The 57,671-nt window shown below is 50.4% G+C and carries 46 protein-coding genes (1 of these 46 running past the window's edge); 27 read left to right on the plus strand and 19 right to left on the minus strand.

Annotation, left to right across the window (positions count from 1 at the left end):
• Nucleotides 1–806: 806 nt before the first annotated feature.
• The 3 genes from NDI52_RS15205 to NDI52_RS15215 form a co-directional block, all read right to left on the minus strand.
• The gene (locus NDI52_RS15205) at nt 807–1,040 is read right to left on the minus strand and encodes a DUF1830 domain-containing protein (RefSeq protein WP_190774626.1); all 234 of its coding nucleotides are present in this window, start codon (nt 1,038–1,040) and stop codon (nt 807–809) included.
• Between the two features lie 107 nt (nt 1,041–1,147).
• Entirely contained in the window at nt 1,148–1,453 is a 306-nt protein-coding gene (locus NDI52_RS15210; RefSeq protein WP_190774625.1) for a hypothetical protein, read from the minus strand.
• 182 nt (nt 1,454–1,635) lie between these two features.
• Nucleotides 1,636–2,328 (minus strand): response regulator transcription factor, encoded by a 693-nt coding sequence (locus NDI52_RS15215; protein ID WP_348256464.1) that lies wholly within the window; start codon nt 2,326–2,328, stop codon nt 1,636–1,638.
• Between the two features lie 126 nt (nt 2,329–2,454).
• Here NDI52_RS15215 and NDI52_RS15220 point away from each other — a divergent pair, with 126 nt between their 5' ends.
• Nucleotides 2,455–3,825 carry an ATP-binding protein gene (locus tag NDI52_RS15220; RefSeq protein WP_190774623.1) on the plus strand — a complete coding sequence of 457 codons (1,371 nt, stop codon included), beginning with the start codon at nt 2,455–2,457 and terminating at the stop codon, nt 3,823–3,825.
• Nucleotides 3,826–3,983: 158 nt separating this feature from the next.
• Here the strand turns inward: NDI52_RS15220 and NDI52_RS15225 are convergent, their stop codons facing one another.
• The 4 genes from NDI52_RS15225 to NDI52_RS15240 form a co-directional block, all read right to left on the minus strand.
• Nucleotides 3,984–6,491 (minus strand): endonuclease MutS2, encoded by a 2,508-nt coding sequence (locus NDI52_RS15225; protein WP_199307941.1) that lies wholly within the window; start codon nt 6,489–6,491, stop codon nt 3,984–3,986.
• Between the two features lie 444 nt (nt 6,492–6,935).
• Nucleotides 6,936–8,058, minus strand: a protein-coding gene (gene prfB, locus NDI52_RS15230; protein ID WP_190774633.1) for a peptide chain release factor 2 whose coding sequence is annotated in 2 segments (ribosomal slippage) — nt 6,936–7,985 and nt 7,987–8,058 — 1,122 coding nt in all. Because the reading frame shifts where the segments join, the coding sequence is not laid out codon by codon here.
• Between the two features lie 248 nt (nt 8,059–8,306).
• Nucleotides 8,307–9,200, minus strand: a complete 894-nt coding sequence (locus NDI52_RS15235; RefSeq protein ID WP_190774622.1) for a metal ABC transporter permease — start codon at nt 9,198–9,200, stop codon at nt 8,307–8,309.
• Nucleotides 9,201–9,205: 5 nt separating this feature from the next.
• Nucleotides 9,206–9,946: a metal ABC transporter ATP-binding protein gene (locus NDI52_RS15240; RefSeq protein ID WP_190774632.1), complete on the minus strand. Its 741-nt coding sequence runs from the start codon at nt 9,944–9,946 to the stop codon at nt 9,206–9,208.
• A 177-nt stretch (nt 9,947–10,123) separates the two neighbouring features.
• Between NDI52_RS15240 and NDI52_RS15245 the strand changes: the two genes are divergently transcribed.
• Together NDI52_RS15245 and sipA are read left to right on the plus strand one after the other, a co-directional pair.
• Nucleotides 10,124–11,095 carry a zinc ABC transporter substrate-binding protein gene (locus NDI52_RS15245; RefSeq protein WP_190774621.1) on the plus strand — a complete coding sequence of 324 codons (972 nt, stop codon included), beginning with the start codon at nt 10,124–10,126 and terminating at the stop codon, nt 11,093–11,095.
• Nucleotides 11,096–11,154: 59 nt separating this feature from the next.
• Nucleotides 11,155–11,379, plus strand: coding sequence for a regulatory protein SipA (gene sipA, locus NDI52_RS15250; RefSeq protein ID WP_190774620.1), 225 nt, complete (start codon nt 11,155–11,157; stop codon nt 11,377–11,379).
• A 525-nt stretch (nt 11,380–11,904) separates the two neighbouring features.
• Here sipA and NDI52_RS15255 read toward each other — a convergent pair.
• Nucleotides 11,905–12,237 carry an STAS domain-containing protein gene (locus NDI52_RS15255; protein ID WP_190774619.1) on the minus strand — a complete coding sequence of 111 codons (333 nt, stop codon included), beginning with the start codon at nt 12,235–12,237 and terminating at the stop codon, nt 11,905–11,907.
• 271 nt (nt 12,238–12,508) lie between these two features.
• Here NDI52_RS15255 and NDI52_RS15260 point away from each other — a divergent pair, with 271 nt between their 5' ends.
• Nucleotides 12,509–13,135, plus strand: coding sequence for an HD domain-containing protein (locus NDI52_RS15260; RefSeq protein ID WP_190774618.1), 627 nt, complete (start codon nt 12,509–12,511; stop codon nt 13,133–13,135).
• Between the two features lie 192 nt (nt 13,136–13,327).
• Here the strand turns inward: NDI52_RS15260 and NDI52_RS15265 are convergent, their stop codons facing one another.
• On the minus strand, nt 13,328–13,549 hold the full coding sequence (locus NDI52_RS15265) for a hypothetical protein (RefSeq protein WP_190774617.1): 222 nt from the start codon (nt 13,547–13,549) through the stop codon (nt 13,328–13,330).
• A 459-nt stretch (nt 13,550–14,008) separates the two neighbouring features.
• Between NDI52_RS15265 and NDI52_RS15270 the strand changes: the two genes are divergently transcribed.
• The 5 genes from NDI52_RS15270 (at nt 14,009) to NDI52_RS15290 (ending at nt 22,151) form a co-directional block, all read left to right on the plus strand.
• Entirely contained in the window at nt 14,009–15,559 is a 1,551-nt protein-coding gene (locus tag NDI52_RS15270) for an NAD(P)/FAD-dependent oxidoreductase (protein ID WP_190774616.1), read from the plus strand.
• A 205-nt stretch (nt 15,560–15,764) separates the two neighbouring features.
• The gene (locus tag NDI52_RS15275; RefSeq protein WP_190774615.1) at nt 15,765–17,021 is read left to right on the plus strand and encodes an efflux RND transporter periplasmic adaptor subunit; all 1,257 of its coding nucleotides are present in this window, start codon (nt 15,765–15,767) and stop codon (nt 17,019–17,021) included.
• A 181-nt stretch (nt 17,022–17,202) separates the two neighbouring features.
• Nucleotides 17,203–20,379: an efflux RND transporter permease subunit gene (locus NDI52_RS15280; RefSeq protein ID WP_190774614.1), complete on the plus strand. Its 3,177-nt coding sequence runs from the start codon at nt 17,203–17,205 to the stop codon at nt 20,377–20,379.
• Between the two features lie 323 nt (nt 20,380–20,702).
• On the plus strand, nt 20,703–21,608 hold the full coding sequence (locus NDI52_RS15285) for a sulfite exporter TauE/SafE family protein (RefSeq protein WP_199307940.1): 906 nt from the start codon (nt 20,703–20,705) through the stop codon (nt 21,606–21,608).
• Between the two features lie 69 nt (nt 21,609–21,677).
• Complete coding sequence (locus NDI52_RS15290) at nt 21,678–22,151, plus strand: carboxypeptidase regulatory-like domain-containing protein (RefSeq protein WP_190774613.1); 474 nt, start codon at nt 21,678–21,680, stop codon at nt 22,149–22,151.
• Between the two features lie 74 nt (nt 22,152–22,225).
• Here the strand turns inward: NDI52_RS15290 and NDI52_RS15295 are convergent, their stop codons facing one another.
• On the minus strand, nt 22,226–22,552 hold the full coding sequence (locus tag NDI52_RS15295) for a multidrug efflux SMR transporter (RefSeq protein ID WP_190774612.1): 327 nt from the start codon (nt 22,550–22,552) through the stop codon (nt 22,226–22,228).
• A 161-nt stretch (nt 22,553–22,713) separates the two neighbouring features.
• On the opposite strand from NDI52_RS15295, the gene NDI52_RS15300 reads away from it, so the two are divergent.
• Both NDI52_RS15300 and fabG read left to right on the plus strand, forming a co-directional pair.
• Nucleotides 22,714–23,088 carry a hypothetical protein gene (locus NDI52_RS15300; protein WP_199307939.1) on the plus strand — a complete coding sequence of 125 codons (375 nt, stop codon included), beginning with the start codon at nt 22,714–22,716 and terminating at the stop codon, nt 23,086–23,088.
• A 148-nt stretch (nt 23,089–23,236) separates the two neighbouring features.
• Nucleotides 23,237–23,935, plus strand: coding sequence for a 3-oxoacyl-ACP reductase FabG (gene fabG / locus NDI52_RS15305; RefSeq protein WP_190774611.1), 699 nt, complete (start codon nt 23,237–23,239; stop codon nt 23,933–23,935).
• Between the two features lie 193 nt (nt 23,936–24,128).
• On the opposite strand, the gene NDI52_RS15310 is transcribed toward fabG, so the two are convergent.
• On the minus strand, nt 24,129–24,515 hold the full coding sequence (locus NDI52_RS15310) for a DUF4346 domain-containing protein (RefSeq protein ID WP_190774610.1): 387 nt from the start codon (nt 24,513–24,515) through the stop codon (nt 24,129–24,131).
• A 212-nt stretch (nt 24,516–24,727) separates the two neighbouring features.
• Nucleotides 24,728–26,017, minus strand: a complete 1,290-nt coding sequence (locus NDI52_RS15315; protein ID WP_190774609.1) for a Glu/Leu/Phe/Val dehydrogenase — start codon at nt 26,015–26,017, stop codon at nt 24,728–24,730.
• A gap of 286 nt (nt 26,018–26,303) precedes the next feature.
• Here NDI52_RS15315 and NDI52_RS15320 point away from each other — a divergent pair, with 286 nt between their 5' ends.
• The 8 genes from NDI52_RS15320 (at nt 26,304) to NDI52_RS15355 (ending at nt 35,624) form a co-directional block, all read left to right on the plus strand.
• Nucleotides 26,304–27,539, plus strand: a complete 1,236-nt coding sequence (locus tag NDI52_RS15320) for a GNAT family N-acetyltransferase (RefSeq protein ID WP_190774608.1) — start codon at nt 26,304–26,306, stop codon at nt 27,537–27,539.
• Nucleotides 27,540–27,555: 16 nt separating this feature from the next.
• Entirely contained in the window at nt 27,556–28,062 is a 507-nt protein-coding gene (gene ruvX, locus NDI52_RS15325) for a Holliday junction resolvase RuvX (protein WP_190774607.1), read from the plus strand.
• A 364-nt stretch (nt 28,063–28,426) separates the two neighbouring features.
• Nucleotides 28,427–29,032, plus strand: a complete 606-nt coding sequence (locus NDI52_RS15330; protein ID WP_190774606.1) for a DUF3727 domain-containing protein — start codon at nt 28,427–28,429, stop codon at nt 29,030–29,032.
• A 47-nt stretch (nt 29,033–29,079) separates the two neighbouring features.
• Nucleotides 29,080–30,168, plus strand: coding sequence for an endolytic transglycosylase MltG (gene mltG, locus NDI52_RS15335; RefSeq protein WP_190774605.1), 1,089 nt, complete (start codon nt 29,080–29,082; stop codon nt 30,166–30,168).
• A gap of 33 nt (nt 30,169–30,201) precedes the next feature.
• Nucleotides 30,202–30,723, plus strand: coding sequence for a YqeG family HAD IIIA-type phosphatase (locus tag NDI52_RS15340; protein WP_190774604.1), 522 nt, complete (start codon nt 30,202–30,204; stop codon nt 30,721–30,723).
• Nucleotides 30,724–31,502: 779 nt separating this feature from the next.
• Nucleotides 31,503–32,612 carry a glutamate 5-kinase gene (gene proB / locus NDI52_RS15345; protein ID WP_190774603.1) on the plus strand — a complete coding sequence of 370 codons (1,110 nt, stop codon included), beginning with the start codon at nt 31,503–31,505 and terminating at the stop codon, nt 32,610–32,612.
• 56 nt (nt 32,613–32,668) lie between these two features.
• Entirely contained in the window at nt 32,669–33,949 is a 1,281-nt protein-coding gene (serS, locus tag NDI52_RS15350; RefSeq protein WP_190774602.1) for a serine--tRNA ligase, read from the plus strand.
• 388 nt (nt 33,950–34,337) lie between these two features.
• Nucleotides 34,338–35,624, plus strand: a complete 1,287-nt coding sequence (locus tag NDI52_RS15355) for a C1 family peptidase (RefSeq protein ID WP_348256465.1) — start codon at nt 34,338–34,340, stop codon at nt 35,622–35,624.
• A 421-nt stretch (nt 35,625–36,045) separates the two neighbouring features.
• Here NDI52_RS15355 and NDI52_RS15360 read toward each other — a convergent pair whose 3' ends face one another.
• The 3 genes from NDI52_RS15360 to NDI52_RS15370 all read right to left on the minus strand — a co-directional run bounded on the left by NDI52_RS15360 (nt 36,046) and on the right by NDI52_RS15370 (nt 40,185).
• Complete coding sequence (locus tag NDI52_RS15360; RefSeq protein WP_190774600.1) at nt 36,046–37,434, minus strand: O-antigen ligase domain-containing protein; 1,389 nt, start codon at nt 37,432–37,434, stop codon at nt 36,046–36,048.
• A 79-nt stretch (nt 37,435–37,513) separates the two neighbouring features.
• Nucleotides 37,514–38,878 carry an oligosaccharide flippase family protein gene (locus tag NDI52_RS15365; RefSeq protein WP_190774599.1) on the minus strand — a complete coding sequence of 455 codons (1,365 nt, stop codon included), beginning with the start codon at nt 38,876–38,878 and terminating at the stop codon, nt 37,514–37,516.
• A gap of 32 nt (nt 38,879–38,910) precedes the next feature.
• On the minus strand, nt 38,911–40,185 hold the full coding sequence (locus NDI52_RS15370) for a glycosyltransferase (protein WP_190774598.1): 1,275 nt from the start codon (nt 40,183–40,185) through the stop codon (nt 38,911–38,913).
• Between the two features lie 980 nt (nt 40,186–41,165).
• On the opposite strand from NDI52_RS15370, the gene NDI52_RS15375 reads away from it, so the two are divergent.
• Complete coding sequence (locus NDI52_RS15375) at nt 41,166–42,314, plus strand: polysaccharide biosynthesis/export family protein (protein ID WP_190774597.1); 1,149 nt, start codon at nt 41,166–41,168, stop codon at nt 42,312–42,314.
• A gap of 69 nt (nt 42,315–42,383) precedes the next feature.
• On the plus strand, nt 42,384–44,729 hold the full coding sequence (locus NDI52_RS15380; RefSeq protein ID WP_190774596.1) for a tyrosine-protein kinase domain-containing protein: 2,346 nt from the start codon (nt 42,384–42,386) through the stop codon (nt 44,727–44,729).
• 418 nt (nt 44,730–45,147) lie between these two features.
• Here NDI52_RS15380 and NDI52_RS15385 read toward each other — a convergent pair whose 3' ends face one another.
• Nucleotides 45,148–47,337 carry a SpoIIE family protein phosphatase gene (locus NDI52_RS15385; RefSeq protein WP_190774595.1) on the minus strand — a complete coding sequence of 730 codons (2,190 nt, stop codon included), beginning with the start codon at nt 47,335–47,337 and terminating at the stop codon, nt 45,148–45,150.
• Between the two features lie 474 nt (nt 47,338–47,811).
• Here NDI52_RS15385 and NDI52_RS15390 point away from each other — a divergent pair, with 474 nt between their 5' ends.
• The 5 genes from NDI52_RS15390 to alr all read left to right on the plus strand — a co-directional run bounded on the left by NDI52_RS15390 (nt 47,812) and on the right by alr (nt 53,172).
• Entirely contained in the window at nt 47,812–48,714 is a 903-nt protein-coding gene (locus tag NDI52_RS15390; RefSeq protein ID WP_190774594.1) for a diguanylate cyclase, read from the plus strand.
• Between the two features lie 94 nt (nt 48,715–48,808).
• Nucleotides 48,809–49,399, plus strand: coding sequence for an ATP-binding protein (locus NDI52_RS15395; protein ID WP_190774593.1), 591 nt, complete (start codon nt 48,809–48,811; stop codon nt 49,397–49,399).
• A gap of 85 nt (nt 49,400–49,484) precedes the next feature.
• Nucleotides 49,485–49,868, plus strand: a complete 384-nt coding sequence (locus NDI52_RS15400; protein WP_199307938.1) for an STAS domain-containing protein — start codon at nt 49,485–49,487, stop codon at nt 49,866–49,868.
• 14 nt (nt 49,869–49,882) lie between these two features.
• Nucleotides 49,883–51,718, plus strand: a complete 1,836-nt coding sequence (locus NDI52_RS15405; RefSeq protein WP_190774592.1) for an adenylate/guanylate cyclase domain-containing protein — start codon at nt 49,883–49,885, stop codon at nt 51,716–51,718.
• A gap of 254 nt (nt 51,719–51,972) precedes the next feature.
• Nucleotides 51,973–53,172 carry an alanine racemase gene (alr, locus tag NDI52_RS15410; protein WP_190774591.1) on the plus strand — a complete coding sequence of 400 codons (1,200 nt, stop codon included), beginning with the start codon at nt 51,973–51,975 and terminating at the stop codon, nt 53,170–53,172.
• Between the two features lie 143 nt (nt 53,173–53,315).
• Here the strand turns inward: alr and NDI52_RS15415 are convergent, their stop codons facing one another.
• Both NDI52_RS15415 and NDI52_RS15420 read right to left on the minus strand, forming a co-directional pair.
• Nucleotides 53,316–53,870, minus strand: a complete 555-nt coding sequence (locus NDI52_RS15415) for a zf-TFIIB domain-containing protein (RefSeq protein ID WP_190774590.1) — start codon at nt 53,868–53,870, stop codon at nt 53,316–53,318.
• Between the two features lie 251 nt (nt 53,871–54,121).
• Entirely contained in the window at nt 54,122–55,237 is a 1,116-nt protein-coding gene (locus NDI52_RS15420; protein WP_347280062.1) for an HhoA/HhoB/HtrA family serine endopeptidase, read from the minus strand.
• Between the two features lie 319 nt (nt 55,238–55,556).
• Here NDI52_RS15420 and NDI52_RS15425 point away from each other — a divergent pair, with 319 nt between their 5' ends.
• Nucleotides 55,557–55,889: a metal-sensitive transcriptional regulator gene (locus tag NDI52_RS15425; RefSeq protein ID WP_190774588.1), complete on the plus strand. Its 333-nt coding sequence runs from the start codon at nt 55,557–55,559 to the stop codon at nt 55,887–55,889.
• 118 nt (nt 55,890–56,007) lie between these two features.
• Here NDI52_RS15425 and NDI52_RS15430 read toward each other — a convergent pair whose 3' ends face one another.
• A protein-coding gene (locus NDI52_RS15430) for an AMIN domain-containing protein (protein ID WP_190774587.1) crosses the window boundary here: on the minus strand, nt 56,008–57,671 show its 3' portion. The gene runs 487 nt beyond the window's last position; only the last 1,664 of its 2,151 coding nucleotides appear in the window; its start codon lies off the right edge, out of view; its stop codon occupies nt 56,008–56,010.

Here is a 57,671-nt window from a genome sequence, read left to right on the forward strand (position 1 = left end):
TTTCCTTTATTGACTACTTCAACCAAACGATGGCAAAGCCCTTTCAATGGACATTCAAGGGTAAGTTACTGGCGTTCTAAACCATAGGCTTATTTATGCCGCCGAGTACTAGTCTATTAATGAAATTTGAGAAAGTTTGGAGAAGGAAGCGAATCACCACTTATCTGCCAGGAGAATTAACTTTGTGGACACGACATTAGGAGGTGTTTTAAAGCTGTCTAAAAAAGTCATTTTTTCATTCGCTTTGCGGATACAAAAATGGCTTTTGAAGCGGGTAAGCTTGAAAGCACGTCCTAATACTCTATTGAAGGCATTGTAAATCGCGGGACGCAACACCCACAAGACGATGGCCTGCTTTATTCTCACAAACCGCTATGCCACTAAACTGATCAATCAGTAAAATCAACAGGTCTTCTGTTCCATAATCCGCTCGAATCCTAGAGTCCAAACCGATATAACGAACCCTATCCCCGATTTTAAGATCGGTTAATTGATGAGGCTGTTGAAAAACACACGACTTTAGCATAGGTAACTCACTACACTTAGAAGCTGATTGAAAAGAATTAGAAATGCTTGATTATTCGTACAACTAAACGAACATCAATATCTCATACAAATTCATTTCGAAGTAGTCGTTCCTATAAGAGTAATGACTAGAGCATATTTTAGAACTCATAGAAAGGATTGTTCTTTTATGCCAAAATCACAAAAACAACCCTTTAAAATAGCTCTGGATACCCCTACAGAAAACCCCAAATCATGAGGCTTTAGCATTCACATGTTGTAGCAACCAATGTGGCCGCACTTTAACGAGTAGGCTCAATTTCCTGTAATTGATTACAGGGGAAGCGGTCTCGTAAAACCATTCCGGAAGCTACATTTATAGCAATTTCTAGCTCTGAATCTGGTAAAGCTTCAAGAATTAAACATTCCCCTGGAAAAACAACTTTTTCAAAGTACTGATGATTACCGTGAAAAAGGTGAATAGTCTGAAGCAAGGTAGTTATATTTTTGTAGTAAACCAGCTTAGCCTCAGCCATTCGAAGCGTAGGGGAAGACATCTAATTCCAAGCTCTACTTAGACAACAACTCAAAGAAATTCGCTACCAATTGTTAAACGAGCCCTATGGCTAACATGGTAGCAAAATCACAAATTACACTGGTGCTGAGTCAGGTCAATAAACTGAGCAATAGAATCTTCTAGCAAACTTCGTTCTTCAGGGCAAAGAAGTAGAAGCTGTAGTTTTCCGTGCAGAAACGTTGTTAACGATAATCGAACCCCTTCCAGATCTGCCCGCAACTTCGCAGCATGAAGCGCTGCATCAACAGTGGCATATCGGCACATGTCAGCCCTCATCGTCTGCTGTTCGGGTGCCGAACACTGATAGGAATAGCCGAGCTGTTCCCGTGAAATCTGAATCAGCCAACCGTTGTAGAACTCTTTAGTAGCCATGTTCGCGTTTACGATGCGTTTAGTGACTCGCTAAGAAATATCTTTAGAAAAAATCGAAAGAAATCAACCTTGTAAACACTAGTTATAAAGATATTCTGTGGAGGATAGCGCAGCGTTATGCAACCATAGTGCAGAAAAAATGCAGAAATTGTGCAGACTGTTTCAGCCGAATTGCCGTTAGGCTATTTCAGCCGGTAGCCCAAGCCATGCACAGTTTCGATAAAATCATCCGGCGCACCTAAAGCTCGTAACTTGTGACGCAACCCTCGAATATGCGATGTGACAGTTTCTTCCGTAGGCGATCCCTCCGCTGACCAGAGGTGATCGATAATGCCTGAACGACTTAGAATTCGTCGTCCACTGGTTACAAGCAGTTCTAGTAGGGCAAACTCCTTCGGAGTCAGTGCCAGAGGTTGGTGATTGTAAAAAGCTTCGTGGGTACTGGGATTCAGTTGCAGATCACCCCGCCCAATATAAATTTCACTGTTCGAGTTACCCCGGCGCAGCATGGCCCGAACCCGTGCCATTAGTTCTTCTAAATCAAAGGGTTTGGTGACATAGTCATCCGCTCCAGCATCTAAACCGATAATTTTGTCAGCTACCGTATCCCGAGCGGTCAGCATCAAAACGGGAACTGTGCTGCGAAAGTTCTTACCAGGGGAGCCCTCCGCTGATCGTAAGCGCTGGCATAATTGAATCCCATTCATCTTGGGCAGGGTGACGTCCAGCACAATTAGATCGTACGTAACCGCCTCGATTAAGCTCCAAGCCGTGATCCCATCTTTCGCTACATCAACCACATACTGACGACGGGTAAGCGCCTCCGTTAAAACTTCCGATAATTGAATATCATCCTCAACAATTAAAATACGCATAAATTAGAAGAACAAAACTCCTAAATGTGTCAGGATTGAACCGTTAATGGGGGTTGCATTTGAGTTTTACGAGAACAGATATCCCTCGAAAAACCCAGATGCATCTTTCACGGAGAGGTCGACGACATGAAGTGGGCTCTGGAAGAAAAAACATTCGCCCTGAGCATTGGTGTCATTATTCTTTTATTAGGGTTGATCAATCAGATTTCCTCTAAAAATACATCTGAATTACTAACCAACGCAAATCAAATCCAACATACTTATGAGATCTTAGGCAATCTGACAGATTTTTTTGCGGCGATGTCGATAGCCGAATCTGGCCGACGAGGTTACATTTTCTCGGGTAGAAATGAAGATTTAGGGCGCTATCGTGGTGCCGTCATTATCATGCGCTCCGAATTAGACCAGCTGCAAAATCAAATAGAAAAGGATGTCACCCAACAATCGCGATTGAATGTTCTTAATGGCCTGGTGTCCCAGCGTTTAAGTTTGCTGGAGGAGTCGATTAGTTTATATCAGCGCGATCGCTCCCCCAGCGCCATGCAAGCACAAAAACAAATTACAGACCGTAGCGTTTTACTCCGAGAAAGAATCCAGGCAACATTGACTGATATTAAGGATGAGGAGAATCAACAATTACAGCAATCCCTAGCTATAACTCGAACCAATATTCAGGCCCGAGCTTGGATTGAACGATGGGGAACGCTGCTCGGCTGTGTCATTATTTTGGGTCTTATTTATATCTTTTATTGGGAACAGCAGCGGAAGAAGAAGCTTCAATTGCTGGAACAGGCTCTCATACAAGAGCGCGAACTCAGCGATTTAAAGCTACGTTTATTTTCAATGATTTCCCATGAATTTCGTACCCCTTTGAGTGTAATTTTAGCCTCGTCCCAATTGCTCGAAGAGATTCTAGAAACTCAAATTGAATCGCAGTATTTGAAAAACCTGGGCCGGATTCAGTCCTCTGCCAAATTAATGAATCATCTGCTAACAGATATTCTCACCCTTACCCGAGCAGAAGCAGGCAAACTCGACCATAAACCTGAGCCACTAGATATTGAAGCATTTTGTTTAAATCTATTAGACTCCATTCAGATTGCAGACACAAAGTTTCATCAATTTCAATTTACCTGTAAAGGCGACTGTAACCGTACTTTTTTTGATGAAAAACTGCTGTATTCCATTCTGAACAATCTGTTACTCAATGCTATTAAATATTCTTCTCCCGAGAGCCCTATTCATCTAACTCTTCAATGTGAAGAGAATGAAGTTAGTTTTATGATTCAGGATCAGGGCATTGGCATTTTAAGGGAGGATATCGATAAAGTTTTTGATCCGTTCTACCGAGGGCAGAATGTTGAAAGTGTGACAGGTAGCGGATTGGGATTAGCCGTAGTGCAAAAATGCTTAGAGCTGTGTAATGGCACCATTCATATACAAAGTGAAGTGGGCACTGGAACAACATTCATCGTCAAACTACCCCGTCATCTTTAAGTATTAATGAGGAGAGGTCAGGTGCAAAGCACCTGACCTCTCCTCATCAATGCGCTTTGCGCTTGAATCAGCCACAATTGTTTTTGTGAGAGCCGTGGGGAGCGCAGCTCCCACAAAAACAACCAGATATTTAAGCGCTTGAGAAGCGCTGTCATGGCTCATTCTACATAAGCGACGGTAACACCACTACCACCATCAGCCTGGGCAGCGGGTTCAAAGCGAGCAATTTGAGGATGCTGTTTGAGAAACTCATGAACCCCTTGACGGAGTTTACCAGTGCCATGACCATGAATAATCCATAAGGGGCCAGGTTGGGCACTGGCGATCGCCCGCTCCAGTTCCACTTCCGCATCTGCCACCCGGCTTCCCCGCAAGTCCAGTGTATTGCGCGAAGTACGCACAGCAGGGGCTTGGGCACGGGTTTCAGTCTCTGCTTCTTCCGCTTCCTTTCTAGCTTTGGCTCGCACCTCGGCGGGTTTCGGTTCCACAGGTTTCTTGGCCGGCACCTCTGGCTTTTCTCCCTGAAGCGATTCGATGTCTGCCAGGGAAACATTCATTTTCATGATGCCAAAGCGTACCGTCAGATTGCCGTCAGCATCAGGGTTCGACAGCACCTCAGCCGTTTGGCCCAGGCGAGGAATGCGAACGCGATCGCCCTCTTTGGGCCGAAAACCCGGTTTTGGCTTAGCCGGTTTCTGACGTGAGGGCAGACGCCGCTCGGCCACACCACTGATAGCATCGGTCGCCTGCTGAGCGTCCTGGGCCGTCGCAGGGCCACGCTGCAAATCGCGAATCACTCGGGCAATCTCCCGACGCGCCTGAGCGATCGCCTCCTGCACCGCCGCTTCCTGCTGTTGCTTCAGTTCCTCTTCCCGAAGTTTCAGGGTTTCCGCTTTACGCGACACCTCTGCGTAAAGGCGCTCAGTTTGCTTCATCAGGTCAGCCGCAGCCTGATTTTTCTCTTCCTGCTGGCGGCGTTGCTGTTCCAATCCAGCAATGACCTGGTTTACGTCTTGAGCCGCTTCTACCCCTGCCTCTTCCTGAGCCGCCGAAATAATGTCATTGCTGAGCCCTAGACGGCCTGCGATAGCCAACGCATTTGAGCGCCCCGGAATACCCCACAACAAGCGGTAGGTAGGCGATAGAGAAACATCGTCAAATTCTACTGAGGCATTCTCAAACCGCTCATCCTGGTATTTCAGGGCTTTGAGTTCGCCGTAGTGGGTCGTGGCGATGGTGAGACTGGCATGGTTCGCGAGATGGCGGAGAAGGGCGATCGCCAGTGCACTCCCTTCCGTAGGGTCCGTACCCGCACCAACTTCGTCGAGTAGAACCAGGGGTGTGAGGGGTTGGGAGGTTGAAGGGTCAGAAGGTTGGATGTCGTTGAGAATACGACAAATGCGGCGGATGTGGCCGGAGAAGGTGGAAAGGCTTTGTTGCAACGATTGTTCATCACCAATATCCGCCAGGATGTGGGAGAACCAGGGAATCTCCACGGGCTCACGGGCAGGAATGAACAGCCCCACTTTCGCCATTAATGCGGCTAACCCAAAGGTTTTAAGGGTAACGGTTTTCCCCCCGGTATTGGGGCCAGTAATGGCGACAACCCGGATCGTTGGGCGAATGGTCAGGTCAATGGGAACTACCGCTGTGCCGTGCTCGTGCTGATGTTGCCAGATCAGCAGAGGATGGCGCAGTTGTCGCAGCACAACAGATTCTGCTGCGTTTTGAACAGACTCACCAGATGGATTCGGCTGTACGGCTCCAAACTCGACAAAGCGGGGCGGGTTCGCACCTAACCAGAGGGAGTAGCGGGCGCGGGCCGTCGCTAAATCCAGAGTCGTGGCGATCGCCAACAACACCTCCAAATCATCCACGACCTCCGCCACCTGCTCCGTTAGCACCCGGCGTACAGCCTCTTCCTCTACCTGCTCCTGGCGCAGCAATTGCCGCAGATGGTTTCCCCAACTGACAATCGACTGTGGCTCCACATACAACGTGGCTCCACTGGTCGAAACATCGTGGACAATACCAGGAATCACATCCTTATGGGTGGATTTGACCGGTAACACGAAGCGATCGCCCCGCTGGGTAATCAGCGTATCCTGCACAGCATTGTGATGCCGTTGCAGAATATTTTGCAGCTTGTCATAGATGCGATCGCGCTGTTGCCGCAACTGCTCCCGTATACCGCCCAGTTTAGGACTGGCTCGGTCGGTTACCTTACCCCGATCATCGATGCAACGATAAATTTCCTGTTCCAGCTCGGGATAGGTCCGCAGATCTTCCAGCAGCGCTTGCAGCGCGGGAATATTTTCCTGGTCATCCAAAACACGGCGAAGGGCGCGGGTACCCGCCAGAGTAGTGGCGATCGCCAGCAACTCAGCCCCGCTCAGCACACCCTGCAAACGTGCTCGTTCCAGCGCTTCACCAATATCTTCAATACCGTCAAATTTGAGGCCGCCAGGCAGGCGATTCTCCAGCAGATACGCTTCTTTCGTCTGCTCTAATAAATTCTGACTCTCAGCTAGAGTTTCAGGAATGCGAAGGTTGCGGAGGGCGATCGCCCCCAATTTTGTCGCAGCAAACGTCGCCACGTGCTGGCATAGCCGCGACCACTCTAATAGATCTAACGTTTCAGTTTGAATGGAATAACCTTGGCTCAATGGTGATTCTGCTTCCCGCTAACAGCACTAACAGTCGCCCCTCTGGGGCTCTTCTCTCTCAATTATGCCGGGGGCGATCGCCATCCGGTGAGTCCCTAAAGATGTAAAACCCCTCGGCTTCGCTCATCATTCTTGAAGGAAGGGCAGCCTACTCAATTCTGCACTTAAGCCTAATTTGTACTGGATGCCGCTTTCAATCAAACCTAAATCCTATTAATTCTATTATGAAGGATTCTTAACGCCCCTGTGAGACCTCAAGAAGCCGAACTATACACTTTGCTTTTCTAGCTCTTGTAAGACCGCATTTTGTCAACGCAAGAAGGCCGTTAAGAGGCCCATCCCAGAAGAGAACTCTGCTCAGACGAATTGCCGCTTGAGAAGGACTCGATCTTCAGGAACCTGAACGTGATGAATCAAGGAGGCGGGCGCATCCCGCCTCCTTGATTAAACCGCTGTGGCCTCAACCATCTGGTTATCTTGCCGCAGACAGGCTTCGATGAAGGGATCCAGATCGCCATTCATAACGCCGCTGATGTCCGTCGTCTCCACTCCACTACGGAGATCTTTAACCAACTGATAGGGATGGAACACGTAGTTGCGAATCTGGTTACCCCAGGCGGCTTCTACAATGTCTCCCCGGATGTCAGCGATCGCTTTGGCTTGCTGCTCTTGAGCGATTATTAGCAGCTTCGCCTTGAGGCGAGCCAGGGCTTTTTCTTTGTTTTGGAGTTGCGATCGCTCCTCAGTACAACGCACCATCAAGCCCGTAGGAAGGTGACGAACAAGTACTGCGGTCTCCACCTTGTTCACGTTCTGACCGCCCTTGCCACCCGAACGAGTAGTCGTGATCTCCAAATCCTTATCGGGAATTTCCAACTCAATGGATTGATCCAGAATTGGCATCACTTCTACGCCAGCAAAGCTAGTCTGTCGCTTGCCATTGGCATTAAATGGCGAAATCCGCACAAGGCGATGAGTTCCCTTCTCTACCTTGAGGTAGCCGTAAGCATAACGCCCATCCACCTCCAGAGTGGCTGACTTCAGTCCTGCCTCATCCCCCTCCGAAATTTCAGAGAGGTGAACCTTATATCCGTGGCTTTCGGCCCAACGGGTATACATTCGTAACAGGCTTTCAGCCCAGTCTTGCGCGTCTGTACCGCCGGCTCCAGCGTTGATTGAAAGCACAGCACCCCGTTCGTCGTAGGGGCCTGAAAGTAATTTTTGCAACTCCCACTGATCGAGAGAGCGGCTCAAATGGGTAAGGTTATCTTGGGCCTCCTGGAGCAGTGCCTCATCGGCTTCTAACTCCAACAGCTCCAGGATGGCCTTTGTATCTTCCAACCGCGACGTCCAGGACTCAAAGTTTTGCAGATTGGACTTGAGATCATTTAATTCTTGCAGGGTTTTCTGAGCATTGGCCTGGTCGTCCCAAAATTCAGGCTGAGAGGCTACCTGCTCTAAATCTTCAATGCGAGCCTGTAGTGCCGGGATGTCAAAGATAGTCCTGGGTGGTACCCAGGCGCTGCGACAACACTTCAGCACTCCGCTTCAAATCCGTCGTATCAATCATGACCATGAGGCAGTTGTTTCGTAGACTCTAAATTCCGATTGTAAGAGATAGAAGGGAAAAGAGGGAAGGCGGAGGAGTAGAGGCCAGCTATTCTCATTTTGAATTGAAGCCTGAAAATAGCCCACCTTCGGCGGGTTATTTTCAGGCTTCAAAACTGAGAGTTCGCGCCCGTCGGGCGCGAACTCTCAGCTTTGAAGCTCATTGCTGGGTCGAGAAGTAGAGGATAGGACGGTTGCCTTGTTGCGTCAACTGCGCCTCATTAACCGCTTGACATCCTGCAAAAATTGAGGATTTTCTGCACTGGTACGAGGCTGGGTCAACACACCATAACTAGGGCTGAACAGAAACGCCAGGGCAAACAAAGCCGAGGCCACCAGCACAATCGCAGGGCCAGAAGGCAAATTAAAGTAATAGCTCAGGTACATGCCGCTAATACTGGAGAAAACGCCGATCGCCGCTCCCAGAAGCATGACCTGATGCAGCCGAGGTACCAGAAGGTAGGCCGTCGCACCGGGAGTAATGAGCAGAGCCAGCACCAGAATGACCCCAACCACTTTCATGCTGGCAACAACGGTCAGTGCGATTAAAATCATCAGACCTGAATTGAGCAGACCGATGGGCAACCCGCTGGCTTGTGCTCCTTGCGGATCAAAGCTATAAAACAGCAGTTCCTTGTAGAGCAAAAACACGCTCAGCAATACCAAAGCGGCAATGATAGCGGTATCACGCACTTCACCTAAAGTGACACCTAGAATATTGCCAAAGAGAAAATGGTTGAGATCAATTTTATTATCTTTTTGAATAACAGTAATTAATACAATTCCAAATGCAAAAAATGCTGAAAATACAATGCCCATTGCCGCATCTTCTTTAATAGGCGATCGCCGATGAATCCACGCAATGATCACCGTACTGATCACACCAGCAATGAACGCACCAATAAAAATATTTACACCCAAGAGAAAGGCGATCGCCAAACCTGGCAACAGCGAATGGCTGATGGCATCTCCCAATAGTGCCAATCGCTGCACCATCAAATAGCTACCTACAACAGAACAGATCACGCCAACCAGAAGCGCAACAATAAGCGATCGCTGCATGAATGCATACTGCAACGGATCGAGAAGCCATTCCATCATGGTATCTACGCTGCATTACTAAAGAACTGGACATGGCCACCATAGGCACGAGTCATGTTGTCACGAGTGAGCACACGATCACGGGGGCCTGCGGCAATCAGTTCTCGGTTTAGCAGCAGCAGATGGTTGAAGTGAGTAATCGATTCACCCAAATCATGGTTCACAACCATCACAATCTTGCCGTCTTCTGCCAATTCTTGAAAAATACGGAACAGCACCTCTTCAGTTTTTTGATCAACCCCGACAAACGGTTCATCAAAGAAGAAAGCATCTGCCTGTTGAGCCAATGCCCGAGCCAGGAAAACCCGCTGCTGTTGCCCACCGGAAAGGGCACCAATACGGCGATCGCTAAACTCACTCATCCCCACTCGTTCCAGAGCTTCAGCGGCGAGGCGGCGACTGGGCGTCGAAAAGCGATTAAACCAGCCCGTTTGCCGAACACGGCCCATCATCACGACATCCCACACTGTTGCCGGGAATGTCCAATCAATTTGTGAGCGCTGAGGCACATAGGCCGTACGATCCAACTGTTGGCCCAGGGGGCGGCTTCCCCACTGCACCTGTCCTGTCACTACTGGAATCAGGCCCAGCATAGCTTTTACCAGCGTGCTTTTACCCGCACCATTCGGGCCAAAGATCCCCACGAGTTGCCCAGGTTGCAAGGTCACGTTGATATTTCGCAATGCCTGGAGGCTGCGATAGTTCACGCTTAAATGATCGATGGCGATCGCCCCATACCCTTCCATATCCTGACTTCTCCCTGTGTCTCTATCCCAGTAGTGATTCTCAATTCCGACCCCGGCGCTACGATTCAAACGCTGAATCCCGCCTGTATACAGCCAAACCAAACAACAATTATGAAACGATTATGAAAGCCATTGTACTCTAAAAATATGAAAGGATTATGAAATAAGGTAACAACTATGCGAGTGCGGACTTACCCATCGTGGCTTAGACAAGCCTTACTGATTGGTCTGGGGACGATCGCCTTCTCCCTGGGAGGCTGTGATCAGTCCTCCCCTTCGGCGGGAGACAATTCAGATGATCGGCCGGATGTTGTCGCCACCAGCACCATGATTGCCGATTGGACTGCTCGTATCGGAGGGGATGAGATTGAGCTGACCGGCCTTTTGCAACCGGGAGCCGATCCCCACGTTTACGAGCCCGTACCTGCAGATAGCATTGCCTTTGAAAAAGCAGACTTAATCCTTTACAACGGCTACAATCTCGAACCTGGTCTTATCAAGATGATGAATGCAGCGGGCGTGAATGCCCGTAAGGTAGCTGTTGGGGAAGTGGTACAGCCCCTTGACCTAAATTATGAAGGACGCACAGTACCAGATCCCCATGTCTGGGGAGATGTTCAGAACGTTATCAAAATGGTGAAATCAATTCGTGATGAGTTGATTCAACTCTCCCCGCAGGATGAGGCAGAATTCACCACTAACGCCGAGGCCTTTATTGCAGAGCTGGAAAAACTTGACCAGTGGGTGAACGTGCAGATTTCCACAGTTCCCTCTGAACACCGACAGCTGATTACCACTCACGATGCCTTTCAGTACTATGCCAATGCCTATGGCTTGAAGGTGACAGGCACGCTAATTGGTATTAGTACTGAGGAGCAGCCCAGTGCTCAGACAGTGCAAAAATTAGCAGAGTCCATTCGCTCTCAAGGGGTTCCTGCTATCTTTGCCGAGACCACCATTAATCCTCGCCTCATCACAACTGTGGCAGAAGAAGCAGGTGTGAAACTCGCTGATACCCATCTCTATTCCGATTCCATTGGGGCACCCGGCAGCGCGGGCGACACCTATGTGGGCATGGTCGTCTCAAATACGCAAGCCATTGTGGAAAATCTGGGGGGACAATACACCGACTTTCAAGCCGATAATTAATGTGTGGGAACTTTTACCCGCCATACAACAAAGTGATGGCGGAAGCCAAGGAAGAAACTATGTCCGAGCCAGCAAAATCCTTTAAGGTAGGCGATCGCGTCCGCATCGCTATGCTACCTCCTTATGTCAAAACCGCTGACCCCATGCCTATGTTGCGGCCTCCCAACGTCATTACTCTAGGGGAAGAAGGAGTTATCCTAGACCGCCGCCCTGGAGGTTACTGGGGAATTCGCTTTAACCGAGGCGTATTCTTGATGGATGAACAATATTTAGATCTGGCATAGAAGCACACAGTATCATCAGCAAGCCCGGTTTTGCTGCTTTCTCAGCGTGGCACTCGATTCCGATCGTCTTCTAGACCATCCATTAAGTAGACCTCCTGTATGAATCGTTTTTTGGAGCGTGAATCGTTGCGCGGCGGAGTCGCGCAACGATTCACACAGGAGGTCTAGTGTAGAGGAAGGGACACATTATGGCCTTTCCTCCACAGCTGTTGATAGGTGTGAGATACGCAGCACTGAAGGTTCAGAACTGTCTTAACCCGCTCAACATACTTGCCATTTTTCTCAAACGCTTGAGAAAAATGGCGAAAGTATTACCCGATGGTGTACGGCTATTTCTTGACAGTAATTCTCAGCTTTGAAGCCCGAAAATAGCCCGTCTTCGGCGGGCTATTTTCGGGTTGGATTCCAAAATGAGAATTGCTGATTTCTTGAAGAATTGAGCCGTAAAAAAGCCATCTATGATCCAGATGGCCATTGACTGCAATCTATGGAGAGTAAAGGATGCTTTTACGTCCGTCTATCGCCTCATGCAGAGGTGCCAGAAAAAGCTTTGCGACTGAATTCTTCCTGGCTAGAAAAGATATCGAACACGCGATCCATACTGGTCAGCTCAAATAAAATTCGAATTTGTTCGTTAATAGAACAAACGTAGAGTTTTCCACCCCGAGCACGTAGGGATTTAAACGCTCCAACTAATGCACCCAACCCTGAGCTGTCCATAAAACTCACCTGTTCGAAATCGACTAGCACCGTGGATGCGCCTGACTGCATAGCATCATCAATTTGGCTTCTGAGCTGAGCAGTCTGGGTAGCATCGAGGACACCGACTGGCTTCACGATCGTAAAAGAGGAACTCATGTCTGGTACACCGTGCTTCACAACTTTACAGGGGTAGCTCCCAAGGAACTGGGACGCACATTGAACAACCATGTACGACTGTTCAATCAAATATTAAACTGACATAGGCTAAACCGTATCACCATGGGACAAAACACCTAATTTTCTTTTTAAAGAAGGGGAAAATCTAATTCAAAACTTTGCAATTTTCCTGAGAAATCAGCTGGCAAAGTTTTGCAGGCTTTAGACCATGTCATTTAAATGACCAGGCATACTCCGTAGAATTCCGCAGATGATATTACCCAATTCCACTGATTTCGATCCTCGACTCATTGCACAGCTGCAATTTATCCTGGAACTCGATCGCCTCAAACAAATCTTGCGACAAACGTCCCTGACAGATAACTCGCGTCGAGAGAATAGTGCTGAGCACTCCTGGCACTTGGCAGTGATGGCGATCGCCCTCTCAGAGTATGCCCATAAACCCATCAATACTAACCATGCTGTTCAACTTTTGCTGTTGCATGATGTGGTCGAAATTGATGCTGGCGATACTTTCTGCTTTGACGAGCAGAGCAACCAGAGTAAGGTAGAACGTGAATTACAAGCAGCTCAACGAATTTTTGGTTTGCTGCCTACCGATCTGGCTGTCACTTTTCGGGCCTTGTGGGATGAGTTTGAGGCCGGTGAAACCCCAGAAGCCCAATTTGCCCGAGCGATGGACTGTTTCCAACCATTTCTTCATAACCTCCAGACCCAGGGTGGTACCTGGCGCAAGTACGGAGTATCACGTGAGCGGGTCTTACAACGTCTGCAAGCGGTAAAAATCGGAGCCCCTGCTCTATGGGGTTTTGTAGAAACACAGATTGCAGAAGCGATCGCCGCTGGTTACCTGACAGATTCTGTTCAATCTGCATAACAGACCCAGCTTTGCAATACCAATTTTGTTTGATTTCTCACAAACTCAGCTTTGTGTATGAGCATTTTGCCGGACCGTGTTTTGGTCGGGCAAAATGCTCATCTCATAAAGCTCATATTTTGAATGATTTTTCCAAACGTACTTGATGACTATTTTGGTTTCTTCAGCCATTCATGACATTGGATACACACATTAACTTTCTAATGTGCAATTAGGGAACCGACCCAGACTATTTGCTTCTACAATTGCGTTTCGGCAAGTCAACAAACTTTCACCCGTTTCTTTTGCGATCGCTCTCAGGTTAATGGTGGGCGAGCTGGACTGAGACGCCTTTAAGTAGTGTTCATAGGCGACATCCAGAACTCGGCTATTTAGCATTAACGGTCTTACAGCGGCCTCCAACGTATGAAACATTAACCCATCCCCCAGATAGTCTCAAGCTCGTGTATTAAAGCAGTCTATGGGAAGTCTTCCGTTTTGCCCTCTATCTCCAGACCGTCTATCAAAAGATAGGATGCCTCTAACAAATTGCACACTTCTAAAAGTGTATTTTGCGAGCATATATGATTCATCTTCGTGGTTCATGATTATGTTTCTTGATGGCTATGTAACGTGCAGCCATCAGAAATGCGCCCCCAACTAAGGACTGTGAATTTCATAAAACCCTGTTTTCTTCTGTAGAAGATCCTAAGTTAATTCCAGCATTCATTAATAGATGTTGTGCTTGATGCTCAGTACCAGCACAATACTAAAGAGAATGATGAAAAGGTTCTGAAAGGGTTGATTCATGGGAGCCTCACCCTAGAGGGACAACGTTCCAACCCGCTCTGAATGCACTTTGGTAAGGATTTTTACAGGACCTCGTATCAGCTTATGGTTGAAGCGGATGTAGATATTGTGGTTATTGGTAGCGGAATTGGAGGGCTTTGCTGTAGTGCGTTATTAGCGCAGTACGGCTTTGAAGTAGTCGTTTGCGAAAGTCATAGCATCCCCGGTGGTGCAGCCCATGGCTTCGAGCGACAGGGCTTTCGGTTTGATTCTGGTCCATCCCTGTATTCTGGCTTGTCCTATCCATCCGCCAATCCTCTCAGACAGGTTCTCGATGCGCTCGATGAAACAGTTCCTTGTTTAACCTATGACACCTGGGGGTGCCTCTTACCTGAAGGCCGCTTTGATACATCTGTGGGGGCAGAGCAATTCTGTGAAGTGCTGCATGCCCTGCGAGGAGAAGCTGCGGTACAAGAATGGCGGCAACTTCAACGGTTTATGGAGCCCCTCAAAGACGCAGCGATCGCCCTTCCCACTGCCGCCTTCCGCTTAGACTGGAGAGCTCCACAAATTCTCCACCGTTACATTCCAACTCTGCTTTCCCACTTGCCTAACGTGGCTCGGATCACAGGGGCTTTTGGTCCGTTAATGGACAAAGTTGTTCAGGACCCCTTTATCCGCAACTGGTTAGATATGCTGTGTTTTCTGCTCTCAGGTTTGCCCGCTCATAGCACCAGTGCCGCTGAAGTCGCTTTTATGTTTGCGGACTGGTACCGTCCTGAGGTGCAGTTGGATTATCCCGTTGGTGGGAGTGCAGGATTAGTAGCAGCCCTGGTGCGTGGGCTGGAGAAACATGGGGGCCAGCTACGGTTGAATGCCCATGTGGAGCAGGTGGTCCTGAAAGAGGGGCGGGCGATCGCCGTTCAGCTTCGAAATGGCCAGCGAATTCATGCGCGTCGTGCCATTATCTCCAATGCATCTGTATGGGATACCCTCAAGCTACTACCAGCAGATCAGCTACCGCAGCGGTTTCTCAAACAGCGACAGGCCATTCCTCCCTGTGCCAGCTTCATGCACTTGCATCTAGGCATTGACGCGACAGGGCTTCCGGCGGATTTGCCCTGCCATTTTATTTGGGTAGGCGATTGGGCACAGGGTATTGATGCGCCGCAAAACGTTGTGCTGATATCTATTCCCTCTGTTCTTGATCCGTCTCTGGCTCCCCCAGGTAAACACGTCATTCATGCCTACACACCGGGCAATGAGCCCTTCGAACTCTGGGAAGGATTGGATCGGCACAGCGATGCGTACATGCAGCAGAAAGAAGCTCGGTCAGCGGTTATGTGGCAAGCCTTAGAACAAGTCATTCCGGGAGTGCGATCGCGCTGTGACGTGACACTAACAGGCACCCCCTTAACCCATGCTCGTTATCTTCGCCGTCATCGAGGCTCCTATGGCCCTGCGATTCCTGCTGGCAGGGGAATGTTTCCTGGCGCTCGCACTCCGATTCCAGGGCTTTGGTGTTGCGGAGACTCTACCTTCCCCGGCATTGGGTTGCCTGCTGTAGCAGCCAGCAGCTTTATCACCGCAAATACTCTAGCCTCACCCCAGCAACATCAATTATTGCTAGAAAAATTGGCTAGCCCATGTGGGTGATGTGCCTTGCGAGATAGACTGCTATGCTCCTTTTCTAAAATCCTTCATGACAGTCTGGTGTGGATGGAACCAATGGTTCTACTTCCTTTTACTAGAATTTCTTAACCTCCAGGGGAATGAATCGACATTGGTTTATCGTTCTTAAGAAACACCACTGCTTGAAGCATCCGATCTGGCCCTTTCCCTCGCTGACTACCCCAATCCCATGCTTAGTCTTCGGTTCATTCGCCGTCATTCATCAATCGGTGTAGCCTTAGCCCTCTCCTTGATGGTGAGTTCCTGTCGGGGAGGTGGCCCAGCCATGGGCCAAGGGCAACCTCCTACCCCGGTACAACTGGAACAAGTTTCTGCCGACACGGTCCAGGAGTTTTCAGAATTTGTGGGGGCATTAGAGGCCCAGGAAAAGGTTGCCCTCCGCCCAGAAGTAAGCGCTCGAGTTGTTGAGGTTTTTGTCACTCCAGGGCAGCGAGTTGAGGCCGGGACCGTCATAGCACAACTGCGTGCTGACCAAACCCGTGCCCAAGCCAGCGGTGCCGCCGCTGATGTGGCCGCTTCATCTGCTGCGGTCACCACGAACCAGGCCCGTGTCCGTGCAGCGGATGCAGAACGTGCTCGGGCAGCAGCGGATGTGGAATTGCAGAACCGAGAATACGAGCGTACCCGCACCCTCACAGCGGAAGGGGCTCTATCTCAACAAGAACTTGACCGTGCAGCCAATGAACGGACAACAGCCCTAGCCTCGCTGCGGGTTGCGGAAGAAAATTTAGGGGCAGCTCAAGCCGCGCTGGCTGAAACTCAAGCCCAACTCGGTCGGGCTCGGGCTGACCAGGAAGTTGCCCAGGAGGATGTGAGCGATCGCCGCCTCACCGCCCCTATTGGTGGCATTGTGGGCGACATTCCCTTTAAAGTAGGCGACCTGGTTAGTTCGAGTGACACCTTCACGAACATCATCCAAAACAGCACTTTGGATTTAAATCTATCGGTTCCCATCGAACGAGCTCCTGAGTTGCGGGTAGGGCTACCTGTGGAGTTGTTGGATGCGAGCGGAAAGTCTGTTTCCCGCGGACAGATTAGCTTTATCTCTCCCGAGGTGAATTCTGGACAGCAGTCAGTACTGGCAAAAGCCAGCTTCCGCAACGATGGTTCCTTAAAAGATGGACAATTTGTACGGACGCGACTGATCTGGAGCAGCAAGCCTGGGGTTCTCATCCCAACGATAGCCGTTACGCGAATTGCAGGACAGACCTTTGTGTTCGTTGCCGAGAAAGGAGAAGGGACAACTGAAGACGGGAAACCTCAACAAGTTGCCCGTCAACGGCAGGTGAACCTGGGTGAGATTCAGGGTAATTCTTATCAGGTGATTTCCGGGGTGAAATCTGGGGAACAGGTGGTCGTTTCTGGGGTGCTTAACCTGCAAGACGGTGCACCCATCATGCTGGAACAGGCTATGGGGCAACCCTAGAGCCTGAAGATGGTTTGAATTGTTTTTTCTGCACAAGGTGCATGAGAAATAACCCTTCTCAGGGCTTTTCAACCAGGGGCTGGAGGTCAAGACAGACAACGAGATAGTGCAGTTCGCTCAGCGTTCAGTGCTGAGCGATCGCCCTCCCGTGTGCAAGTAGTTTTCTGGGGTAGGCTACACCATGTTTTCGAGGTTTTTCATTGAACGTCCGGTCTTTGCGACGGTCTGTTCGCTCATTATCGTCGTTGCGGGTATTCTGGCAATTCCCACTCTGCCTATTGCCCAGTTTCCTGACATCAGCCCCACGCAGGTGGTGGTGACCTCCAACTATGCCGGAGCTGACGCCGAAACCGTTGAGAGCGCCGTTACCAACCTGGTTGAGCAGGAGGTCAACGGGGTACAGGGGATGCGCTACATCAGCTCCAGCAGTGGGAGTGATGGTACCAGCCAGGTGACAGTAACCTTTGAGGCAGGGCAAGACCCCGATTTGGCAGCGGTCAACGTACAAAACCGGGTGTCTCGGGTAGAACCGCGTTTGCCGGGGTTGGTGACCCAGACGGGGGTGACGGTATCACAGCAGTCCAGTAACTTTTTGATGGCGATCGCCATTTACTCTGAGAATGGCGAGTATGACAGCCTATTCATGAGTAACTACGCCGACCTTTATATGGTGAACTCGCTGCGGCGCATTACCGGGGTTGGCTCTATTGAAATTTTTGGAGAACGGAAATTTGCCATGCGGGTCTGGCTTGACCCCAACCGTTTGGCAAGCCGAGGATTGACGGTACAGGACGTATCGGGTGCCATTCGCGAACAGAATATTCAGGTCGGGGCAGGTCAGTTAGGCCAACAACCCGCCAATCCGGATCAGGAATACCAGCTTAGCCTGCGGGCCGACAGCCGCCTCCAGAGCGTGGAGGAGTTTGAAAACCTTGTCGTATCTAATGCTGGAGGGACGTTAACTCGACTCAGGGATGTCGGCCGGGTGGAGCTAGGTGCTGAAAACTATGGCACGTTCCTCGCCTATAACAACCAGGAAGCTGTGGGTTTGGGAATTACCCAGCGTTCGGGAACCAATGCGCTAGAAACAGCTGAAGCCGTGAGAGCAGAACTCGAGCGTCTGAAGGAGTCTTTCCCCCCTGGGTTAAACTATGCAGTCGCCTTCGACTCCACAACCTTTGTGGAGCGATCGCTGGAAGACGTAATTAGAACCCTGGTTGAATCGGTCGTCCTGGTGGTACTGGTGTTGTACCTGTTCCTGCAAGATTGGCGTTCCATCGTGGTGCCAGGAGCGGCCATTCCCGTATCCTTGTTTGGCACGTTTATCTTCACCAAGCTATTTGATTTCTCGATCAATACCCTGACCCTGTTTGGTCTGACCCTGGCCACTGGGGTTGTGGTGGATGATGCCATTGTGGTGGTGGAGGCGATCGCCGCCAAAGTGCAAGACCGGGGCATGCATCCTTTCCGGGCCGCTGTCGAAGCGATGCAAGAGCTTTCCGGGGCGGTAGTGGCAACATCTCTGGCTCTGATTGCGGTGTTCGTGCCTGTGGCACTGTTTCCCGGAACCACAGGGGCAATTTACCAACAGTTTGCGTTGACAATTGCCTTTTCCATCGTCATTTCAACCTTCAATGCGCTAACCCTTTCCCCCGCCCTTGCGGCCCTGCTTTTACGGCAGCGGGAAGGGGGGCACCATGGCCTCCTGGGGCGATTTTTTGACTGGTTTAATGCCGGGTTTGACGCCGTACGCAACCGCTACCGCCGCTCTCTATCGCTGCTGACCCAGTTGAAATATGTTGTGCTGGCCTGTTTCGTTGCGGCCCTGGCACTGACTGCATGGGTCTACCGTATCGTTCCCTCCTCCTTCCTACCCGAGGAGGATCAGGGTTACTTTATTACGTTGGTACAGGCTCCAGAAGGAGTTTCCCTCACCCATACGAAGAAGATTCTGGATGAGGCATCAGAAATCATTCTGGAACAGCCAGAAATCCTATCCAACTTCGCTATTACAGGATTTAGTTTTGCCGGGGTCGCTCCCAACCAGGGCATTATGTTCTCTCTATTGAAGCCATGGGAAGAACGAACCGCTAAAGACAGCGGTGTGGCCTCTATTATCCAACGGGTGCAAATGCGATTCTTTGGCATGTCAGAGGCCCGGATCTTTTCACTCAACCCCCCGTCTATTCAGGGTTTGGGGAACTTTGGGGGATTCCAAATGGAGGTGCAGGACCGCCGGGGTGTTTTATCCCTGGGTGAACTGCTGGGCAATACGTTCCAGATGATTGGAGCGGCGAACCAGAACCCCAACCTGCAAGCCGTGTTCACCACTTTCACGGCAAACACACCGCAGATGTTGGTAGATGTGAACCGCGATCGCGCTAAAGCCCTAAATATCGACATTCAAGACATTTACGATACCCTCCAGAGCTTTTTGGGTTCGGAATATGTCAACGACTTCAACCTGGAACGGCGAACCTATCGGGTCTATGTCCAGGCAGATGAACCGTTCCGCTCTGAACCCAATGACCTGCAACAGCTTTATGTGCGATCGGGGTCTGGAGAAATGGTGCCTCTAGCCAATTTGGTAACCCTGACTCCGGCTACCACTGCCCAGACCATCACCCATTACAACCTCTTCCGTTCAATCTCTGTGCAGGGTAACGCCGCCCCGGGTCGCAGTTCAGGAGAGGCTATTGGTGCCATAGAAGGGATTGCCAAACAGGTTCTTCCTGCCAGCATGGGCTATGACTGGACAGGTACAGCTCTCGAGGAAATTGAGTCGGGTGGTCAGGCTCCTATATTTTTCGGTCTAGGACTCCTGATGGTATTTCTGGTGCTGGCCGCCCAGTACGAAAGCTACATCGACCCCATCATTATTTTGATTACGGTACCACTGGCGATATTAGGTGCTTTGGGGGCTCAGTCTCTGCGGGGGCTATCCAACGATGTCTACTGTCAGATTGGTCTGGTCATGCTAATTGGTCTGGTCAGTAAAAACTCCATTCTGATTGTGGAATACGCCAATCAGTTGCGGGAGAAGGGGCTGACCATCACCCAGGCAGCTATTGAAGCAGCCCAAGACCGCCTCCGGCCCATTCTGATGACCTCCCTAACCGGTATTGTCGGCTTCTTCCCCCTGGTGATTGCGTCCGGTGCCGGCGCTGCCAGTCGTCAATCCCTTGGAACAGCGCTGTTTGGCGGTTACATTATTGGAACAGTGCTGAGCCTGTTTATCACTCCGATGATCTACATTTTGATCAAGCAAGGTACTGATCGCTTTTTCCCAAAAAAGCCAGATTCAAATGAAGCTTCCCTTGGAGATAGCGGAGTTATCAGTACAGAGCGTGTTCTGTAGCGATCGCCAACTTTTCTAAAACGACGAACACTTTTAGGGCAGGTAAGATACCTGCCCTTTCGTTTTACAGCGCTTTGCGCTTGAATCAGCCACAGGTGTTTTTGTGAGAGCCGCGCCCCGCGCGGCTCTCACAAAAACACCCAGATTTTAAGCGCTAAAAAGCGCCGTAACAAGCAAGATTCTTCCAGCCATAAACCTGAAGTTCAGCGGGGAACAAATCGTGCTAAAAGTAGGACAAAACTCCCAGAGGCGATCGCCCGGACGAACCCAATCGCCTTCTGAAGGTATCTCTTATCTCCACACAATGAGTTTTGAGGGTGGCTATGGTTGCGTGGTATGCCAGGGTAATGCAGCGATGGATTGGGGCAGCAGGGCTAACAGCCGGATTGTGGTCGTTGATGGGCCAGGCGGCGATCGCCCATCCCGGCCATGGAGAACCCTCCCTGCTACACCTGCTGGAGCATGAGACCCAAAATCCCACCTGGATCTTCACGGGCTTAGGACTCGCAATGGTTTTGGGGGCTGGCCATGCGCTCACCCCCGGTCATGGTAAGACGATGGCCGCAGCCTACCTTGTCGGTTCTCGCAGTACCCCCTGGCAGGCGGTCGTGCTGGGGTTGACGACGACGGTCACCCATACGCTGGCAGTGTTTGTGTTAGGGGCGATCGCCCTCGTTGCGGCTCAGTTTGGTTTGTCTGAACAAATTTATCCCATTCTCAGTCTCGCCAGTGGGGTGATGGTGCTGGTAGTCGGTAGCAGCTTACTTCACCAGCGTTTAAATGCCCTTGAAGCGGGAGCCGAGCATGAACACGCTCACGCTCATAGCCATGGGCATGACCACTCCCATAACCACGAGCATCACCACAACCATCACGACCATGCCCATGGGCACCACCATGATGGCCACTCACATAGCCATTCCCACGAAAGCCAACCCAATCTCGTCGCTTTAGGGATTGCGGGAGGGTTGGTGCCCTGTCCGTCGGCGCTCGTGTTGCTGTTGTCAGCGATCGCCTTACATCAGACTGCCTATGGCATGGCTCTGGTCACGGCCTTTAGCCTGGGACTTACCGGAGTACTGGTCGCAGTGGGAATTAGCGTGGTCTACTCGCGGCGGTGGTTTGATCAGCTTCCTGTAAATTCTTCAATTCTGCGTTATCTGCCTATCGCTAGTGCCGTTATGATTATGGCGATTGGTGCGATATTGACGGCCCAGGCGATCGCCTGAATCGCTTGCTTCGTGACCAGCATTCATTCCAGATACCTGACGTTGCTCACCTCTCTAAATCTTACGCGTATGAAAAGACTCTTCGTTCTGCTCTCTCTACTGGTTGCACTGTTTGGCTTCCCCAGCCAGGCTATGGCCCATGCCGCCTGGACAGACTACCAGATGCTTGTGGATCAGTTTGAACTTACATCTGTGTACAGTACCGGCGAGCCCTACAGCAATGCTCCCGTACGAATCTACGCTCCAAATAATACTGAGCAGCCCTGGCTAGAAGGAAACACCGATGAAAGTGGCAATTTTGCTTTCACACCTGACACCTCCCTCCCCGGAAACTGGCGCATCCGTATTGGCGAGCCTGGCACCGATCATGGCGATATCTTGACTGTTCCGGTGACAGCCCAGGGCGTCCAGATCGACGAAATCAGTCAAAATAGCTTCGACAAACCTCACTGGTGGGCCCAACAAACCTCTGTTGCGCTGGGAGCCTTTGGTAGTGGTCTGGGTTCAGTACTCTTGCTCCGTCGCCGTCGCTGGTTCTTCTAAACCACTAAGATGGACTAAAAAAAGGCCCAAGAGGGCCTTTTTTTATAGTCCATCTCATTCCTAAAGAAGCAGGGTTAGCTGCTTTCGACAAACTGGTTCAGAATAATAACTCCCAATACAATCAGAGCAATCCCGAACATGCTTCCGGGAGCCAGTCGTTCTCGAAATAGAAATACTCCAATTAGCGCGGTTCCCAAAGTACCAACCCCTGACCAAATCGCGTAAGCAATACTCAGAGGAATTTGGCGCAGGCTCAGGGACATGAAGTAAAAAGCCATTCCATAACCCCCCAAAATAACACCCGTAAAAATAGGGCGGGTAAAACCCTGAGATGCTTTTAAGGCCGATGAAGCCACAACCTCACTGGCGATCGCCAAAAACAAATGCACAATAGCAGGCATAGGCTCCTTGTATAGCTTTACTCAATCATCTTGCACCAAAACCCAAAATCCCTTTTTGTCACGGCTTTACGATGACAAAAAGGGATTCTGGGTTTTGGCTCACAATGCAAGCTAACGTTAGAAGTGAAGCACAATAACTCGACTGGTGATAGATTGGCCGCATGATTATCGTGAATTTGGACGAAATTGACCAATATCGGTCGCAGTTTACCGATAACTCAACCGCTCTGCGGGCACTGGACGTACTTGAAGACTGCGAGGGCAATCTAGAGGACGCAGCTATCAATTTAGCCCTCAAAGTAGGGCAAGAACCAACTGAGTCGGAAGGTTGGCTGGATGGGTTTGCCAAGCGTTGGCGCGTGCAACTATGCCAGGCCCATCTGCGGCCCCATATCCTTACTGGGAATTTGAAAGATGCTGTGCCTGTTCTGGTTGAGATTACAAACCTTCCAGTACCGCTGGCGATCGCCCTTCTCATTTATGCCCAGAAGACAGGCCTGGATGACTTCTGCCAACCGTTAACCGAAAAACTCTAGATCCCAAAATTAGGTTCTACAAGAAACGGATTGCTACAAGTAACTACAGCCATTTCTGAAGAGAATGGGTGCAAGCACCGGTTCTTTTCAGAAATGGCTATAAAACTAGGATGATTCTCAAGCCAATTCGCGATGAGGAGCATCAACCATGAAAGGCAAGCATGTACTGCTGACTGGGGGAACGGGTGGTCTGGGACTGGGTGTCACGCCAGCAGTGCTGCTACAAGGAGCAGACTCTGTCACGATTCCTTACCGCAGCCCTCAGGAAGTGGAACGGATGAAGGGGCGGCTCTCCCCAGGAGATATAGCACGCATTCGTTTTGTATCAACGGATCTGACGCATGAAGAATCGGTGCGATCGCTCATTGATGGCATGGAGCGAGTCGATGTGATGATTCACCTGGTGGGCGGTTTCTCTATGGGTAAAACTCATGAATACCCGCTGGAGCAATGGCAGAAGGATTTTAAGCTGAATTTGGAAACCACCTTCCTCGTGTGTAAACACAGCTTGCGGCGCATGTTGGAACACGATTATGGCCGCATCGTAACGATAGGTTCGCGTGGAGCCGTGCAGCCAAGCGGCCAGCTCGCTGCCTACTGTGCCTCGAAAGCAGGGGTCGTAGCGCTGACGCAGGCGATCGCCGATGAGACCAAGGGCACCAACATCACGGCCAACGTAGTGCTCCCGAGCATTATCGACACTCCAACCAACCGCACTGCCATGGGAGCTGCTAACACGGCCCAATGGGTATCAGCAGAATCCTTAGCTGAAGTGATTTGTTTTTTAGCGTCTGATGCGGCTAAAGATATCCGAGGGGCAGCCGTACCGGTTTATGGCAGCGTTTAATTTCACACAGGACTTACGCATTGTTGTTGTGGGTGGGGCGCGGAGCACCCCACCCACAACAACAATGCGTAAGCCCTGTTACATAAACTTCGGGAAGCTTTTCTGAAAAGCTGTCCCCAGTATCGATAAAAGACCTTTATTGAGAAAGCCACAGCGACGCTGTGGCTTTCTCAATAAAGGTCCTAACGAAGATTTAGTCTTGAATGTATTCTTGACCGCTCAGCAAGGCCATTTCGGCCCGCACGAATTCACGCCCCAGATAGGCCGCATGGTCAAGGTAACTGAGAGGGCAAGGCTTTGTTTTCTCAAAAATTTCGACACAAAGTTCTTTCGCCGTACGCCCTGTGAAGACCGTTGTATGGGTGCGAGTAACGGGGCCTTTGCAAGGAATAGGTTTACCCGTTTCTGGATCAAGCGCTACTCCCCGATCGTCAATGACGTTGGTGAAATGCTTGGCACAAATGAGCCCGGCGTCCCGATCCAGGTAAATCAAAAAATAGCCCTCAGGATCCAACTCAATAAAGCGGTTAGAAAGGGCGTTATCAATCTCAGTTAAGGAAGACACCAGGGTCGAGTTCATAACAGGGGTAGAGTCACGGATGCTTGTAGACCAATTTCTAATTGTAGCGGGGTTGTGGAAATAAGGCAGAAGGCAGAGGGCAGGGGGCAGAAGGGAAGATAAGGCCGCAGTAGCGAGGGAGCAGGGACAGTTTTGAAGAATAAGGGGCAGAGTGAAAGAAAGTTAACCACTGTGGCTTCTAGCCCTCCGCCTTCTGCCTTCTGCCTTCCCTCCTACGGATTCAAATAATACGCCCGTGTACCTTTTGCCTGAATAGCATCGCCAAGTCGATTCAAGGCATGGATATAGGCAGCGGTACGCATAGACACATGAAGCTCTTGAACGATCGCCCAAATATGATCCGTCTCCCGATCCATCGCCACTTTGAGCTTCTGGTTAACTTCTTCCAGAGACCAGTACATCCCACTGCGATTTTGGACCCACTCGAAGTAGCTCACCGTCACCCCACCTGCATTCACCAAAATGTCGGGGAAGACCTGGATACCGTTCTGCTCCAGAATGGCGTCAGCATCGGAAGTGATGGGGCCATTCGCCACCTCAAAAATGTAAGGGGCTTTGATGCGATCAGCATTCTGGGCAGTAATTTGATTTTCCAGAGCCGCAGGTATTAAGACATCTACATCCAGTTCCAGCAACTCCTCGTTGGTGATGTCATCGTGACCATTCATCAGATTACAAACCGTTCCTTCACAGTAGACGGCCTGAAGTTTTCGGGTAGAGTCCTTAAACTGGCGAACGCTGGGAATATCCAAACCGCTGGGGGCATAGATAGCACCGCGGGAATCGCTCACAGCCACTACCTTGTACCCGGCTCGGTGCAACAGTTCTGCAATGGTTGCCCCGGCATTGCCAAAGCCTTGAACTGCAACAGTGGTGTTTTCCGGAGCCTGGTCTAGGCGTCCCAGGATGCGTTGCATTACAAAGAATGCTCCCATGGCTGTTGCCGTTTCACGCCCCAGGCTACCGCCCATGCCAATGGGCTTGCCTGTGACAACTCCCGGCACAATTCGCCGCTGGATGATGCTGTACTGATCCATCATCCAACCCATAATCATGGCGTTGGTGTAGACATCGGGGGCAGGGATGTCAATGTCGGGGCCAATAAAGTCGGCGATCGCATCCACATACCCCCGCGATAACCGCTCCAACTCAAACTTCGAAAGCTCCTTCGGATTCAGCTGAATTCCGCCCTTCGCTCCCCCAAAGGGTAGGCTCAAAGCAGCGCACTTGAACGTCATCCAAAAAGCTAAAGACTGGACTTCGTCTAAATTCACACCGGGGTGGAAGCGCACCCCTCCCTTCGTGGGCCCCCGGCTATCGTCATAGCGCACTCGATAGCCCTGGAAAACCCTCAGAGAACCATCATCCATCCGCACTGGAATAGAAACGGTGAGGCTGGACTTAGGGTAATGCAGACGGATGGCTACATCTTCATCGATCATGACGTAGCGCAGCGCTTTCTCCAACCGCTGGTTGGCATCCGACAGCAATGACTGCGACATAATTTTCACTCTCCTTAGTGGATTAGGATGAGGCGATGGCGAAGCGAGGGCCTCATCCTGATAATCCTAGAATTCCCTAAAAGTATAGCCAGGTATCACGGGGATCAGCTTGGTGCGCGGGACAGAGCTTAAAGTGGCGTAAGGGAATAAAGGGGAGAAGGTGGAAAAATATGGGGTTTTGTCCTCCTGCCTTCTCCCCTCTGTCTCCTGCCTTCTCTAAGGTTTTGGTCTAGGATAGAGAAGATAGTTGGATCCTCCCTAACTCGCCTACGAGAGCAAATTTCTCATGTCCTCTCAAACGCCTGAAACACCCGAACTGAAAATTCGTCCATTTGTACGGCGCGACCTGGATGCTATTGAAGGGATGCTGGCGTCCGATTCCCAGGCTCAGTCGTTAGAATGGCGACACTTGCGCCGCTGGTACGGGTTATTGAAAGGGCTGAGTTTGTTTCCGAATCCCTTCCAGCATGTCTTTTCAAACTATGTAGCTGAGCAGGGCGATCGCCTTCGGGGTGTCATTCAGGTTTCCCCCTTCAACAAAACCCGTAGCACCTGGCGCATCGATCGCTTACTCCTGGATAGCATTACAGGTGAGGCCGGCACATCTCTCCCAACCGATGTAGGCTCCCAGCTCATTCGCTATTGTCTGCAATCCATTTGGGAAGCGCGGATGTGGTTGATGGAAGTGGACGTGAATGACGAGATGCTATTGGGGCTATCTCGGCAAAACGGATTTCAGCCGCTGGCCCATCTAACCTATTGGGCGATGGCTCCCGAACTTCTCCAATCTTTGGCTCAGGAAGAACCTGATCTGCCAAATCTACTGCCTGTCAGCAACGCGGATGCAGGGTTACTCCATCAGCTTGATACCTTCTCCATGCCGCCCACGTTGCGCCAGGTCTTTGACCGTCACATTGTGGATTTCCGTCGCAATCTGCTGACAACAGTAGCCGGTGGCCTGCGGCACTGGTCAGATCACACAGAAGTGGTACGGGGCTATGTATTTCAACCCCAGCGGAAAGCAGCGATCGGCTACTTCCATCTCAATCTGTGTAAGGACGGCTCCCAGCCCCATAGTGCAGAATTAACCGTTCATCCTGAATACACCTGGCTTTACGCCGAGTTATTGCGCCAGATGGCCCGTGCCATTCAGGCCTACCCAGCACAATCCCTGCGGTTAACCTCTGCAGACTACCAGACCGAGCGGGAAGAGTACCTCGACAAGCTGGGCGCAGCCCCAACCGAGCGCACCTTGTTGTTATCTCGGTCGGTGTGGCACAAGGTACGGGAGGCTCGTCCGCTGGAGGCCTTGCAGATTGCAGATATGCTACAGAGCCTGCAACCGTCCCGTACTCCCATTCCTAGCCGTTTTTCCCTGCTGGATTCTTGGCAGTGGCAGAAGCTATCCGCCAAAGCCAACGGTTTAGCGAGCGGTACCTCCAGTTTGGAGCAAAGCGGCCTGCCTCGGGGTAAGACTTCTCGTCCCGCCCCTGAAGATCCACTCCATCCGTCGGGAGCCTGAGGGGTCGGTTATAGTCATGGGCCGTAGCTCTCGAATTTCTGCCCTCGGCTTAGATGTGGGGCGCAAGCGGATTGGGATAGCCGGGTGTGATGGCACTGGGCTGATTGCTACTGGGTTAACAACAATTCAACGCACCAGCTTTGTTGAGGATCTGGCAAAAATTGGTGCGATCGCCCAGGAACGTCAGGCCGAAATTCTAGTCATTGGCCTGCCTTACACCATGCAGGGAGAACTGGGTGCCCAGGCCCGTCAAGTACAAAAGTTTGCCGATCGCCTTTCCAAAGCCCTCAACATGCCCATCACTTATATGGATGAGCGTCTGAGCTCCCATGAAGCTGAGCAAATGCTGGTACAGGAGGGGCGATCGCTCCAATACGACAAGGGGTTGATTGATCGCAAGGCTGCCGCCCTAATCTTGCAGCGATGGTTGGATGAGCGTCGCGAGAAACTATCTCAAAAGCCTTCTGCTATCAATTCTGAATCCCCGCTTAACCCACGTCCGGCGGCTGAACCCATAAGTTAGCCGGAACAGTGTTCTTGGCTAACCGGGATCTACCCCAGGCTTGCACCAGCGCAGCAGAAACATTACTCTGCTGCGCCTGGTTCTAGAAAAGCGCAAGATTATAGAGGATCACCGTTTACCTAAGCAATAGCGTGCGAAGTACTCGCTCGCTGGAGCAAATAGTTGTCGGTATCAGATGGCTTTACCGCTAAGGGTACAGGTCATGCGGTAAAGTTTTTCGTAGGTTATCTTCCTATAGGTGCTGAAATTTTAGGCTGAAGGAAAGTAGCATAGCCTCTGGTTATCATTTGACCGCTACAATGGGGCGATCGCACTAAAAATGGCGATCGTAGCAAAAACTCAAGACTCGCTAGGATTAGACGGAATGACAAAAGCAGGGAAAGGAAGCGATTTTTCAGAAATGGGTGATATGGAGGACGATCAACTCTCAACCATTGAGCTATTTGACGAAGCCGGGCGATCGCTCATGTGCTACGTCGAGCACACGTTGGAAGTTGATGATGCCGAGTACTTATTGCTGCTGCCCGTCGATTCTCCAATCGAAATCTTCGCATGGGTTTCCGAAGATGACGATGAAGAAGTGGAAACCATGGTCGATCTGGCAGATGAAGACATTGATACTGTCTTCGATACCGCTAAGGCTGTTTTAGCTGAGCAAGATTTGATACTGAAGCGTACAGCCTTCACCCTTAGCGCCTCCGGAGATCTGCCGGATGTGGAGGAAGAGGATATTATTACTCTGGACGTGGGCGAAGACGAAGCCAGCCTCGATGCAGAGCAATCTGAGCAGTTTCAGCGGTTGGCCTACTTCTACCACGAAGAGCAAGAATACGAAGTGTGTACCCCCCTGGATCCCCTGTTGTTTTTTGCCCGTCGCGATTCCAATGGCGAAGCCAAGTTGCTCTCTCCAGAAGAGTTCCAGGCGGTGCGATCGCAGCTTGAGGCCCAATTGTTTGACGCGCTGGAGTAAAGTCCGAGTTAGTTTTCCTCTATCGGATTAACCCCCCTACCAAAACCATGAAGCAATTCTCAAAGTGGTTGTTTTACCTGGCGCTTTTGCCCGTGGTGATTGGCGTATCTGGTTGGCAAGGATGGCGCTGGTGGAGTTGGGCTAATGCCCCGGTTGAAGCCAGTGCCGCTACTGAAGCCAACAAGGACACAATTCAGGTAGACATCCCCCCTGGAGCAACGGCTGAGGAAATCGGCCAAAGTTTGGAAGAACTAGGGCTGATTCGGTCAGATCGGGCCTGGGAACTGTGGACACGCTGGCAGTCCCTGCAAGACAAAGCGGGTAGCTACCAGGCAGGCACTTATGCGTTATCACCCACAGTACCCATGACAGCGATTGCTGATCAGATCTGGCAAGGGCAGGTGATGCAACTTAGCTACACCATTCCTGAAGGCTGGTCTATTCAGCAAATGGGCAACTACTTTGAGGAACAGGGCTTTTTTAAGGCCGAGGAATTCGTGCAGGCCAGTAAGAAGGTGCCGCGCGATCGCTTCCCCTGGCTTCCTGAGAATTTGCCCCATTTAGAAGGGTTTCTGTTCCCCGACACCTATGTGTTTGAGGGCACATTAACGGCGGAAAAGGCGATTGACCAGATGCTCACCCAGTTTCAGCAGGTCGCACTACCCGTCTACGAGGCTCAGAAGAATAAGAGCCCCTATACTTTACTGGAATGGGTAACCCTGGCCAGTATTGTCGAGAAGGAGGCAGTCGTAGATGCTGAACGCCCTACCATTGCGGGGGTTTTCGCCCGAAGACTACAGGAGGGCATGCCGTTGGGGGCTGATCCTACGGTGGAATATGGCTTAGGCATTCGGCAAACCGTCGAGAAACCTCTGACCTACGCTCAGGTCGCTACCCCCTCTCCTTACAATACCTACGTCAACGCAGGGCTTCCGCCAACACCGATCGCGGCACCCGGGCTGGCCAGCCTTGAGGTTTCTCTGAAGCCGGAAAACACAGATTATCTCTACTTCATGGCCCGCTACGATGGAACTCACATTTTTAGCCGCACCCTCGCTGAGCATGAGGCGGCTAAAGATGCAGTAGATGCCACTCTGGCAGAGCAAACGCCAAATAGAGACACGACCACCAACTAATTGCCAACCTTAATTCTTCTATTGTGATCGCGTATGTCCTGGGGCAAACTTCTACAACCTGACCTAGTGCTGGGAGGACCAATTATTGGCCTGACGGCTGACCAACTTACCCAGAACAACGTGCGGGGCATGGTGTTGGATGTGGATGAAACCCTGGTTCCCATGAGCCTGGATGCGGCCTCGGAGGAACTCAAAGCTTGGTTTGAGCAAATTCGTCCGGTGGTATCTCTGTGGCTGGTGAGCAACAACATCAGCCGCACCCGCATCAGCCGTATTGCCGAAGAGTTGAATGTTCCCTTTTTGTCCGGTGCCCGCAAACCTTCCCGCCGGAAAGTTCGCCAGGCTGTCGACTCGATGAACATTCCAGTGGAACAGGTAGCCATGGTGGGCGATCGCCTCTTCACCGATGTTCTGGTCGGCAACCGCCTGGGGATGTTCACCATTCTGGTGGAACCCATGGTTGACCCTGCTCAAGCGGCCCGTAAATCTATGACCCGTAGTATGGAAGTCTGGATTTCTCAAAAACTGGGAGCCTCTCTGGCAGAATCCCCTTAACCGTCCTGGGGATCGGGGCTAGTCTCAAAATACTGATTCCAAATCACCATGAAGATGCCGTTGATGGTCTATCCCCTATAAAACAGGGCGTAGATCATCAACGGCATCTTCACATTGAAAAGTATTACATGTAAAAAATTACACTTCTTTCTTTTATAGCGCTGTGCGCGTTGATTAAGTACGGTGGTGTAGGGCACTTCGTGTCCCACACCACCGTTGCTGCACCTAATACACTCACCATTGCTATAAGGGAAAGCAATAAGGTAAAGCAGGGTTGGATACTGAAGCAACCCGCCGATACAAACTCTATTACGGTAAGTTTAGAAGCCTAGAGCAACGGAAACCCGTTTTTTTTGTTGTGCGCTACGTAACAAAAAAGAGACTTAGTAAAAGTAAACATTTCGCCGTTTTTCGAGACCTCTCGCAATCTAAAGAAAATATTAAAAACAAATGGAGACAGTCTTTTCGCTGGCATTCTAGTAATAGATAAATGGGGTCGCACCGATAAAGACCCTACAGTATAAATCCTAATAAACATGGGCATAGCGCCAGTTTCTATTGTTGAGGCTGGCGCTTTCCCATTGCAGAGATTCCCAGGTAGACTGGAAAATTGTGTTACTGGGCCCTCTCTCTACAGAAGGAAACAGTTCCAGTAATTCTACTCTGGCGTTTTATTTAAATTAATGCCTCCACCGGGCATATTTCTTGATGGAACGGTTCCCGTCGTTCTACTCGTACGCCAGACGTCCTGCTATTTCTGCATCATCTGCCTAGACCCTATGAAACCGCAAACGCTGGTTATCAAAATTGGAACCTCCAGCCTTACGAACCCCGAAACAGGACTGCTGGCCCTCTCTACCATCACGGCCCTTGTAGAAGTTCTGTGTCAATTGCAACGGCTGGGGCATCGGGTTGTACTGGTGTCATCGGGAGCCGTTGGGGTCGGGTGTACACGACTGGGGCTCAAAGAACGGCCTCGTACTATGGCCATGAAGCAGGCCGTCGCTGCCGTTGGACAAGGGCGTTTAATGCGGGTCTACGACGACTTCTTCACCTCCTTAAATCAGCCCATCGCCCAGGTTCTGATTACCCGAGGCGACTTGACTCAACGGAGCCGCTACGTCAATGCATATCGGACCTTTCGCCAACTTCTGAAGTTAGGAGTCATCCCCATCGTCAATGAGAATGACACTCTGGCAGTGGATGAACTGAAGTTTGGAGATAACGATACCCTATCAGCCATGGTTGCTGGATTGATCGGGGCACATTGGCTCTTCTTACTGACTGATGTGGATCGTCTCTACTCCGCCGATCCCCGCTCCAACCCTGAAGCACAACCTATCAGCCTGGTCGGCAATATTAAAGAACTGGAAGCTCAGGTGCAGGTGGGCGATCGCGGTTCCAACTGGGGTACCGGCGGCATGATCACCAAAATCACCGCTGCCCGTATCGCCACGAGTGCCGGAGTGCGCACTGTGATTATGGAGGGGCGATCGCCCCAAAACATCGAGAAAATTCTCCAAGGTGAACCCTTGGGCACCCAATTTGAACCTGCGGCGCAACGTCAGAATGCTCGCAAGCGGTGGATTGCTAATGGTCTAATTCCGTCGGGCAAGTTGTACCTGGATGCGGGAGCGGTACGGGCGATCGCCCACGCAGGCAGATCGCTCTTGGCCGCCGGCATAATTCAGGTGGATGGAGAATTTCTCCGCCGCGATTCGGTTCAATTGTGTGACGAGCATGGCAACGAAATCGCCCGAGGGATCGTTAATTACAGTAGTAGAGAGCTTCAACAAATCCGGGGGCACCATTCCGACAAAATTGTTCAAATTCTCGGTTACGAAGGGGCAGAGACCGTCATTCATCGGGACAATCTGGTGCTCAGCTAACGCCCCAACTCGCGCTAAACTCATGGTTGGCCTATCTTCATCATTGTTAACGGAGCATGCTGGACCTTAAACAGATTCGCGAAAATCCAGAGTACGTCCAGGAGCGGCTGAACCGCCGGGGGGGCGGCTATGATCTGACTCCCATTTTGGAACTGGATCGGCAGCAACGGGAATTGGAGGGACGGCGATCGCAACTTCAGGCCCGTAGCAATGAAATTGGCAAGGAAGTTGGCCAGAAGATGAAGTCGGGCACAAAACCTGATGATTCTTCTGTGTTGGCATTGAAAGAGGAAGGAAACCAGGTCAAAACCCAGATCGCAGATTTGGAGCCGCAGGAACGTGACCTCAAGGCCCAGATCGAAGCTCGCATGATGGAGCTGCCTAACCTGCCTAGCGACACAACTCCTGCAGGCAAAGACGAAGACGAGAACGTTGAGTTGTACCGCTGGGGAGACGAGTTCATTTCTCAAAATCCTGACATCTTGCCCCATTTTGAAATCGGGGAAAAGTTAGGCATCTTCAACTTTGAGCGCTCTACCCGTATTGCCCAAAGCCGCTTTGTGACCCTATTGGGAGCCGGAGCAGCCTTGGAACGGGCGCTGATTAATTTCATGCTCAATCGCCACTTGGAAGCGGGCTATACCGAGGTACTGCCACCCTTCCTGATTAATACCGCTTCGCTTACGGCATCGGGGCAACTGCCCAAGTTTGCGGAGGAGAGCTTTAAGTGCGATCGCGATGACCTATGGCTCACTCCCACCGCCGAGGTGCCCATCACCAGCTTCCACCGTGATGAAATTTTGGAAGCTGAATCCCTTCCCTTGCATTACTGTGCCTACACCCCTTGCTTCCGTCGAGAAGCAGGCAGCTATGGCCGCGACACCCGAGGGCTAATTCGCTTACACCAATTCGACAAAGTCGAGATGTACAAGTTCACCCACCCCGAACAATCAGAGCGTGAGCATCAAGCACTTCTGAAGGACGCAGAAGGAGTATTACAGGCCCTTAAGCTCCCTTATCGGGTGATTGAACTCTGTACTGGAGATCTGGGGTTTTCTGCGATTAAAACTTACGACTTGGAAGTATGGATGCCCAGCCAGGGCAAGTACCGAGAAATCTCCAGCTGTTCTAATTGTTGGGATTTCCAGGCCCGCCGTGCCAATATACGCTTTAAGGAAGCGGGCAAAAAGGGAACTCAATTTGTGCATACCTTAAATGGTTCTGGTCTAGCGGTAGGCCGTACGATGGCTGCCATTTTGGAAAACTATCAGCAACCAGACGGTACCGTTAAGATTCCCGAGGTACTGCAATCATTTATGAGCCGGGATATTCTCTAAAGTTCATTCTGTCCCGATCGTTCTCTGTTTAGGATTAAGCGCCGTGCGCTGCACGGCGCTTAATCCTTTCTGTTGTCCAGCAAAATGTCCTAGCTAAGGGTATCCTGCTGTGCAAGTCACCCTTAGCTTGCCAACTCTCAAAACCTAGAAATCAGCATGCTCTGCCTAATCTGCTAAACACCTTAGCAGTTCTCGCTTAAGTGCCTCATAGATTGATTTTGTAGGAGGTGTTCTTCACACCTCACACCACATTCTTTTGAACTGAACCAATCCGTACAGGGCTGTACAACTGTTTTGAAGAATTGATGAGGCTTGGGAGCCAATAAACCCGCTTGGGAATAGTTGGATACACAAGATTTTTGGGCTAGTACCAGAAGGGAACGTTTCAATGGGTACGAATTTGAAATATCGGATTGGTGGTTATCAAGCAGGTGGCCGCCCCAGCCAGGCTAAAGTTCATCAGATTGGACGATTTCAGCAGAAGCAACTTCCTCCTCGTGTTGACCTGCGGAAATTTATGACCGACGTAGAAGAGCAGGTTGGCAATAGCTGTGTTGCCAACGCCTTTGTTGGAGCCTATGAATATTTAGCTAAACGCGAGAACGGTGAATCTGGTGATGTAAGCCGTCTCTTTGTGTATTACAACGCTCGTGCTCGCCATAACGGCCAACATGAGGATAGCGGCACAGCTATGTACTGTGCGATTGAAAGCTTAATTGAACACGGTGCCTGTTGCGAAAATCTGTGGCCGAATGATGAAGCCATGATTTTTCAGTCACCCGATGATACTTCCTATGAGAATGCAGCTAATTTCACAATTACGGAAGCAGAGTTTATTGAAACAGACTTAGATCTGTGGCGACATACCTTAGCAGAAGGCTATCCTATTGCGTTCGCCCTGAATCTATTTGAATCATTCAATAGTGCGACTGAAAATCGAGGCCGTATTTCACTCCCTAAAAAATCAGAGAACGTGCGCGAAACCCATGCATGGCATGCCATGCTTTGTGTTGGCTATTCCGATAAAGATCAAATGTTCATTGTCCGAAACTCCTGGGGTCCAGAGTGGGGTGATAACGGATATTGCTATATTCCTTACGACTATGTAATGCACCAGGATTACAACGGTCATGATTCCTGGATTATCAAATCAGTTAACGATTTAGACTTCACATCAGAAGTTTGGGAGGAAGATGAATCATACTTCGCCGATGAAAACTCTTTGCTTCTGTATGACTTTTACATCACGACGGAAGACCCTGAAGGTTTTGCTGAAGCTCTAGATAGTTTGTGTCAGGAGTACATTGAGAGCGAGGAAGACTATTACTTTGACTATAACTACGAAGAATCTGAGGAAGAATTCACTCATCTAGAAATCCGAAACTTCGATCTAACAATCGAGGACGCTACTGAATTTCTGGAAGCTCTGAACACACTCTGCAATGAGTACGCCATAGATGAAGACTATGACTACGTAATCGGAAACAGTAGTGGACAAGAGGAAGAGGAAGAGGAAGAGGAAGAGGAGGAAGAAGAGTACAGCGACGAGGAAGAGGAGGAAGAAGAAGAGGAAGAAGAAGAGGAAGAAGAGTACAGCGACGAGGAAGAGGAGGAAGAAGAAGAGGAAGAAGAGTACAGCGACGAGGAAGAAGAGGAATATTCTGATGAGGAATAAGCAGATTATCTATTCTCTTAGGAAATTCATCCAGTCAAGCATCACAACTTAAGCTTCCTTATGCAGGGATAAATGGCTGTCCCTACTGCGAAAAATACTATTTCCCAGAGGGATTTTGCATCACAACAATCATGGGTAGGCAATAAGCGGAGGTGGGTGCTTTACACTTTCCCCCTGTTTCTTGCCCTTGCCTGGGATTGAAAGCGGGAAGTATTTCCTATCCCTGCCAAACATAAGCTGATTTCCAATGCTTAGTCGCTGATACTCAGACGGCTAAGCTTTCCGAGTTTGTAGGTGGGGGTGCGAAGCACCCTCACCTGCAAACATGGCTTGATTTAATAGGACATGCTTTAAAACTCGCTAAAAGGGTTCGTTTTTCGTGTATTTTGCGCACGAAAAACAAACCCTTTTAGAACAACCCCTAGGAGCTTGGCAGAGCATATTTCTCTTTGGATCGGGCCTGCCTCAAACGCCTTCGAGGATTCACGATTGGCGGATGTGCAGCCAGTAATCCCGATACCCCACCCAGAGCCATAACATAGATTGGGTTAATCATGGCGTTGAGCACACAATCCACCATATAGAGAGTAATGATTGTAACAAGCACGGCCGATGAGGCCGCGATGGGATGCGACCATGCTCGAATAGGATACGCTCCCAGGCTAAATATTATCGGTGGTATTAGCATGGCAGCTGTCATGCTAATGAGCCCAAAGAGACCGCGATCGCCAAACGCAATGATCCACAAGCTATCCGTCACTGTCAGATCCTTACCGTTCTCGTCATAAACGCGAGCTCGTCCCCAGCCGCCCCAGCCAAACACAGGTTGTTCCCGAGCCCTTTCCCCTAAAATTTCCTCATTTTTCATACGAAATTCCAGGGATTGAGCACGTTCCTCACCAAACGTGTTAGTAATCTTCTCGATTAAAACTTCCCGGCGTTCAGGGGTAATCATACCGCTTGCTGCCGTATACAAATAAACATTCACCAATGCGACAATCAGCAGCAGCAGAATTGACGTGCGCAGATATTTTCCGGCATAGAGGATGGCAAGACCAAACAGGAGCAACATATAAGCTCCTGTTGATTTACATAGAATGAATGTAACAAGGATGATAGGGACTAACCATTTCATCTTAATCCCCCATACTTCTTTAACCACCCCTGTTTGCCAGAGCCAAATGCCAACAAGGGTAGCCGCCATCATCCAGGCTCCAACCGCTAGACCGTGCTGCATAAATACAGTGGGTCGATATCCGCCGTAGCGAATTGTTTGGGAGAAATCTGCATGGGCGTGGAAGCCATACACCATGCGATGCAACTGCGGGCTAAAGCGTAACTCAAAAAAGATAAAGGGAATGTAGGCTAAGCCACCAATAAAAATGGCAATAGCTAATTGCTTGAGACCTGCCCAATTTCCAAGATATAGCCGTCCCAGAAAGTAGGGTAAGCCCCACGAAATAGTTTGCTCTAAACTCTGGGAGAAACCATCATAAGCCCCCAAACCATTGGTTAAAGAGGAGGCCATTGGACTGGCGCACCAGAGCAAAATAGGAATGTCAATCCAATGGGGTCGGAAGGTTGTAAAACGCCCACTATCGAATAGAGCCGTCGCGAGTAAAACACCATAGCAGGTTGCCGACATTTTGGTATAGTCTGGCAGACCGGGCAATGGAAATGATGCCTGCGGAAGGAATAACCAGGCTGCGACAAAGCTGATCACGATCGCCCGACTGGCTGGATACCTCGAAAACAGGTACAAAACCATGGGTATCCAACCAAACATGACCAGGGGGACGAGTGGGCTCATAGCTCAAAGGGGGTGATCATTATGTGGACGCAGGGATAACTATCCCAAGCAGGCATCAAGCGACCTAGCAGAAGCAACATCACATTGCAGCGGAATGAAACAGATGCTCAAGTGGGAAACCAAAGCCGCAAGCAACCCGAATGCCAATGGCAGCAGCCAGAATCAGAAGAAAAACTCCCGTTGCCATTAAATCCTGATTCAGGTTGTTAAATTTCTCCCGGACAGCCCCATAGCTGATGACAACGTACATGGGTAAGTCGTGGAAGGCAATAACAAAAACGGCAGCTTCAAAACCAGCAACGTTGTAAGCCGCTGGAACTCCCAGTATCAGGATCAAAAACCGAATCATGTAACCCGTGGTGCCATAGTAGGGTTTGCCCAACCCTAACAAACACGAGTTCATTGTGTCGTAAAGTACTGTATGCCAGAATCCTATAGCCAGTACTGTCAAAATCCAGGCGTCCTGGCTATAGCGGCTGTCATACAAGAATTTGACAAGCAGATCGCCCCCCGCTATCAGAATACTTGCAAACACAGCTGCCCCCATCAGTAACACCCATCGCTTCTTCAAAAAATTACGACGAAGTTCTGAACGTGGAGTGTCTGCAGATTTAGCGATAATCGGGAAAATAACATTTGAGCCTAATGTCGTCACAACTTGCCGCGGCAAATCCGACAGGGACAAACAAACGGTGTAAATCCCCAGCATTTCGATGGAGACGATTTTTCCGACAATCAAGCGATCGCTCTGCATTGCCAGGAACGTAAATGCAGTAGAAAGAAAAATCCAGCGGCCAAAGCGGAACAGCTCTTGAGCACAGGTCTTGTCCCAGGCAAACTGGTTCCGCACCCCGGGCAACCAAAAATGGCTCAGTATTAGCTTCAGCGCAACACTGATCATAGTTCCTGCGACAAGGGCCCAGATAGTGGGTTGGAAATAAGCCCAACTCACCATGATGGTCAGCGAGAGCACTTGAATTGCAAGCTCTAGCAGGGTAGAGGTTCGAAGATTCATCTCCCGCTTCAGCAGCATCAGGGATGTAGAGTTAAACCCCGCCATGAGGCTGCTCAGGCCCAAAATGGGCATGATCATCAAAATACGCGCGTCACCATAATAGCGACTAACGGGATAGGAAAGAATGCAGCAGATCACCCAGAGGCAAAGGCCACGAATGGCCTGAAGCGTCCAGGCCGTATTCAAAAAAATAGGATCTTGCCCACGCTTATTCTGAACAATGCTGGGGCCGATCCCAATATCTGAAAACAAGGCCAGCCCGATCAGAAACGTATTCATCAGGGCCATGAGGCCAAAGAGTTCAGGAGCCAGTAAACGAGTTAGGATCAGGTTCCCAATAAAGCGCAGTCCGTTGGATGCACCGTATCCTAAAACAGTCCAGAATGCCCCATTGACAGCAAGCTTATTGAGCGAAGTTGTGGACGCCATGAACAATGATCTCCTGGGATGGTGCAGTACGCTCAAACAATGGGGGTTGACGGCATTGACACGTCTGAGGTGGGTGCGGAGCGGGGTGTTTCTGACAGGGGTAGCGCCCGGTAGCGCCTGAAACAGTTAGCCAGATGGGTGGCTTCTGTAACGATATTGTGGCGCTGAAGCACACGATCGCGCCCGTTCTGCCCCATAGCCTCCAGGGTTGCGAGAGGCGTGTTCAAACAATCTTTCATAGCCTTCACTAAACTTTCTGTAGAGCCGGGTGGAACCAGCCAACCACATTGCCCAGGTTCTACCAATTCAGGAATACCTGCCACATAGGTTGTAATCACAGGCCGTCCCAGAGCCAGCGCTTCCATAATGACAACGGGCAACCCTTCAGCAAAACTGGGAAGAACCAAGGCACGAGAAGCCTGGAGGTGTTTCTGAACCTGTGCGCCGCTGGCCCAACCGGTAATTTCAATATGGTTTTGCAAACGATACTGGGCGATCGCCTCCTCCACCTCTTGCCGCAGCGGGCCATCCCCTACCAGCACAACCTTAAACGGCAGCCCTTCGGCAGCCAGTTGCTTAATCGCTTCCAGTAAAAGTAGATGTCCCTTTTGTTCACTTAGACGCCCAACACAAACAAGTTGTGGCACATCCGGAACAGGCGTAGGGGAAAGGGCCAGGAACTGCTGGTCGACACCACAGTGAATGACGTGAATTTTGTCCCATTGTTGGCGATCGCACCAGCGATAAAGCTGACTGCGGCTAAAGGAACTAATCCCCACCACAAAAGCCGCCTGACGAATTTTTTCGGTTAGGGACAGAGTTTCGGGCCGGTCAAACTCCTCAGGGCCATGCACAGTAAAGCTATAGGAGGGGCCTCCCAGGGCTTTACACAGAAGGGCAACTGTCGTGGAATTGGTGCCAAAGTGCGCATGGATATGCCGAATGCCATCTTGAGCCGTGTATTGATATAGGGCGCAGGCTTCCGCTATGTAAACCAGGTGATAGAGCAGATTGCGATCAGAGGTGCGACTGAGTTGAAAAGCCAGCTTTAGGGCAGCGAGCAAACCTTGTGGATGGGCGATCGCCACCTGTAGCAGAGGCGCAAGTAACCCTTTCAAGCCGTTCTTGAGCAAAACAGTAGTTTTGTCTAACTCTTCTTGATCCGCTTCGTCTACCAGTTCTGAATCACATGCCCGAATGGAAAACCGTCGAATGGGAACCCCTTGCGCTTCCAATGCTTGAATTTCCCGCCGGATGAAGCTGTGGCTCACTTTTGGGTATTGATTCACAAAGTAGGCGATCGCCATAGGTCGTGCTCGATGAGGAAACAGTAGACATTACACAATGAGACGTGAAAAGCCCATTGGATCAAGAGAAATTGTGATTTTCGAATGTCACCCTCTCAAAGGTTTCCCAGGTCTCCCTTCTAGATAACGTCGGGCATGAGTCCGGGCGTAAGACTATAAAACCAAGAGTGAGTTCATTTACATGATGGAGAGGGTTGTCTACCCTGATTTCTTTATTAACCATAGGTCAGCTGACGTAGGGTACTGGCATTGATCGCCTCCGTGGAAGGAGATTTTACGGCAGGACAGAGGTCTATAAATTCTTTGTAAAGTTTGCTTGTATTTTCAGGAGGAAATTGCTATAGCAATTCCGCTTTTAGACTTCCAATGACACAACCGAAACATCCAGTTTTTCCCAGGAAAATCAGATGTTTTGAGGAAAGTCATGGAGGCCTTTCTTCTAAATCTGTGATTCCTGTACAGAGCTTATACGCAGGAAATCAAAAATTTCAGCTTAATGAGCAGGACAACCACGTAAGCCATTGAGTTCTTAAATTTAAAGATTTGGAATGCACTTCATCAAGATTCGTTGAATGGAGGAACAAAATCAACAATACAAAAAGAGTGTTTGGATCATGACACTGAGGATAATCCTGATTTTTTTTCAAATTCCATAATTTTTTCATCAAGCTGGCTTGTTAATGTTGCTTATGTAAAGTTGTTCCTAATACGGATCAGCCTATCCCAATCTTTTGCCAGCATTAGCAGTAATCAGAGTGTTGCGTTGTTCTACCTATACTGACTGATCCGTATTTGTAACGATGTCCAGGGCAACTTTTTGGATTTGTGATGATCCGTTACAGGAGATGGGCATTCTGAAGGTACCCAGCCGTCGCCAGAGCATGACCGCTTCGCGAGCCTGAGTTCCCTGCTACTCCTGAAAGATGACGTTGCCCCCCCTCAAGTCACTGAACTTCATGTCATTGCCATTTGCTAGTCCCATGCATGATTCCCCTATCTCCACGACCCGTGCCTGGAGTTCTAATTTCTCTGTGCGAGCGTTCATTAGCCTCGGGGTGTTAGCAGTCGTCGCGATCGCCCAGCCTTCCCCCAGCCTGGCCCAGCCGGCCCAACCTCAATCGGCTCAATCTCAGTCACCGCAAGCTCAGTACACGCCCTATACAGGCAGTGTGGTACCCGGCATTTCCCCCTACCGGCAACCTGACTTAGAACCCTACATCCTGGGGGCCGGCGATGGGATTCAAATCGACATCTTTGATGTGCCAGAGTTCAGCGGGCAAAACGGGCAATACACCGTACTAATTGACGGTACCCTCAACCTGCCCTGGGTTGGGAAAGTTCCCGTACAGGGGTTAAACCTGGAACAGGCGGCTCAAGTTTTATCTCAGCGATATGCTCGCTTCATCAACGATCCGTTAATTACCGTCACGCTATTGACCCCCCGTCCCCTGCGAGTTGGGGTTGTTGGGCAGGTCAACCGTCCTGGTGTCTATACCGTTGCGGCCAATGCCACCGATACACAGCGCTTTACCGTAACCCAGGCTATTCAAAATGCGGGCGGAATTACCCAACTGGCCAATGTTCGAGGCATTGAGGTGCGCCGCCCCCAATCCAACGGTAGGGATGAAAACATCTCCATTGACCTGTGGAGTTTCCTGCAAACTGGTGATTTAAGCGAAGATTTAGTACTCCGAGACGGAGACACGCTGGTCATTCCTGAGGTCACCGCACTGACGCCAGAAGAAGCCACGCAACTGGCGAGCACTAGCTTTTCTCCGGAAAGCATCAATGTCAACGTTGTAGGTGAAGTGGTTAACCCCGGACAACTGGCTGTGCTGCCCAATGCGACCCTCAATCAGGCGATTTTGGCCGCCGGTGGGTTTGATAACCGGCGAGCTCGTCGTAGGGACGTCCAACTCATTCGTTTGAATAACGATGGCACCGTTGATAAGCGAACCATTCCAGTCGACTTTGCAGAGGGAATTAGTGAAGACAATAACCCCTCGCTCAGGAATAATGACATCATTGTGGTGGGACGATCAGGGATTGCAAGTACATCAGACTTCCTGGATACCGTTTTGACACCTGTAACGAGTGTCTTTTCAATTTTCCGTCTGTTCGGGTTTTAACCACGCCCTTAAGCTATAGGGCTTTGAGAGTGCATCAAGCCGAAGATCGTCATCCCCTACGAGGTCGTAATGGTTAAAGAATTGGATCTACTCGACGAAGATTCTCTGGAACCCCTTGAAGTCAGTAGTACACCGAAACAAGGGCTTCCTATTTTCCCGTTGATTCGTATGCTCCTCCGTCGTTGGCCCATCATCGTAGGGTTGGCCGGGGCAACAACGGCCGCAGCTTGGATGTCCACATCTGCTGACCCAACCGTCTATAGCGGCAACTTTCGTCTGCTGGTAGAGCCGGTTACGTCAGAAGCGCGGATTGCGGAACCGACTAGCCTTTCACGTACAGCGGGCGGGGTTCCCAGCCAGGATATGTTCCGACTGGACTATCCGACTCAGATAGAAATCCTGCGTAGCCCCCAGGTACTTCAAGATGTTTACGAAGCGGTTCATGCTAAACATCCGGAATTTACCTACTTTGCACTGACACAAGGGTTAACCGTAGCTCGTGCTGGCGGCAAAACTCAGGAGAGCCAAACCCGTATCCTTGACGTCAGCTATCAAGGCACAAATCCTGAAGTTGTGCAGGATGTCTTGAATCAGGTGAGAGATAAGTATCTCAATTACAGTTTGCAGGATCGTAAGAGCCGCATCGGTGAAGGGGTTAAGTTTATTGATGATCAACTGCCTGACCTGGAAACGCGGGTTAATGCTCTAGAAGAGGAAATCCAGTCTTTACAGCAAGACTATGATTTGCTCGACCCGACTAGCCAGGGGCAAGATCTCAACACACGTTTGCAAGATATTGGCAATCGGCAGTTAGAAACCCAGCAAACTTTACAGGAAACCCGAACACTCTACACGGCACTTCAACGTCAATTGCAGCTCACCCCAGATGAAGCGATCGCCGTAGCTGCCATTAGCCAGGACCCTCGTTATCAGCAATTGCTGACAAATATGAATGACCTGGAAGCACAACTGGCCACTGAAAGAGCCCGTTGGAGCGATGAAGCCCCTCCCGTACAACGCCTGCTTGAACGGCGAGACAATCTTTATAACTTGCTGTCCCAGCGGAGTCAGCAGATTTTGGGAGGCCTGGCTCAGGTTGACCAAAATACGGAACTGACAACCTTCCAGGACGACGTACGGCTTGGGTTAATTGACCAATTAGTTGAAACTACCAATCAGCTTCAAGTTCTAGAGGTACGGAACCGCATCCTGGCTCAAAACCGGGTCGCTGTAGAACAGCAAGTGCAGCAGTTTCCTGAAATTTCGCGACGCTATATCGAACTTCAGCGACAGTTGCAGATTGCAACCCAAACCCTGAACCAGTTACAAAGCCAGCGAGAATCTTTGAGAGTTGCCGCAGCTCAGAACGAAGTGCCCTGGGAAGTCATTGCAGAACCTCAGGTACCCAAGGATGAATTCGGCAATGCCATTGGCACCCCCAGCAGTAACATGAAGGCGTTGGCAGCGGGAGCTGCTGCTGGTTTGGCTCTGGGCCTGGGTCTTTCAATCTTGATCGAACGGAAGCAAGATACCTTTTACGATGTGGATGATGTAAAGGATCTGGTACCCGCTCCACGATTGGGCATCATCCCTGTCTGCACCGATGGCGATCCGTCTCTCCAACTGGTTACGATCTCCCACTCCAATGGTCAGATTGAAGAGTTGAGCCAGGGGTCGTTTGATTTTCAGGAGGCATTTGAAACCCTCCATACCAATCTCAGGTTCTTACATAGCACGTCACCCGTGCGATCGCTCGTTGTCTGCTCAGCCACTCCGGGGGATGGAAAAACCACCACCTCCTTACATCTGGCTCGGGCGGCGGCGGCAACAGGGCAGCGGGTGCTATTGGTCGATACCAATTTGCGATCGCCCCAGGTTCACCGGAAGTTGCGCTTGTCCAACAACCGGGGTCTGTCGGATATACTGCGCCGCAAAGCCAGTCACGATGAGGTAATTCAATCCGCACCTGAGGTAGAAAACCTGGATGTGCTCACGACCGGACCGGTTACATCTGGGCTCACACGCCTGATGGCATCGCCTCAAATGAAGGGGTTAATGGGCAAATTGGAATCGCTTTATGATTTGGTGATCTATGACAGCCCCAACCTGGTGGAAGCGGTGGATGCTAATTTTATAGCCGCTAACGCTGATGGAATTTTGATGGTGGTGTCGGTCCGCCAGACCAGCCGTTCCAAGGTGGCTCAGAGCATCAAGAAAATTAAAGAATACGACCTACCCCTGCTGGGTACCGTTGCCAACCGTGCCTCTAAACCGGTTCGAGAGAATATTCCTCGGTGGGATGAGGATGAGGATGATTCCCCAGAAGAGTTGCTGCTTCCGGCCTCGGAGAGTTCCCCGGTCTATTCCCAAATATCAGCCAAGCAGACCGCCTATGTGCGAGATTCAGAATCATAAAGCCCGAATTGCTCTTGCAATTTAAGCCATTGCAAGAGCATCTGCATACCCTTTTTCAACCTGGTTATTGGGTTTCTATCCACCCCTAGCGGATGCACTGTGTCAGTGCGTCCACTGGTTGGCTCAGTGATGTCTTTTCAATAACCTGAGTTCGGGTTAAGGGTGTTTTCGAGTGCCGCGCGTTGCGCGGCACTCGAAAACGCTCATTTTGGCGTGCGCTTTGCGCACGCCAAAATGGGCACTTCAGCTTATCCCGAACTGAAGTTTCAATAAGAAGCTGCGCCTTTTCTGTGTCCTGATGCGTCAGGACGCAGAAAAGGCGCAGCTTCTTATTGAATTGGTATTCGTGCATTCTGGTTGGAGTGGTTCATGCATCCCAGTCAACAAAAATGCTTCAGTTTTGGCGACTACGAAAAGATTATGCAAGCTTCTTCTTTAAAACAATTAAGGTCAGGTCATCAAAAATGGTGTGGTCGCCAATGTGCGATCGCACATCTTCCAATACAGTTTCCAGAATCAATTGAGATGTTTCATCCCAATGCTCTTTCACCACGGTGATGAGCCTATCTATCCCATAAAATTGGCGGTCAGCATTCTCCGCTTCGGTAATGCCATCGGTGTAGAGTACAACCCCATCCCCCGGCTCCAAATGAATTTGAGTTTGGGCGACAAATTCTCGAATATCAGACACCATACCCAATGGGAACCCTAAGTCTATGGTGTCGAGTCGCTTCAACTCGCCATTGGCCCGTACCACTAGCACTTCTTCATGTTGGCCGCTGACATGCAATTGTCCATCCCGGTAATCCAATAGGGTTAGGGTTAAATTCTTACCCGGACTGAGCCGTTGTGCATTTTCGTAAATCACCTGATTCAGCAAATTCAAAAACTGCGGCAAATCTTCTCCTCGGGTTGCAAGCAATGTGCGGACAGCAGTTTGCACCATAATCATCAGCACACCGCTCTGTAACCCGTGTCCGGTGACATCTCCAATTCCCACTGTAACCCGACCCTCATTACAGATAATGTCGTAGTAGTCGCCACCTACCTCCGTTGCTACTTCCATAAAACCTGCAATGTCAAGGTCGGCGATCGCCGTCAACTCATGCTCCCGCGGTAAAATCATCTGCTGCATCTGGCGAGCAACCTCCAGTTCCGCTCCCATGCGCAGGTTTTCAGCCTGTAACTGTTGATTCAGTTTGGTAATTTCACTATTCGCAACCTGGAGCTCCTGGGTACGTTGCTCGACCCGATCTTCCAACGCTTCATTTGTGGTTTCCAGGGCTAGAAATGCATCCTGAAGCTGATGGGCCATTTGCTCAAAAGATTGGGCCAAACTTTCAATTTCTGCAATACCGCTGGATTTGATAGCGGCGATACCCGTTTCTTTACCTAGATCAGCAGAGCTCGCCTTAGCAGCGAGGATTTGGGAAGCTGTGCTGAGGTTGAGAATAGGACGGGTGATTTGGCGAGCGGTCAGAATGCCCAGCCCGGTTGCCAGCCCTAATGCCCCAAAGCAAAGCAGGACAGTGTTATAGGTATTGGCTTGAATCTGGGCCATAAAATCTGATTCTGGAATCACCACCACAATTAACCAATCCAGCCCCTTGCCATCCTGGAAGGGAGTAACCTGAACGAATTGGCGATCGCCCCCAGCGAAGCGAAGCCCCTCCCCCTCTCGGGTGAAACTTAGCTGCTGAGGCTCCTGAATTCGCGCCAGGGTGCCGAATTGATCTTCCAGAAATTGGGCCGTTGCTCGTACGGTAGGATTTTTGCTCTGAACCGCCTGAATCCGCCGCAGATTGTCATCTTCCCCGACGAGCAAATCCTCCTCTGTGGAACTAGAACTGGAAATGACGGTGCCCGAGCGCTCCAGAATAAAGGTCTCTCCAGTCTTTCCCACATTCAACTGACTCAGGAAGGTATCCAACTCCTGCGAGAGGAGAAAATCCACGGCGCACACCCCCAGAAATTGCCCACTTCTACGTTCAAACACGGGCTGACTGGCGGTAATCACTGGAACCCGAGCATCAAAATCAAGGTAGATATCACTCCAAACCGGTTGTTTCGTCTCCTGAGCGGCCTTGTACCAGGGGCGAACCCGGGGATCGTAGGGGCGATCGCCTCGCCGCACGACCTTGTCCACATTACCTTCTGTATCAATGGCCGAGTATCGGAATAGGTAGTTCGTGGAAGCGTTGCTGGTTTGCACCTCAAACGTATCTTGGCCCGCAGGAACGTTAGGCCGCCCGACCCCCATAAATGCCCCATCAGACTCACGGCCACAATAGATCAAGTTAGTTGCAGGAAAGGTTCGAGCCTGTTGCCAGAGGGGATAGGCATCCGGTAAGCGGGTCATATTCAGGCTGCCTTGTTGCATGGCACTGACATTGATCTGGTTCAACAAAAAGGGGGAATTGACATAGCTGCGTAGTTGCTGTTCGATTCGAGCCGCAATCTCACCCCGGAGTTGAGAGGCCAGATCATTGACAGCCCGTTGCCCATTGCGAAATGACAGGATACCCACTAACCCCACCGTTCCAAAAATTTGTAGAACAAACGGAACAATCAAAACGAATCGCAACGAGGGACGGGACAAGCGTGGCATAAAAACCTTTAAGAATAGCTAAGGCTAATACAAATAGATGAAGTGATGAAGGGTACATCCCACTTTTGCAGAGTTGGAAACCCACTTTTGTAAGTGAGGCGGGTGAAGCCCGCCTCACTTACAAAAGTGGGATGCACCCAATGATGAACGCCTCTGGCAGCAGGAAATATTTGAGAAATTCCATAAAAAGTTAATTTTTTGTGCTTTCCATGCCTAAAAAATTAACTTTTTCATGGGTTCTAAAATCGATTGGCCAGGTAGGTTAGCTTTAGAATTCCCGAACTGTTTTACGAAACTTCTGTTGGTTAACAAACGTGGAGACTTGCGATCGCCCCTGCAGTTTGCATCTGTTCCACAAAATATTTATGCTGTGTATGAGCTTCACTCAAAAAGTTTCAGCACAAATGCAATCAGGGGCAAGGCTGAACACCTCTTTTTAAAAGAAATTTTGTTCCGCTTTGCGAAGCGCTTCTCATGATCGAACCTCACTCAAACGACACGTCAGATGCTCAGCCTGTTGATGCCAGAATTACAAATTTAGAACGAGAGCTTGCACGACTGCAGCAAGTCAATCAAGATTTACAAATTTCCCTGACAACAACAGCCGAACATGGCGACCTAATTGAGTCTCAATTACATGAAGCAAATCGTCAATTAAAGGCCGAAATTACCGAGAGGCGGCGGGCTGAATCTACCCTAAGCACATTACTCCATTTAATTTCTCGTCAAAAGGAAGACTTAGAAATTATTTTGCAAACGATTACAGAGCATGGGGACGTTCTGGATATGCAGTGGTACGAGAAGCTGCGCTATGCCAACTTACTCGCATCCTATGATGGGCTAACGCAGGTGCCCAACCGTCGTCGCCTAGACGAGTATTTGGAACAACAGTGGCGGCAGATGGCCCGGGAGATGGCACCCCTCTCTGCTATTTTATGCGATATTGATTTCTTTAAGGAATATAATGACACTTACGGGCATCTTGCCGGCGATGATTGTCTACGACAAATTGCCCAAGCCTTAGCCCAGATTCTCAAACGTCCTACGGATCTACTCGCACGCTATGGGGGCGAAGAATTCGTCGGCTTGTTGCCAAAGACCGATCTGCGGGGAGCCATTGCGGTGGCATGCCAAATGCAGACGGCTGTGGAAGCCTTGCGGATTCCCCATGTACAGTCTCGGGTGTCGCCTTACGTAACGCTTAGCATCGGCATTTCTAGCGTGCTGCCCAACATGAGCTGTTCTTCTCAGGGTTTGTTAGACGAGGCCGATCATCACCTCTATCAGGCGAAACAACAGGGTCGGGCACGCATCATCTACCGGGGCATCCTATCCCATGGCTCTATGTTAAGCTCTCCTCAACTTGAGGAATACTAGATTCAGCCTTGACTTCGGGTGTGTAACACACGCTCAAAGCCAATCCTACAAGCAGTTCAGACACTACGAACCTACTTGCTGGTTCCTCACATCTATGATTGATACTACTGGAACTCATGTTTATGGTGAGTTCACATCCACAATTGCAGCTAGTGATGAGTACCTAACGCTGCATTTCTCCCCCAGCAACGCTCCCCGCAAGCAACGGTGGCGTAACTATGGCCTCTCGGCTGACTTTCTGGGAGATTATTTTGCTGCATTTTTTCCAGGCGATACTCCCACAAATGGGCAGATTAATCAGCGTGATACAGTTAAGGCCGCTGTTAGCTTTATTGCCAATGAGCTGTTGGAAAATGCAGTGAAATACAGCGAAACAGTTGGCGATCGCCCCATCACCATTTCTCTCTACCTCTACAAACAGAAAATCGTATTTCAGGTGGTCAATTTTAGCGATCGCTCCACCACCAAAAGCTATCAACAATTCATTGAAGAGCTGAGCCATTCTGACCCCGATATGCTCTATGCTCAACAGCTTGAAAAAACAGCTTTAGGTACTGGAGAATCCTGTATTGGCATCTTGACGATGATTAATGATTATGGAGCCAGCTTTAGTTGGCAATTTCAGGAGCTTGACAGTACTCCAGAGGTCGTTCAAGTTGCTGTGATGGTCTCTCTAGATGTGTAAGCTCTTGTAAACATCCCCGGATTTATTAGCAAGGACTATCGTGAATAAATGAGTCCTGCTATTTTTATAGACTTGGGAAAGGTTGATGTCACAGCCTGACCATACAGAACGGGAGCAATGGGAACCTGTGGAAATAAAGACAGACGAGTATAGTATCATTCAGTATCCAGAAACCTCCACGGTCGTCATTCAAGGATTTCTGCGGTTAGATGGAATGGAGGAGTATCAGCCAATCATGGATCTGTTACTGAGTGCAGTGGATGGAGCGGCGCGATTAACGCTCGATCTGACAGATCTGGAGTTTCTCAACAGCTCTGGCATCAGTACACTTTCCATGTTTGTTGTCAAGGTGCGTGAACGAAAAGATGTGCATCTTGTGCTGAAGGGCTCTGAAAAAGTCCTCTGGCAAACCAAATCATTAAAGAATTTGCAACGGTTGATGCCCAGTCTAACGTTGGAATATGTGTAACCGGTTCAACATCAATGGAGCCGAACGTTAAGATCGAGCCTGAATCTGGTTCAGATGTAGCGGTTCTCCGTGAGGAACTTGCACGGCTAAAACAGGAGAATGAAGATTTACGCATTACCCTTCAGGCCACCGTAGAACATGGCGATGTTGTAGAAGCTACACTGCGATCTACCAATGAAAGGCTGCAGGCGGAAGTGACGCAGCGCCAAATGGCGGAGACAGCCCTGCAAGATATTTTGTCTACCGTCTTACGGGATAAGCAAGACCTTGAGCTGATCTTAAAGGCTACGGCAGAACATGGTGATGCCCTGGAATACCAGCTCTACACCCAGGCTGTCGAAACCATGCGGGAGAGCGAAGCTCTCTTCCGAGCCATCGCTGAATCAACGCCTATTTTGATGATTCTGACCCAACGGTTAGATGGGGTCATTTCCTTTGCCAACATCACCTCGCGTGATCACCTGGGGCTAGAACCCCAGGCTCTGGTTGGGCACAAACTCCGAGACTTTATGGTCAATCCGGACGCTGAGGAGCACTTGCTAGAGAGGCTCCAGACCGAAGGACATGTGCGCAATTATGAAATGCAAATCCGCCGGGTCGATGGCCAGGAAGTTTGGGTATCGGCCTCCGTCCATTCGCTGCAGTTGGGTGGGAATCAGGCGTTATTAACAACGCTGTATGACATTAGCGATCGCAGGCGAGCCGAAGCCGCGCTTCTGGACTACCAACAACGCTTAGAGCAACAGGCCCAAGAATTAGAACAACGGGTTGAACAACGCAGCGATGCACTGTTGCAGGTGGAAGCCAAGTACCGCAGCATTTTCGAGAATGCAGTCGAAGGAATTTATCAAATTTCTCCCCAAGGGCGTTACTTGAGTGCGAACCCTGCCCTGGCTGAAATTTTGGGCTACGATTCGCCCGAGGAGCTGATGGAAAGCATCGTTAGCCTGGATCGTCAACTTTACGTTCAACCCCAACGACGATTTGAGTTAATTGCTTACCTATCTCGATTTGAATCAGCTTCCGACTTTGAATCGGAGGTGTATTGCAAAGACGGCACCAAAATTTGGGTAGCAGAGAACGTGCGGTTAATCCGAGACGCAGCAGGAAAAGTGGTGTGCTATGAAGGAAGCGTGCAAAACATAACCACTCGTCGACAGACAGAGGCCGAACTGCGGCATCAGCGAAAGCGAACCGAGCAATTGCTGCTGAATATTATGCCTCAGGCGATCGCCGAACGCCTAAAACGGGGTCAGAAGACCATTGTTGATAGCTTTACACGTGCCTCGGTTCTATTTGCTGATATCGCCAATTTTACGGCCCTTTCCACAGACATTTCCCCGGTGGAATTGGTGGAATTGCTCAACGCCATTTTCACGGCCTTTGACGAGCTAGCAACCTTTAAGGGCTTGGAGAAGATCAAGACCATCGGGGATGCTTACATGGTCGTGGGCGGCGTCCCCACACCAATACCGGATCCCATTGCCGCAACCGCAGAAATGGCTCTGGCGATGCAGGAGCTCATTCGCACATTTCACACTCCGACAGGCATTCCCTTAAGTTTGCGAATTGGGATTCACACCGGCCCCGTTATTGCCGGCATTATCGGCACGCGCAAATTTAGCTACGACCTCTGGGGCGATACGGTTAACGTCGCCAGTCGTATGGAAACCCAGGGAGAACCCGGTCGCATCCAGGTCACCGAGTCAGTCTACGAAAAGTTGAAAGACGACTACCGCTTTGAGAAGCGGGAAATCATCGAAATCAAGGGCAAAGGGCTGATGCAGACCTATTGGCTAACGGGCAAAAAGCCTTCCTGGGAAGCCAAAGAAACCACACAGCCTGAATAACCATAACTAATCTGAGTTCGAGAAAGCCCATTTTGGTGCGTGCAGAGCGCACGCCAAAATGGGCACTTGGGCTTATTCCGAATTGGGATTAACTAACGTGACGCTAGCAATAACCCAAATGGAGTTATCGATTTGAAAAAGTACTGCTTAAATGAAAGGCACAAATAGCCAACAACTGTCCAGCAACCGTAGCGAAAATTCAAAGGTTGCGGTTTGATGGCAGTGTGTGAACGGTGTGATGGAGGAGTGATGTGATGTTGAGTTGGGAACATTCCCCAAATCTCATACCCATGCTACGGGAACGGGCTTGGGTAGAAGTAGACCTGGGAGCGCTGGCACATAACGTCCAGCAAATCCGGCGGCGATTGGCCCCGCGAACCGAATTGATGGCGGTCGTCAAAGCCGATGCGTATGGCCATGGGGCCGTAACAATCGCTCGCACTGCCCTGCGCCACGGAGCCACTTGGCTAGGAGTCGCTACCATTCCTGAAGGCATTGAACTACGAGAAGCAGGTATTCAAGCACCTATTCTGCTGCTGGGAGCTACTAACACGGCAGAGCAGGTGAGAGCGATCGCTCAATGGAAACTACAACCGACCCTCTGCACCCCCAAGCAAGCACTCATTTTCTCCGAGACCATGGGTACGATGCGTTCCCGTTCTCCCCTGCCCGTTCACCTGAAGCTGGATACAGGAATGTCGCGGCTGGGAATTTCTTGGGAACAAGCCGCTGAGTTTGGGCAATTGGTGAAAAGTCTACCTCACTTAGAAATTGCCAGCGTCTATTCTCATCTGGCCACAGCTGATGATCCAAACCCAGGGATTATGCAGTTGCAGTATCAACGTTATGAGTCAGCGATCGCTCACCTAAAAGCCGCTGGAATTACCCCCCCTCGGCTCCACCTGGCAAATTCCGCTGCAACTCTGGCAGACCCATCTCTACACTACGATCTGGTACGTACAGGGTTAGCTATGTATGGCCTACATCCAGCTCCCCATCTAGTTGCAAAAATTCCACTTAAACCCGTTCTTCAGGTCAAAGCCCGCATTACCCAGGTCAAGCCCTTAGCCGCAGGTACTGGCGTCAGCTATGGTCACAAGTTCATTGCTGACCGGGATATGCAAATGGCTGTTATAGGCATTGGCTATGCAGATGGGGTTCCCCGGCTGTTGACGAATCGGATGGAGGTGCTGATTCGAGGCCAGCGTGTTCCTCAGATTGGTGCTGTAACGATGGACCAGCTCATGCTGGATGTGAGTGCTATTCCTGATGTGCAGGCTGGAGATGTCGTAACGCTCCTGGGCCGTGACGGGCAGGAGTCAATTTCAGCGGATGATTGGGCCAATACCCTCGGCACTATTTCCTGGGAAATTCTCTGTGGCTTCAAGCATCGGTTGCCCCGATTGACCGTCAATCATCCGCAAGAGGTCGTTGAAACCGCCTCACAAAATTGAATAGCAAGATTTTGTGAGGTGCGATGCGCCTCACAAAATCCACCGATCATGTTTCAAACCGATGGATGGGGTGTGGTGCAATAGGCACTTCCTGCCTATTGCACCACACCCCATCCAAATGCGTAGAAAACGACCAGTGAGTATTACGCAGTAAAACGGCGCATCAAGTACGCCACCCCAAAATCTCCGTTGGGGTGGTTTTCCAGCTTTTCGGCCAGATCGAAAATTTGTTGGGCTAATTCCTCCCCCAACTTCTCGACGGTAGCGCGGCGCTCACGATCCAAATATTCCTGTTCACGGGTTTGATGTTGCCAGTCTGCCGTGAACAGGTAGGGAACATCAGTGTGCAGCCCAAGATGAATGAGAACATCCCACTCATGGCGATCGCACCAGATACCACCACAGCGAGCACATCGTTCTACATAAAAAGCCGGATTGAGCCCAATCCGGGCACGGGCCAAAAAGCCATGACACTCGGGGCAAAGCCCCGCTCGGGCATCCAGAGCAGCAGGTTCATAGCCAATATCCAAATCAGCAGGAACTGGCTCCAGTTTGGAAGGTTCCTGCTGCTGCTGCCATTCATGGTAGACCTCCGGTAAAATCCAGTTTCCCTCGCATGCAGGGCAGTGTTTTGCGGGTAAATCTCCCGCAAGCACCACATCCATCAGGGATTCGGTTTTATCTTTCGGGCACTGCACTGAACCTTACCTCTAAGAAACTTCATTATTAAACCATTTTCAGTTGAACCATTTTCAGTCGATCTCAAGGTTTCATGGTGGCAAAAGAAGCGTATGGAACTAAGCCCTGCGCTCCTTCCAACAAGGAAAAGGGAGGATGCAGTGCACCCTCCCTATGTTGAATTCGATGAAAGGGTTAGAGCCTACTTTAAAGGTTATTTTTCCGCGCGCTTCCTACGCGAAAAAACAACTCTTCGACTTTAAAGCGGGCCCTAGGATTGCCCCTGCAACTCAGCCGTGCGGACTGACAACTGCTGGGTGTTATCGCCCCGACGAATGGTGAGTCGCAGAGGTTCACCCACGCGGCTATTTTCAACAGTCCGTTGCACCTGATCAGCGGAGGTGGCTGCCTGCCCTTCTAACTCTGTAATAACGTCGCCGCGACGCAGGCCAGCACTAGCGGCTGGGGAATTCGGAACGACACCAATAACCAATACTCCTGTAATTTCTGGTAGAAGAACCGAGGAGTTGGGGTCACTGTTATTCTGTCGGGCCAAATCCGGCGTCAGAGTGGCAATTTGCACGCCCAGGTACGGGTGAGTCACATGCTCGCCTCGGGCCAGTTGGGGCAGAATTTCTTTCGCCTTGTTGATGGGAATGGCAAACCCAATACCCATGGCGTTGGCACGGATAGCGGTATTGATACCAATCACTTCGCCATCTTCGTTGAGCAATGGCCCACCAGAATTGCCAGGGTTAATGGCAGCATCGGTTTGAATAAAGTCCAGCCGCTTGTCAGGAATACCCACCAGAGCGCTGGAGCGATTGAGGGTACTGACAATCCCCAGAGTAACGGTATTGTCGAGGCCGAGGGGATTACCGACAGCGATCGCCCAATCGCCCACCTGCACCTGTTCTGAATCTCCCAAGGGAGCAACGGGCAGATTGCCATCAGGGTCGTCAATCTTTACAAGGGCCATATCGGTCACTTCATCAACCCCCAGAACCTTGGCAGCAAACTGCCGCTCGTCCTTCAGGGTCACCGTTACGCGATCGGCCTGGTTCACCACGTGAGCATTGGTCAAAATAGAGCCATCGGCATCAATAATGAAACCGGAACCCTGGCCCCGCAGACGCTCCTCGTAGGGACCCTGCTGTGGGAAGCCGCGATCGCCAAAAAATTCTCGAAAGAAGGGATCGTTAAAAAATGGCGTTGGCTCGCGGGTGACCGTACGCTCAGTATCGATACGAACCACTGCTGTACCGACTCGATTGACTGCTGCTGCCACAAAACTCGTGCTATGGCGCGTTGAGGCCGCCTGAGTTTGTGCCAGCACGGGAGCAGGATGAAGGGGGCTGAAGGCCAGATAAGCCGCCAGTCCAACCATCAAAATGCGCTGCAGGAGCGATCGCCAGCGCCGTTGAAGAGATTCCGGTCGCATAACCTTTACCTGTTCTGTGTATCAACTACGGACAGTTGTTCAGACATTGACTCATTCTTATTATGGTAGCGATCGCCCCATCCATTCGTAAGTTCGGTTGAAAGGGAGACTACCCCCCATTGACGAAGCGGCATTTCTCTAAGAATCAGATTTGTCATTGTGTTAGCTAAGCCAGTCCGATGGCAAATCTGAATTGCCCTGTATTGAGCTGCCAAACAAACGTTGGGATAGAATCAGGGGAAGTTCCACTCCCCAGGCAGCGCTCATGCATAGCCCCCAGCCCGACCACGCCCATGCAGATACCGGAGCGCACTCCCACCCCCATGTGCACGATCCCGAATCATTACGGCAGATTATGAACCGGCTCTCCCGCATTGAAGGGCATGTACGCGGTATCAAGCAGATGGTGGCTGAGAGCCGCCCCTGCCCAGATGTGCTAATGCAGATCGCCGCCGTTCGTGGTGCTCTCGATCGAGTAGCTCGGCGTATCTTAGATGAGCATCTTACGGAATGTATGGTGCGGGCCGCAGAAGATGGCAGCATTGACGCCGAGATTGATGCCCTCAAATCTGCCCTTGATCGATTCTTGCCTTCCTGAAATATGCGTTTTATTCCAATTCAGTAATCACAGATAATTCAAATCAAAAAGGAGCGTGGCTTCAACGCCACGCTCCTTTTACGAGAAAGAGAGGAGCGATCGCCTCTCTTCCTTACTTTTAGCGATTCAGCAGCTCCTGAGCATCACGACTAGGTGTGTAGCGGTAACCAAATACGGATTGGTCAGAATCATCCAAAATTTGGGGAGTCAGAATAACGATTAACTCCTGGCGGACGTTGTCACGCCTGCTACTCCGGAACAAAGCTCCTAGAATTGGGATGTCTCCTAAGATAGGTACTTTAGTGACATCAATTCGATCTTCATCACGAATAATCCCTGAAAGGATAAGCGTCTGCCCGTCGCGCACACGAATTAGACCGGAGGTCAAGCGACGTTCAGACAACAGAGTAACAGTAAACTCGTCCCCGTTAAATTCGACAGTTTCCTCATCATAAGGTGCCGAGATAGATGGCGCGACAGAAAGGGAAATGAAACCATTATCATCAATTCGATCCACTGCAACTTGAAGGATCAAACCTGCGGGTTCGGTTTCCGTTGTTACAGTAACAGTACCACCACCACCATCATCATTCTCGCCATCGCCCTCATCGACAGTTCGCTCAAAGTTCGTGATGACATCCTGTGTTAGCTGAACCTGCGCCGTTTGCCCCTCCTGCACTACAAGCGTTGGATCAGTCAGGATCTTAGCGTTTCCTTCTCGAACCGATGCTGACAGCTGTGCTAGGAAATTATCGGCAATACCCAGGTTCTGTCCTCCGGTTACGACGTTACCAATAACGGAGACAGGAGTTCGTTCACCAAAGTTAATCACCCCAACCCCTCCGCTGTTAATAAAGTCTGTACGACCCAAGCCGAAGGAGAAACTAGTGTTTTGGCGATCTGTTTCAAGCAGGTTAACGTCAATGACGCGGACGTTAACAGCAACCTGACGACGGCGGATATCGATAGTCGTCAACTGACTGGTTGCGATATCAATGAGACGCCCCGGCCCAGTCAACGTAAGCGTGTTGGTACGTTCATCCCCTGTCACCTGCAAGCCTCGCAGGATAGGGTTGGAATCCGTATATTCAACCCGTTGGACTTCAATTCGATTTTCTGTTGTTGTCTGCGTTTGGGTGACGGCTGGTCCAGTACTCCCCTCAGCAGCGGTTGCTACCGAAACAGCATTCACGCTGGTAATAAGACGTTCGCGGCTAACTGCCGTCTCGGCACCGAGCGCCACCAAGAAGTTAAGAGCAGAAGTTACATCGACCTGATTCAGGCGAATGGTACGCATGAGCAGGTTACGAGATTCGTTAGGCAGAGTCTGGCCTACAAAAATCGTGCGGCCCTCCAACGAGGCTTGCAGTCCACTAATACGCAGCACGTAGTTAAATACGTTTTGAACTGGCTCGTTTTCAATATCTAGCGAAATTCGTGGCTCGTTATCTGCCGTTCCTTCAGGCCCCGTCCCACCACCCGCGTTGTTAGCGCCTTGACCAGAGGTCAAGAAAGCAACGTTCAGTCCTGCTGCTCGACCCAGCAACGAGAGCACATCCCGTACGGGGGCATCCCGCAGAACGAGTCTGGGAACAATTTCATTAGTTCCGAGGTTAATCGGTTCGGGGCTAATATCAGTCGTGGCTACGGCAATGTCACCAACGGGGGGTGCGATCGCCCTCGGACGCGCTGGAGGAGCACCTACCTGACTCGGTTGGACCTGAACTCCATCAATGACCACATTTGGGTCCGGAATCAGCACATCTCCATCATCCACCTGTA

Source organism: Leptolyngbya sp. PL-A3, assembly GCF_039962325.1.
Lineage (GTDB): Bacteria > Cyanobacteriota > Cyanobacteriia > Elainellales > Elainellaceae > Vacuolonema.

Coding starts and splice junctions, on each gene's coding strand:
- NDI52_RS15205 (WP_190774626.1), bottom strand. CDS start 1,040: ATGGCTGAGGCTAAGCTGGTTTACTACAAAAATATAACTACCTTGCTT.
- NDI52_RS15210 (WP_190774625.1), bottom strand. CDS start 1,453: ATGGCTACTAAAGAGTTCTACAACGGTTGGCTGATTCAGATTTCACGG.
- NDI52_RS15215 (WP_348256464.1), bottom strand. CDS start 2,328: ATGCGTATTTTAATTGTTGAGGATGATATTCAATTATCGGAAGTTTTA.
- NDI52_RS15220 (WP_190774623.1), top strand. CDS start 2,455: ATGAAGTGGGCTCTGGAAGAAAAAACATTCGCCCTGAGCATTGGTGTC.
- NDI52_RS15235 (WP_190774622.1), bottom strand. CDS start 9,200: ATGATGGAATGGCTTCTCGATCCGTTGCAGTATGCATTCATGCAGCGA.
- NDI52_RS15240 (WP_190774632.1), bottom strand. CDS start 9,946: ATGGAAGGGTATGGGGCGATCGCCATCGATCATTTAAGCGTGAACTAT.
- NDI52_RS15245 (WP_190774621.1), top strand. CDS start 10,124: ATGCGAGTGCGGACTTACCCATCGTGGCTTAGACAAGCCTTACTGATT.
- sipA (WP_190774620.1), top strand. CDS start 11,155: ATGTCCGAGCCAGCAAAATCCTTTAAGGTAGGCGATCGCGTCCGCATC.
- NDI52_RS15255 (WP_190774619.1), bottom strand. CDS start 12,237: ATGAGTTCCTCTTTTACGATCGTGAAGCCAGTCGGTGTCCTCGATGCT.
- NDI52_RS15260 (WP_190774618.1), top strand. CDS start 12,509: ATGATATTACCCAATTCCACTGATTTCGATCCTCGACTCATTGCACAG.
- NDI52_RS15265 (WP_190774617.1), bottom strand. CDS start 13,549: ATGTTTCATACGTTGGAGGCCGCTGTAAGACCGTTAATGCTAAATAGC.
- NDI52_RS15270 (WP_190774616.1), top strand. CDS start 14,009: ATGGTTGAAGCGGATGTAGATATTGTGGTTATTGGTAGCGGAATTGGA.
- NDI52_RS15275 (WP_190774615.1), top strand. CDS start 15,765: ATGCTTAGTCTTCGGTTCATTCGCCGTCATTCATCAATCGGTGTAGCC.
- NDI52_RS15280 (WP_190774614.1), top strand. CDS start 17,203: ATGTTTTCGAGGTTTTTCATTGAACGTCCGGTCTTTGCGACGGTCTGT.
- NDI52_RS15285 (WP_199307940.1), top strand. CDS start 20,703: ATGGTTGCGTGGTATGCCAGGGTAATGCAGCGATGGATTGGGGCAGCA.
- NDI52_RS15290 (WP_190774613.1), top strand. CDS start 21,678: ATGAAAAGACTCTTCGTTCTGCTCTCTCTACTGGTTGCACTGTTTGGC.
- NDI52_RS15295 (WP_190774612.1), bottom strand. CDS start 22,552: ATGCCTGCTATTGTGCATTTGTTTTTGGCGATCGCCAGTGAGGTTGTG.
- NDI52_RS15300 (WP_199307939.1), top strand. CDS start 22,714: ATGATTATCGTGAATTTGGACGAAATTGACCAATATCGGTCGCAGTTT.
- fabG (WP_190774611.1), top strand. CDS start 23,237: ATGAAAGGCAAGCATGTACTGCTGACTGGGGGAACGGGTGGTCTGGGA.
- NDI52_RS15310 (WP_190774610.1), bottom strand. CDS start 24,515: ATGAACTCGACCCTGGTGTCTTCCTTAACTGAGATTGATAACGCCCTT.
- NDI52_RS15315 (WP_190774609.1), bottom strand. CDS start 26,017: ATGTCGCAGTCATTGCTGTCGGATGCCAACCAGCGGTTGGAGAAAGCG.
- NDI52_RS15320 (WP_190774608.1), top strand. CDS start 26,304: ATGTCCTCTCAAACGCCTGAAACACCCGAACTGAAAATTCGTCCATTT.
- ruvX (WP_190774607.1), top strand. CDS start 27,556: ATGGGCCGTAGCTCTCGAATTTCTGCCCTCGGCTTAGATGTGGGGCGC.
- NDI52_RS15330 (WP_190774606.1), top strand. CDS start 28,427: ATGACAAAAGCAGGGAAAGGAAGCGATTTTTCAGAAATGGGTGATATG.
- mltG (WP_190774605.1), top strand. CDS start 29,080: ATGAAGCAATTCTCAAAGTGGTTGTTTTACCTGGCGCTTTTGCCCGTG.
- NDI52_RS15340 (WP_190774604.1), top strand. CDS start 30,202: ATGTCCTGGGGCAAACTTCTACAACCTGACCTAGTGCTGGGAGGACCA.
- proB (WP_190774603.1), top strand. CDS start 31,503: ATGAAACCGCAAACGCTGGTTATCAAAATTGGAACCTCCAGCCTTACG.
- serS (WP_190774602.1), top strand. CDS start 32,669: ATGCTGGACCTTAAACAGATTCGCGAAAATCCAGAGTACGTCCAGGAG.
- NDI52_RS15355 (WP_348256465.1), top strand. CDS start 34,338: ATGGGTACGAATTTGAAATATCGGATTGGTGGTTATCAAGCAGGTGGC.
- NDI52_RS15360 (WP_190774600.1), bottom strand. CDS start 37,434: ATGAGCCCACTCGTCCCCCTGGTCATGTTTGGTTGGATACCCATGGTT.
- NDI52_RS15365 (WP_190774599.1), bottom strand. CDS start 38,878: ATGGCGTCCACAACTTCGCTCAATAAGCTTGCTGTCAATGGGGCATTC.
- NDI52_RS15370 (WP_190774598.1), bottom strand. CDS start 40,185: ATGGCGATCGCCTACTTTGTGAATCAATACCCAAAAGTGAGCCACAGC.
- NDI52_RS15375 (WP_190774597.1), top strand. CDS start 41,166: ATGCATGATTCCCCTATCTCCACGACCCGTGCCTGGAGTTCTAATTTC.
- NDI52_RS15380 (WP_190774596.1), top strand. CDS start 42,384: ATGGTTAAAGAATTGGATCTACTCGACGAAGATTCTCTGGAACCCCTT.
- NDI52_RS15385 (WP_190774595.1), bottom strand. CDS start 47,337: ATGCCACGCTTGTCCCGTCCCTCGTTGCGATTCGTTTTGATTGTTCCG.
- NDI52_RS15390 (WP_190774594.1), top strand. CDS start 47,812: ATGATCGAACCTCACTCAAACGACACGTCAGATGCTCAGCCTGTTGAT.
- NDI52_RS15395 (WP_190774593.1), top strand. CDS start 48,809: ATGATTGATACTACTGGAACTCATGTTTATGGTGAGTTCACATCCACA.
- NDI52_RS15400 (WP_199307938.1), top strand. CDS start 49,485: ATGTCACAGCCTGACCATACAGAACGGGAGCAATGGGAACCTGTGGAA.
- NDI52_RS15405 (WP_190774592.1), top strand. CDS start 49,883: ATGGAGCCGAACGTTAAGATCGAGCCTGAATCTGGTTCAGATGTAGCG.
- alr (WP_190774591.1), top strand. CDS start 51,973: ATGTTGAGTTGGGAACATTCCCCAAATCTCATACCCATGCTACGGGAA.
- NDI52_RS15420 (WP_347280062.1), bottom strand. CDS start 55,237: ATGGTTGGACTGGCGGCTTATCTGGCCTTCAGCCCCCTTCATCCTGCT.
- NDI52_RS15425 (WP_190774588.1), top strand. CDS start 55,557: ATGCATAGCCCCCAGCCCGACCACGCCCATGCAGATACCGGAGCGCAC.